36 protein-coding genes and 2 riboswitches (1 of these 38 running past the window's edge) are annotated in these 42,340 nt (G+C 70.0%); of the genes, 16 read left to right on the forward strand and 20 right to left on the reverse strand.

Going from position 1 to position 42,340, the window contains the following annotated elements; translation table 11 throughout:
- From ACTJI1_RS04880 to ACTJI1_RS04910, 7 genes are all read right to left on the reverse strand, one after another.
- Window positions 1–540, reverse strand: the 5' portion of a protein-coding gene (locus ACTJI1_RS04880) for a DUF2382 domain-containing protein (RefSeq protein ID WP_440741759.1). 237 nt of this gene lie to the left of the window's left edge; 540 of the gene's 777 nt are visible here — the first part of the coding sequence; it begins with the start codon at window positions 538–540; its stop codon lies off the left edge, out of view.
- Between the two features lie 81 nt (window positions 541–621).
- Complete coding sequence (locus tag ACTJI1_RS04885; RefSeq protein WP_440741760.1) at window positions 622–1,290, reverse strand: hypothetical protein; 669 nt, start codon at window positions 1,288–1,290, stop codon at window positions 622–624.
- A 127-nt stretch (window positions 1,291–1,417) separates the two neighbouring features.
- The gene (locus ACTJI1_RS04890) at window positions 1,418–2,578 is read right to left on the reverse strand and encodes a cysteine desulfurase family protein (protein WP_440741761.1); all 1,161 of its coding nucleotides are present in this window, start codon (window positions 2,576–2,578) and stop codon (window positions 1,418–1,420) included.
- Window positions 2,575–3,429: a carboxylating nicotinate-nucleotide diphosphorylase gene (nadC, locus tag ACTJI1_RS04895; RefSeq protein ID WP_310130084.1), complete on the reverse strand. Its 855-nt coding sequence runs from the start codon at window positions 3,427–3,429 to the stop codon at window positions 2,575–2,577. The genes ACTJI1_RS04890 and nadC overlap by 4 nt, the downstream gene beginning before the upstream one ends.
- Window positions 3,423–5,009, reverse strand: a complete 1,587-nt coding sequence (nadB, locus tag ACTJI1_RS04900; protein WP_440741762.1) for an L-aspartate oxidase — start codon at window positions 5,007–5,009, stop codon at window positions 3,423–3,425. The genes nadC and nadB overlap by 7 nt, the downstream gene beginning before the upstream one ends.
- 1 nt (window position 5,010) lies before the next feature.
- On the reverse strand, window positions 5,011–6,306 hold the full coding sequence (gene nadA, locus ACTJI1_RS04905; protein ID WP_440741763.1) for a quinolinate synthase NadA: 1,296 nt from the start codon (window positions 6,304–6,306) through the stop codon (window positions 5,011–5,013).
- Window positions 6,303–7,025, reverse strand: coding sequence for an NUDIX hydrolase (locus tag ACTJI1_RS04910; protein WP_440741764.1), 723 nt, complete (start codon window positions 7,023–7,025; stop codon window positions 6,303–6,305). The genes nadA and ACTJI1_RS04910 overlap by 4 nt, the downstream gene beginning before the upstream one ends.
- A 248-nt stretch (window positions 7,026–7,273) precedes the next feature.
- A riboswitch (glycine riboswitch) is annotated at window positions 7,274–7,368 on the forward strand.
- Window position 7,369: 1 nt separating this feature from the next.
- Window positions 7,370–7,471, forward strand: a riboswitch (glycine riboswitch).
- Between the two features lie 64 nt (window positions 7,472–7,535).
- Between ACTJI1_RS04910 and gcvT the strand changes: the two genes are divergently transcribed.
- The 3 genes from gcvT to gcvP are packed head-to-tail and all read left to right on the forward strand — an operon-like array spanning window position 7,536 to window position 12,038.
- Window positions 7,536–8,729, forward strand: a complete 1,194-nt coding sequence (gene gcvT, locus ACTJI1_RS04915) for a glycine cleavage system aminomethyltransferase GcvT (RefSeq protein WP_310130069.1) — start codon at window positions 7,536–7,538, stop codon at window positions 8,727–8,729.
- Window positions 8,730–8,731: 2 nt separating this feature from the next.
- Complete coding sequence (gene gcvH, locus ACTJI1_RS04920; protein WP_310130066.1) at window positions 8,732–9,106, forward strand: glycine cleavage system protein GcvH; 375 nt, start codon at window positions 8,732–8,734, stop codon at window positions 9,104–9,106.
- 16 nt (window positions 9,107–9,122) lie between these two features.
- Window positions 9,123–12,038: an aminomethyl-transferring glycine dehydrogenase gene (gene gcvP / locus ACTJI1_RS04925; RefSeq protein ID WP_440741765.1), complete on the forward strand. Its 2,916-nt coding sequence runs from the start codon at window positions 9,123–9,125 to the stop codon at window positions 12,036–12,038.
- Window positions 12,039–12,153: 115 nt separating this feature from the next.
- Here the strand turns inward: gcvP and ACTJI1_RS04930 are convergent, their stop codons facing one another.
- Entirely contained in the window at window positions 12,154–12,948 is a 795-nt protein-coding gene (locus ACTJI1_RS04930) for a CPBP family intramembrane glutamic endopeptidase (RefSeq protein ID WP_440741766.1), read from the reverse strand.
- A gap of 248 nt (window positions 12,949–13,196) precedes the next feature.
- On the opposite strand from ACTJI1_RS04930, the gene ACTJI1_RS04935 reads away from it, so the two are divergent.
- The 3 genes from ACTJI1_RS04935 (at window position 13,197) to ACTJI1_RS04945 (ending at window position 17,719) form a co-directional block, all read left to right on the forward strand.
- On the forward strand, window positions 13,197–14,987 hold the full coding sequence (locus tag ACTJI1_RS04935; protein WP_440741767.1) for an ABC transporter family substrate-binding protein: 1,791 nt from the start codon (window positions 13,197–13,199) through the stop codon (window positions 14,985–14,987).
- A gap of 189 nt (window positions 14,988–15,176) precedes the next feature.
- Window positions 15,177–16,709 (forward strand): ABC transporter permease, encoded by a 1,533-nt coding sequence (locus ACTJI1_RS04940; RefSeq protein WP_310130054.1) that lies wholly within the window; start codon window positions 15,177–15,179, stop codon window positions 16,707–16,709.
- On the forward strand, window positions 16,709–17,719 hold the full coding sequence (locus ACTJI1_RS04945) for an ABC transporter permease (RefSeq protein WP_310130049.1): 1,011 nt from the start codon (window positions 16,709–16,711) through the stop codon (window positions 17,717–17,719). Before ACTJI1_RS04940 ends, ACTJI1_RS04945 begins: the two co-directional genes overlap by 1 nt.
- 29 nt (window positions 17,720–17,748) lie before the next feature.
- Here ACTJI1_RS04945 and ACTJI1_RS04950 read toward each other — a convergent pair whose 3' ends face one another.
- Window positions 17,749–18,375, reverse strand: coding sequence for a PH domain-containing protein (locus ACTJI1_RS04950; protein WP_310130047.1), 627 nt, complete (start codon window positions 18,373–18,375; stop codon window positions 17,749–17,751).
- Between the two features lie 50 nt (window positions 18,376–18,425).
- Between ACTJI1_RS04950 and ACTJI1_RS04955 the strand changes: the two genes are divergently transcribed.
- From ACTJI1_RS04955 to ACTJI1_RS04965, 3 genes are all read left to right on the forward strand, one after another.
- A complete protein-coding gene (locus ACTJI1_RS04955; protein ID WP_310130045.1) occupies window positions 18,426–20,288 on the forward strand; it encodes an ABC transporter ATP-binding protein in 1,863 nt (620 codons plus the stop codon).
- A 107-nt stretch (window positions 20,289–20,395) separates the two neighbouring features.
- Window positions 20,396–22,321 (forward strand): translational GTPase TypA, encoded by a 1,926-nt coding sequence (gene typA, locus ACTJI1_RS04960; protein ID WP_089909748.1) that lies wholly within the window; start codon window positions 20,396–20,398, stop codon window positions 22,319–22,321.
- A gap of 116 nt (window positions 22,322–22,437) precedes the next feature.
- The gene (locus tag ACTJI1_RS04965) at window positions 22,438–22,905 is read left to right on the forward strand and encodes a hypothetical protein (RefSeq protein WP_440741768.1); all 468 of its coding nucleotides are present in this window, start codon (window positions 22,438–22,440) and stop codon (window positions 22,903–22,905) included.
- Window positions 22,906–22,941: 36 nt separating this feature from the next.
- Here the strand turns inward: ACTJI1_RS04965 and efeB are convergent, their stop codons facing one another.
- Genes efeB through efeU form a run of 3 tightly spaced genes read right to left on the reverse strand, consistent with a single transcriptional unit; the run spans window position 22,942 to window position 26,348 of the window.
- On the reverse strand, window positions 22,942–24,255 hold the full coding sequence (gene efeB / locus ACTJI1_RS04970; protein WP_440741769.1) for an iron uptake transporter deferrochelatase/peroxidase subunit: 1,314 nt from the start codon (window positions 24,253–24,255) through the stop codon (window positions 22,942–22,944).
- A 4-nt stretch (window positions 24,256–24,259) separates the two neighbouring features.
- Window positions 24,260–25,441, reverse strand: coding sequence for an iron uptake system protein EfeO (gene efeO, locus ACTJI1_RS04975; RefSeq protein WP_440741770.1), 1,182 nt, complete (start codon window positions 25,439–25,441; stop codon window positions 24,260–24,262).
- Between the two features lie 43 nt (window positions 25,442–25,484).
- Window positions 25,485–26,348 (reverse strand): iron uptake transporter permease EfeU, encoded by an 864-nt coding sequence (gene efeU / locus ACTJI1_RS04980; RefSeq protein WP_310130041.1) that lies wholly within the window; start codon window positions 26,346–26,348, stop codon window positions 25,485–25,487.
- A 97-nt stretch (window positions 26,349–26,445) separates the two neighbouring features.
- On the opposite strand from efeU, the gene ACTJI1_RS04985 reads away from it, so the two are divergent.
- The 4 genes from ACTJI1_RS04985 (at window position 26,446) to ACTJI1_RS05000 (ending at window position 29,800) form a co-directional block, all read left to right on the forward strand.
- Entirely contained in the window at window positions 26,446–26,835 is a 390-nt protein-coding gene (locus tag ACTJI1_RS04985; protein ID WP_440741771.1) for a hypothetical protein, read from the forward strand.
- A gap of 38 nt (window positions 26,836–26,873) precedes the next feature.
- Window positions 26,874–27,194 (forward strand): ferredoxin, encoded by a 321-nt coding sequence (gene fdxA, locus ACTJI1_RS04990; protein WP_310130037.1) that lies wholly within the window; start codon window positions 26,874–26,876, stop codon window positions 27,192–27,194.
- Between the two features lies 1 nt (window position 27,195).
- On the forward strand, window positions 27,196–28,314 hold the full coding sequence (gene dapC, locus ACTJI1_RS04995) for a succinyldiaminopimelate transaminase (protein ID WP_440741772.1): 1,119 nt from the start codon (window positions 27,196–27,198) through the stop codon (window positions 28,312–28,314).
- Between the two features lie 214 nt (window positions 28,315–28,528).
- Window positions 28,529–29,800: a citrate synthase gene (locus ACTJI1_RS05000; protein ID WP_310134943.1), complete on the forward strand. Its 1,272-nt coding sequence runs from the start codon at window positions 28,529–28,531 to the stop codon at window positions 29,798–29,800.
- 49 nt (window positions 29,801–29,849) lie between these two features.
- On the opposite strand, the gene ACTJI1_RS05005 is transcribed toward ACTJI1_RS05000, so the two are convergent.
- The 8 genes from ACTJI1_RS05005 to ACTJI1_RS05040 form a co-directional block, all read right to left on the reverse strand.
- The gene (locus ACTJI1_RS05005; protein ID WP_440741773.1) at window positions 29,850–30,911 is read right to left on the reverse strand and encodes an ABC transporter permease; all 1,062 of its coding nucleotides are present in this window, start codon (window positions 30,909–30,911) and stop codon (window positions 29,850–29,852) included.
- Window positions 30,908–31,537, reverse strand: a complete 630-nt coding sequence (locus tag ACTJI1_RS05010; RefSeq protein ID WP_440741774.1) for an ABC transporter ATP-binding protein — start codon at window positions 31,535–31,537, stop codon at window positions 30,908–30,910. Before ACTJI1_RS05010 ends, ACTJI1_RS05005 begins: the two co-directional genes overlap by 4 nt.
- Window positions 31,528–32,394 (reverse strand): peptidoglycan-binding domain-containing protein, encoded by an 867-nt coding sequence (locus ACTJI1_RS05015; protein ID WP_440741775.1) that lies wholly within the window; start codon window positions 32,392–32,394, stop codon window positions 31,528–31,530. Before ACTJI1_RS05015 ends, ACTJI1_RS05010 begins: the two co-directional genes overlap by 10 nt.
- Before the next feature lie 158 nt (window positions 32,395–32,552).
- The gene (locus ACTJI1_RS05020) at window positions 32,553–33,128 is read right to left on the reverse strand and encodes a hypothetical protein (protein WP_440741776.1); all 576 of its coding nucleotides are present in this window, start codon (window positions 33,126–33,128) and stop codon (window positions 32,553–32,555) included.
- A 13-nt stretch (window positions 33,129–33,141) separates the two neighbouring features.
- Window positions 33,142–33,456, reverse strand: coding sequence for a lactococcin 972 family bacteriocin (locus tag ACTJI1_RS05025; RefSeq protein WP_440741777.1), 315 nt, complete (start codon window positions 33,454–33,456; stop codon window positions 33,142–33,144).
- An 83-nt stretch (window positions 33,457–33,539) separates the two neighbouring features.
- Window positions 33,540–33,689 carry a hypothetical protein gene (locus tag ACTJI1_RS05030; protein ID WP_440741778.1) on the reverse strand — a complete coding sequence of 50 codons (150 nt, stop codon included), beginning with the start codon at window positions 33,687–33,689 and terminating at the stop codon, window positions 33,540–33,542.
- A 211-nt stretch (window positions 33,690–33,900) separates the two neighbouring features.
- Complete coding sequence (locus ACTJI1_RS05035) at window positions 33,901–36,513, reverse strand: penicillin acylase family protein (RefSeq protein ID WP_440741779.1); 2,613 nt, start codon at window positions 36,511–36,513, stop codon at window positions 33,901–33,903.
- A 99-nt stretch (window positions 36,514–36,612) separates the two neighbouring features.
- Window positions 36,613–37,236 carry an SACE_7040 family transcriptional regulator gene (locus ACTJI1_RS05040; protein ID WP_440741780.1) on the reverse strand — a complete coding sequence of 208 codons (624 nt, stop codon included), beginning with the start codon at window positions 37,234–37,236 and terminating at the stop codon, window positions 36,613–36,615.
- 117 nt (window positions 37,237–37,353) lie between these two features.
- On the opposite strand from ACTJI1_RS05040, the gene ACTJI1_RS05045 reads away from it, so the two are divergent.
- From ACTJI1_RS05045 to ACTJI1_RS05055, 3 genes are read left to right on the forward strand one after another with little or no spacing between them, the layout of a single operon-like run.
- On the forward strand, window positions 37,354–38,961 hold the full coding sequence (locus tag ACTJI1_RS05045; RefSeq protein ID WP_440741781.1) for a carboxyl transferase domain-containing protein: 1,608 nt from the start codon (window positions 37,354–37,356) through the stop codon (window positions 38,959–38,961).
- Window positions 38,962–38,966: 5 nt separating this feature from the next.
- Entirely contained in the window at window positions 38,967–41,084 is a 2,118-nt protein-coding gene (locus ACTJI1_RS05050) for an acetyl/propionyl/methylcrotonyl-CoA carboxylase subunit alpha (RefSeq protein WP_440741782.1), read from the forward strand.
- 35 nt (window positions 41,085–41,119) lie between these two features.
- Entirely contained in the window at window positions 41,120–42,325 is a 1,206-nt protein-coding gene (locus tag ACTJI1_RS05055) for an acyl-CoA dehydrogenase family protein (protein WP_440741783.1), read from the forward strand.
- The last annotated feature ends 15 nt before the right edge of the window (window positions 42,326–42,340 follow it).

A 42,340-nucleotide genomic window follows, 5' to 3' on the forward strand; every position in this document is an offset into this window, starting at 1 on the left:
CACCCGGACCTCCTCGCGGGTGACCGGCACCTCCACCTGCTGGTTCTCGGTGACGACGTACTTCCGCAGCCGTGCCCGGCCGGTCTCGACCCGCTCGGTGCCGACGTCGAGCCGCTCCTCGGAGCGCGTCATGGCGTCGTCGGTGTTCGGACCCGACGTGTCGTGACCCGCCCCGGCGGTGGTCGCCGTTCCGGTCGTGGCGTCCGCGGTGCCGAGGCCGGAGGCCGTGCCGTTCCCGCGGTAGTACGAGTAGAGCTGGTCCTCCTCCTGGGGGCTCAGCTCGGCGTCGTCCTCGATGCGCGGCGCATCCTTCACGACCGCCTTCTCGAACGGCACGCGGAGCCCGTCCGGCTCTTCGACAGCGTCGTCGAGTGGCACGAAGCTCTCGGAGGTGCCGAACAGGCCGGTCCGCACCGACGCCCAATTCGGCCGGCCGGTGGACGGGTCGACGTAGATCTGTCCGACGCTCCCGATCTTGTCCCCGTCGCGATCGATGACCTTGGTCCCGATGAGTGCGGCGATGTTGTTCTCGTTGATCATGTGGTTCTCCTCGTGTGCTTGTGCCCGCCGCGGCGAGCTTCTGCCCCGCTCGTGCGGTCCCGTCTCCGGGACTCGCCGTGCCTAGCGACCGAGTCCCACCCGATCGACACGACGGTGGTAGCGCATGCCCGCGATTCCGCCCAGGATGGCGCCACCGAGGCTGACGATCGCGACGATGATCGCCGTGATGACGCCCGTGAGGGTCACCGATCCTTCGGTGAGGGGGATGCGCGGGAAGCTGTTCAGGGTGCCCAGCACGTTGTACTGGCTGCCGAGGACCAGGCTGAGCACGGCCACGACGACCGCGATGATGACGGCCCACAGCCAGACGGCGATGCCCTGCTTCGCGCCGTCGAACCGGGCCATGCGCCCGGCGACGTAGCCGCCGCAGTAGTAGGCGACGAACAGGATGACGGCGAGCGCGATCGCACCGATGATGCCGACGGTGGAGGCGTTCTTGTTGGCCTGATCGACCGCGTTGTCGGTGTCTCCGCCGGAGGCTCCGAGGCCCACGGCCGCACCGGCCGCCGCGACGATCGCCGTGAGCAGGACGGCTGTTCCCGTTGCGGTGAGCCAGCCGAAGAAGGCGGAACCGAACTTCATCCCGCCGAACTCGCTCTTCTCCCGCTCCAGCACGTCGTTGCGGAGCGTGTGGGTCCGGTCCACGGGAACGGCGGCGCCCGTCGAATCCCGGTCGTAGACGGCGTCACCGGGCTCCCGGTGTTCGGCTGCCGGCGTCGGCTCGGTCATGATGTCCTCTTCCCTGGTCGCCCGCGGATGCGGGGCTCTCGGTTGGGGAGGACGGTAGGCGGCGCGCAGAGGCGGGCACAGACGGTTGATTTACGGGGGATACCGGAGGACTCTGACGCCTGCCGCCCTAGTGCGCGCCGCGGGGTCCGTCGCCGAGCCGGCTCACTGCGCGGACCGCCTCCCCGACCGCCGGCCCCACCGCGGCGAGCCGCTCCGCCGTGACGTCCGGACCCCAGGAGAAGCGGACCGCGGTACGCGCCACATCCTCCGGGTAGCCGAGCGCGAGCAGCACGTGCGAGGCGTCCTCGCTGCCCGCCGCGCACGCCGACCCGCTGGAGGACACGACGCCGCGGCGCTCCAGCTCCAGCAGCACGGCTTCGCCGTTCACGCCCGGGAACACGAAGGACGCCGTGCCGGGGAGCCGCTCCGTCGGATGCCCGGTCACCTCCGCTCCCGGCGCCTCCGCAAGGACCGCCGCGACGAACGCGTCCCGTGCCGCCGCGGCCGCCGCCGCGCGCTCCGCGAGTCCGTCCGCGGCCAGTCGTGCGGCCGTCGCCAGGCCCACCGCCCCGGCCACGTTCTCCGTGCCGGAGCGCCGCCCGCGCTCCTGACCGCCGCCGTGCAGCACCGGCTCCAGGGGGATGCGCCCCCGCACGAACAGCGCGCCGATGCCTTTCGGGGCACCCAGCTTGTGGCCCGAGACGCTCAGCGCATCCACCCCCAGGGTCCCGACGTCGAGGGGCAGCCAGCCGGCCGCCTGCACCGCGTCGGTGTGGAACGGGATGCCGTGCTCGTGCGCCAGCCGTGCGAGCTCGGCGACCGGTTGCACGGTCCCGACCTCGTTGTTGGCCAGCATGACCGACGCCAGCGTCGTGCCGGGCCGCAGGGCCGCAGCGAAATCGTCGGGGGCGACGAGCCCGTCGCGGCCGACCGGCACGAACGTGACCGAGAAGCCGTGCAGCCGCACCAGGTGGTCGACCGACTCCAGCACGGCCTCGTGCTCGATCGGGGTGGTGACGACGTGGCGTCCGCGCGGGTTCGCGAGGGCGATTCCCTTGACGGCCAGGTTGTCCGCCTCCGTCCCGCCCGAGGTGAAGACGACCTCGGAGGCGCGGCAGCCGAGCCACGCGGCCACGGCCGCGCGGGCGTCCGCGAGCGCGCGGGCCGCGGACTCGCCGACGCCGTGGTGGCTGGACGGGTTGCCGAAGTCCCCGGTGAGGTACGGCCACATCGCCTCCAGCACCTCCCGGCGCACCGGGGCGGTGGCGGCCGCGTCCAGGTAGATCACTCGACCACCACGTCGAGCCCCAGGTCGAGCGAGCGGACGCTGTGCGTGAGCGCGCCCGACGAGATCACGTCGACCCCGGTCTCGGCGATGTCGCGGACGGTGGCGAGGCTCACATTGCCGCTGGCCTCCACGATCGCCCGGCCCGCGATGAGCGCGACGCCCTCGCGCAGCTCGTCGAGGGAGAAGTTGTCCAGCATGATCGTGTCGACGCCGGCGGCGAGTACCGGCTCGATCTGGTCGATCCGGTCGACCTCGACCTCCAGGTGGGTGGTGTGCGGCAGCTGTTCGCGCACCTGGCGCAGGGCGTCCGTGAGCGACAGCCCGGTCTGGGCGGTGAGCACGGCGAGGTGGTTGTCCTTGGCCATCACCGCGTCCGAGAGCGAGTAGCGGTGGTTCCTGCCGCCGCCCGCGCGCACGGCGTGGCGTTCGAACGCGCGGAGTCCCGGCGTGGTCTTGCGGGTGTCCACGATGCGGGCGGAGGTGTGGGCCACCTCCGCGACGAAGGCGGCGGTCAGCGTCGCGATCCCGCTCATCCGCTGCACGAAGTTGAGGGCGACGCGCTCTCCCTGCAGCACCGACCGGGCCGGTCCGGTCACGGATGCCAGGGTGTCGCCGGCCGCGAAGGCCGTGCCGTCGGCGACGCGGAGGTCGACGTCCACGGCCGGGTCGGTGAGGGTCATCGCCGCGGCGAACACCTCCCCGCCCGCGAACGTGCCCGGCTCGCGGGCCACCAGGTGGGCGGTCGCGGTCGCGGACTCCGGGATGAGCGTCTGGCTCGTGATGTCGCCCCACGGCGCATCCTCGGTCAGGGCCGCCTGGACGACGGTGTGGATGATCTGGCGGGTCAGCATGCTGCGGGCACCTCGAGTCGGGTCGGCTGCGAACGGTCGGCGCCGATGCCGGGGAGCGCAGCGCCGGGGAGGACGGTGTGGACGGGCGCACCCTCGTCCGGCAGCGGGAAGTCGGAGCGGAAGTGCGCGCCACGCGACTCCTCCCGGCGGAGCGCCGCGGCGACGACGAGGCGGCCGAGGGTGAGGAGGTTGGCGTCCTCACCGGGCTCCGGCAGCTGCGTCGCGGCGAGCTCGGCCGCGGCCGCCTCCAGCCGCGCGCCGTCGCGGTGCAGCCCGGCGGACTGCCACAGCAGTTCGGCGAGCCGCGCACGGTCGAAGCGCCGGGATGCGGCGGTGGTCGTGCCGGAATCGGGGAGCGTTGTGATCGCGCCCTCGCGCATCCACTCGGGTGTCTCCGTCCACGGTGCGCCGATGGCGCCGGCGGCCCGGTGCGCGAACACGAGGCCCTCCAGCAGCGAGTTCGACGCCAGGCGGTTCGCGCCGTGGGTGCCCGTGCAGGCGACCTCTCCGACCGCGAACAGTCCGGGCACCGTCGTCCGGCCCTCGACATCCGTCGCGACGCCGCCCATGGCGTAGTGCGCCGCCGGTGTCACCGGGATCGGCCGGCGGCCCCAGTCGTACCCGGCGGCGCGGGTGGCGGCGTCGATGGTCGGGAAGCGGCGTGCAAGGAAGGCGCCGCCGAGCGCCGTCGCATCCAGCAGCACCGGACGTCCGCCCTGCGCCGCCATCTCCACCGCGATGCCACGGGCCACCACGTCGCGCGGGGCGAGTTCGGCATCCGGATGCACGTCGGTCATGAAGCGCTCGCCGCGGGCGTTGCGCAGCACCGCGCCCTCACCGCGAACGGCCTCCGACACGAGGAACGCCCCGGCGCCGGCGGGCGCGGACGCCGTGTACAGGGCGGTGGGATGGAACTGCGTGAACTCCAGGTCGGCCAGCGCCGCGCCGGCGCGCCAGGCCGCAGCGACACCGTCCCCGGTCGCCACCGCGGGATTCGTCGTGTGCGCGTACAGCCGCCCCCAGCCTCCGGTGGCCAGCACGACCGCATCCGCATCCAGCTCGACCGCCCGGTCGTCGATGCGCAGCGCCACGCCCGCCGCGTGCCCGTCGCGCACCAGGACGTCGGCCAGGAACGCCCGCTCGACGATCGCGATCCCGGCCGCGCGGACTGCGGCCACGAGCGCCCGCTCGAGCTCCGCCCCCGTCGCGTCACCGCCCGCGTGCAGCACGCGGGCCGACGAGTGGGCGGCCTCCAGCCCGCGGGCGAAGCCGTCGCCGTCGCGGTCGAAGGCGGCGCCCAGCGCGATCAGTTCGCGCACCCGCTCCGGGCCGTCCGCGCACAGCGCCTCGACCGCCTCCCGGACGTTCAGGCCCGCCCCGGCGCGCAGCGTGTCGGCGACGTGGGCCGCCACGCTGTCGTCCGGGAAGAGTGCCGCGGCGATCCCGCCCTGCGCGAAGCGGGTGCTCCCGTCGCTCAGCGCGGACTTGGTCACGATCGTGACCGCGTGCCCGAGCGTGTGCGCCCGCAGTGCGGCCGTGAGACCGGCGATGCCGCTCCCGACGACGACCACGCGGCTCATGTCACGCCGCCATCGTGGTGTCGGGCCGCGCAGCGAGCATCCGCTCCAGGGCCACCCGGGCGGGCGCGGCGACCGTCTCGGGAACCGCCACCTGGTTCACGACCTCGCCGCGCACCAGCGCCTCCAGCACCCACGCGAGGTAGCCGGGGTGAATGCGGTACATCGTCGAGCACGGGCAGACGACCGCATCGAGGCAGAAGATGGTGTGCTGCGGGAACTGCGCCGCCAGCCGCTGCACCAGGTTGATCTCGGTGCCGATCGCGAACGTCGACCCGGCCGGCGCCGCCTGGATCGCCTTCACGATGTAGTCGGTCGAGCCGTACTCGTCGGCCGCATCCACCACATCCATCGGGCACTCGGGGTGCACGATCACGCGGACGCCCGGGAACTCGGCGCGCGCGTGCTCGATCTGGCCGACCGTGAAGCGCTTGTGCACCGAGCAGAAGCCGTGCCAGAGGATGACGCGCGCGTCCTGCAGGGTGGACGCGTCGGTGCCGCCCCAGGCCTTGCGCGGGTTCCACAGCGGCATGCGCTCGAGGGGCACGCCCATCGCCTTCGCGGTGTTGCGGCCCAGGTGCTGGTCGGGGAAGAAGAGGACGCGCTGCCCGCGCTCGAACGCCCACTCCAGCACCGTGGCGGCGTTGGAGGAGGTGCACACGATCCCGCCGTGCTCGCCGCAGAACGCCTTGAGCGCCGCCGACGAGTTCATGTACGTGACGGGGATGACCGGCACGCGGCCGTCCGCATCCGGTTCGGTGCCGTACAGCTCCTCCAGCTGCTCCCAGCACTCCTGCACCGAGTCGAGGTCGGCCATGTCGGCCATCGAGCATCCGGCCGCCAGGTTGGGGAGGATGACCCGCTGGTCCGGGCGGGACACGATGTCCGCCGTCTCCGCCATGAAGTGGACGCCGCAGAACACGATCGCCTCGGCCTCCGGTCGCGCTTTGGCCGCGTTGGCCAGCTGGAACGAGTCGCCCACGAAGTCGGCGTACTGCACGACCTCGTCGCGCTGATAGAAGTGGCCCATCACGGCCACCCGGTCGCCGAGGGTCTGCTTGGCGGCGCGGATGCGGTCGCCGAGCTCCTGGGCGGAGGCGGTGCGGTACTCCTCGGGCAGCTCGCCCTGCCGCGGCGCGTTCGCCGGGATGGGGTCGCCGAGCGACGCGCCGGGGCCGTACGAGGGCGCCAGCCGGTCGAACTCCCAGGGGGCGTCGGCGAGCTCCGGCGTGCAGGTCTCGCCGTCGAGCTGGCCCGACGCGATCAGCCGGATGGTGGTGTCGACCGAGGCGATGGTCATGCGCTTCTTCCTTCGAACGGATGCTGCTGGCGGGGGAGCGGCCCCGCGTCGGCGAGGTCGATGGTGTCGTTGTAGCGGTACAGCCGCGGCGGCCGGTGCGGCGTGCCGGTCAGGTACTCGTCGGTGGCGACGACGGTGCCGGACGCCTCGATGGTGCGGCGGAAGTTGGCGGGATCGAGCGGCCGGCCGAGCACGGCTTCGTGCACGCCGCGCAGCTGGGCCAGCGTGAAGCGCTCGCCGAGGAAGGCGAGGGCGATCCGCGAGTACTCCATCTTGGTGCGGAGCCGCCAGAGCGCGTACTCGACGATGACGTTGTGGTCGAAGGCGAGCTGCGGCAGCTCGTCGGCCGGGAACCAGCGCACGTTCTGCCCGACGCTCGCGCGCTCGGCCTCATCGCTGCGCACCAGCGCCCAGTACACGACGGACACGACGCGCTCGGCGCCGGGGGAGCGGTCCGGGTCGCCGAACGCGTACAGCTGCTCCAGGTAGCTCGGCGTGAGCCCCGTCGTGTCGTCGAGGGTGCGCGCGGCGGCGTAGGCGAGGTCCTCCCCGACGCGCAGCGGCCCGCCCGGCAGCGCCCAGCGCCCGTCGAACGGCTCGCGGATGCGGCGCACGAGCGGCAGCCACACCTGCGGCACCCCGCCGGTCTCCTCATCCGACCGCAGCGCGAAGATGACCGTCGACACGGCGAGCTTCGCGCTCTCGTGCTGTTCGGCCATGGTCACCCTCCGTCCCTAAGAGTCATCGTTACCTTAACTCCGCCACCATCTTAGTGTCACCCCAACCCGAACACCAAGCGCCACCCTCCGCCCGGCCGCGATTTGTGCCAAATCGCGGTTATGCGCCCGCCATAACCACGATTTGGCACAAATCGTGCGAGGGACGGGGTCGCGGGCGGCCGCGAGAAGAGCGCGGGGGCGCGGAACCGGATATGCTGGCCGGACATCCAACTGAATACCGGGCCAACGAGGTCGATGCGGGAGAGCCGGGCGCGCGAGCGGACGGCACCGAAGGAGCAATCCTCCCCGACAATCTCTCAGGTACGCGTACCGCATCGGACTGGCCACTCTGAAAAGCAGGACGGCGCCCGCCGTCCTCGCCCACGGTGAAAGCCACGCTCCTCACGGGACGCGGTGAAACTCTCAGGCCGGATGACAGAGGGGGAGTTCTTCCCGGGGCGGTCACGCCCCCGCAGCCCCCGGCCGCTCGGCCGGCGAATCGGAGAACTCATGACCTCGCAGCAGAGCCAGCCGTCCGACCGGCAGACCGGCGAACGCACCTCCCCGCTCCACGACGCGCACAGCGCGGCCGGCGCGTCCTTCACCGACTTCGCCGGCTGGCAGATGCCGGTGCGCTACTCGTCCGACCTGGCCGAGCACCACGCCGTGCGCACCGCCGCCGGGCTCTTCGACCTGTCGCACATGGGCGAGATCGTGCTCATCGGCCCGGAGGCCGGGGAGGCGCTCGACTACGCCCTCGCGGGCCGGCTGTCGGCCCTCGCCGTCGACCAGGCGAAGTACAGCCTCCTGCTGTCCCGCTCGGGCGGCATCATCGACGACCTCGTCGTGTACCGCACCGGCGACGACCGCTACATGGTGGTGGCGAACGCGTCCAACCGGGATGCCGTGGCCCAGGAGCTGCGCGACCGCACCGCGCCGTTCGACGTCGAGGTGTTCGACGAGTCCGACGACATCGCGCTGATCGCGGTGCAGGGTCCCGCCGCCCTCTCCGTGCTGCTCGCGACCGCCGGCCTCTCCGCCGACGCCGGAGCGCTGGGCGGCGCCGACTTCGGCGAGCGCCTCTCGGCCCTCAAGTACTACTGGTCGCTGCCGGCCGAGTTCGAGACGCATCCCGTGCTCATCGCTCGCACCGGTTACACCGGCGAGGACGGCTTCGAGCTGTACCTGGCGCCCGACAACGCCCGGGCCCTGTGGGATGCGCTGCTCGAGGCGGGCGCCGCCCAGGGCCTCGTCCCGGCCGGTCTCGCCAGCCGCGACACCCTCCGCCTCGAGGCGGGGATGCCGCTGTACGGCCACGAGCTCGGCCTCGACACCATGCCGGCGCAGGCGGGCCTGGGCCGGGTCGTGAACCTCGCCAAGGAGACCGACTTCGTCGGCCGCGCCGCCAGCGAGGAGGGCCCCGACGCCGAGGCCCGCGTGCTCGTCGGGCTGGTCGGCGAGGGCAAGCGCGCCGCGCGCGCCGGCTACCCCGTGTACGCGAAGGACGTGGCCGACGGCGAGGACGCCGCGGTGGGCGTCGTCACCTCCGGCGCCCTCTCGCCGACGCTAGGCGTCCCCATCGCGATGGCCTACGTGGCCCCGCAGCTCGCCCGCGAGAACACCGTGCTCCATGTGGATGTGCGCGGCACGCGCCTCCCGTTCACCGTCACCGCCCTCCCCTTCTACAGCAGAAAGAAGCGCTAGCCATGGCCGCAGAACGAGACCTGAAGTACACGCCCGAGCACGAGTGGCTCCTGGTCGAGGGCGACGTCGCGACCGTCGGCATCACCTCCTACGCCGCCGAGAAGCTGGGCGACGTGGTGTTCGTCGAGCTGCCCGAGGAGGGCAGCGACGTGACCGCCGGCCGCGTGGTCGGCGAGATCGAGTCGACGAAGTCGGTCGGCGAGCTGTTCGCGCCGGTCGACGGCGTCGTCGCGGAGGCGAACTCCGCCGTCGTCGACGCGCCCGAGCTGGTGAACTCGGACCCGTTCGGCGAGGGCTGGCTCGTCAAGGTCCGCTTCAGCGCCCTGCCCGACAACCTCCTGAGCTACGACGAGTACGCCGCCCTGACCGGCGAGTAAGGTTCCAACCCCTCACATGACCGACCTCTTCCCCTCGCGTCACATCGGCACCGATGGCGACGCGCAGAGCACCATGCTGTCCGCGATCGCCGCGGCGGCCTCCCGCGACTGGAGCTCCGTCGAGGAGCTCGTCACCGCCGCCGTCCCCGAATCGATCCGGGTCGACGGCGACCGCACCCCGGCGCTCCCCGCGCCGCTGGGGGAGCGGGCCGCCCTCCGCGAGCTCCGCGCCATCGCCGCGCGCAACACCGTCAACCGCAGCCTCATCGGCCTCGGCTACTACGGCACGATCACCCCGGCGGTGATCAAGCGCAACGTGCTCGAGAATCCGGGATGGTACACGGCGTACACGCCCTACCAGCCGGAGATCTCGCAGGGGCGCCTCGAGGCGCTGATCAACTTCCAGACGATGGTCTCCGACCTGACCGGGCTGGACACCGCCAACGCGTCGATGCTCGACGAGGGCACCGCGGTCGTCGAGGGGATGCTGCTGGCGCGCCGCGCATCCAAGGCGAAGTCCGCACGCTTCGTCGTCGACGCGGACACCTTCCCGCAGACGCTCGCCCTGCTGCGCAACCGCGCGGACGCGGTCGGGATCGAGCTGGTCGTCCTCGACCTGGCGTCGCTGCCGTCCGACGCCCCCGAGCTGTCGGACGCGTTCGGCCTGTTCGTCCAGTACCCGGGCGCCTCCGGTCGGGTCTGGGACCCGTCCGCCGCCATCCGCACCGCCAAGGAGGCGGGCGCCGTCGTGGTGGCCGCCGCCGACCTGCTGGCGCTCACGCAGCTGCGCAGCCCGGGCGAGCTCGGCGCCGACGTGGCGGTCGGCACCAGCCAGCGCTTCGGCGTCCCCATGGGCTTCGGCGGCCCGCACGCCGGCTACATGGCCGTCCGCAAGGGCCTGGAGCGGCAGCTGCCGGGCCGTCTGGTCGGTGTGTCGCAGGATGCCGTGGGCAAGCCCGCGTACCGGCTCACCCTGCAGACGCGCGAGCAGCACATCCGTCGCGAGAAGGCGACCTCGAACATCTGCACCGCCCAGGTGCTGCTCGCCGTGATGGCCGCGATGTACGCGGTCTACCACGGCCCGGCGGGCCTGCGGGCGATCGGGAGTCAGGTGCACCTGTCGACCGTCGCCCTGGCGGACGCCCTGCGCGAGTCCGGCGTCGAGGTCCTGTCGCACTCATACTTCGACACGCTCCAGGTCGAGGTGGATGACGCCGCCACGGTCGTCCGCCGCGCCCACGAGCGCGGGCTGCTGGTGCACGCGACCGACGCGGGACTCGTCTCGCTGAGCGTCGACGAGGAGTCGGCCGCCGACCTGCGCGACGGGGTCTTCCCGCTCGCCGACCTGATCGAGGCGCTCGGCGGCACGGTCGAGGGCGAGGCGGTTCTGCCTGCCGCGACCGAGGCATCCTTCGACGCGGCGCTCGTCCGCGAGTCGGCCTACCTCAGCCACCCGGTGTTCAACACGCATCACAGCGAGACCGCGATGATGCGCTACCTGCGCCTGCTGCAGGACCGCGACTACGCGCTCGACCGCGGCATGATCCCGCTCGGCTCGTGCACCATGAAGCTGAATGCGGCGACCGAGATGGAGGCCGTCACCTGGCCCGAGTTCGCGGCACTGCATCCCTTCGCCCCCGCCGCGGACGTTGCCGGCTCGCTCGAGCTGATCGACCAGCTCGAGGGCTGGCTGGCCGACGTCACGGGCTACGACACGGTCTCCCTGCAGCCGAACGCGGGCAGCCAGGGCGAGCTCGCCGGACTGCTCGCGATCCGCGGGTACCACCGCTCGCGCGGCGACCTGCAGCGGACGGTGTGCCTCATCCCGCAGTCCGCCCACGGCACGAACGCGGCCTCGGCCGTGCTCGCCGGCATGAGCGTCGTGGTCGTCGCCACCGACGAGCTCGGCAACGTCGACCTGGACGACCTGCGCGCCAAGATCGCGGACCACGCGGACACGCTGGCCGCGCTGATGATCACCTACCCGTCGACGCACGGCGTCTACGAGCACGAAGTGGTGGCCATCACGCAGGCGGTGCACGACGCGGGCGGCCAGGTGTACGTCGACGGCGCGAACCTCAACGCGCTGCTCGGCTACGCGCGGTTCGGGGACTTCGGCGGCGACGTCAGCCACCTGAACCTGCACAAGACCTTCTGCATCCCGCACGGCGGCGGCGGACCGGGCGTCGGCCCGGTCGCGGCCAAGGCGCACCTCGCGCCGTTCCTGCCGGGGCACCCGCTCGCGCAGGACGCGACGCACCCGCTCGCCGGCGGCGGCCGGGTCGAGCACGGCGGCGCGCCGGTCTCGGCGGCGCCGTACGGCAGCCCGAGCATCCTGCCGATCAGCTGGGCGTACGTCCGGATGATGGGCGCGGAGGGGCTGAAGGATGCGACCGGTGCGGCCGTGCTCGCGGCCAACTACGTCGCGGCGCGGCTGCGGGAGCACTTCCCGGTGCTCTACGCGGGCGAGGACGGGCTGGTCGCGCACGAGTGCATCCTCGACCTGCGTCCGCTCACCGAGCGCACCGGAGTGACCGTCGACGACGTCGCCAAGCGACTGATCGACTACGGCTTCCACGCGCCGACCATGTCGTTCCCGGTCGCGGGCACCCTCATGGTGGAGCCGACCGAGAGCGAGGACCTCGCGGAGCTCGACCGCTTCGTGGCCGCGATGATCGCGATCCGCGCCGAGGCCGACGCCGTCGCGGCGGGGGACTGGCCGTCCGACGACAACCCCCTCCGCAACGCGCCGCACACCGCGGAGGCCGCCGTCGCATCCGACTGGAGCCACCCGTACTCCCGCGAGCAGGCCGTGTACCCCGTCCCGGCTCTCGTCCGCGCGAAGTACTGGCCTCCCGTGCGCCGCATCGACCAGGCCTACGGCGACCGCAACCTCTTCTGCGCCTGCCCCCCGCCCGAGGCCTTCGCCTGACCCCGTCCCCCCACCGTCGAGTACACGAAAAGTGCACGGAATCGCCCCGATTTCGTGCACTTTTCGTGTACTCGACGGAGGGGCCGACGCAGGGGAGGGCCCGGGAGGGGTGCGGCTAGGCGAAGATGGCGGGCCAGAGGGCGACGGCGAGGGGGTAGCCGACGAACGAGACGATGTCGATGATCGTGTGCGCCACGACGAGCGGCATCACGCGGCCCCAGCGGGTGTAGCACCAGCCGAAGACGACGCCCATGATCGCGTTGCCGACGAACGGGCCGAACCCCTGGTACAGGTGGTAGCTGCCGCGAAGCACGGCGGCCCCCAGGATGATCGTCCATGTACCCCACCCGAGCTGCCGCAGCCGGGTGAACAGGTAGCCGACGACGATCACCTCCTCCTGCAGCGCCGCCCGCAGGGCGGCCAGGATGAGCACCGGCACCGTCCACCAGTGGGCGTTCAGCGTGGAGGCTTCCACCGTCACGGTCAGGCCCAGGATGCGGCCCAGGGCGTAGAAGAGGATGCCGGGGATCCCGATCACGAGGAAGAGCAGTGCCCCGCCGCCCAGGTCGCGCGCGGGCCGCGTCAGGTCGAGGCCGATCCGGCGGAAGCCGCTGCGCTGCGGCTGCCAGAGCAGGTAGATCACCAGCGCGACCGCGAACAGCGGGAACAGGTTGCCGAGCACCTGGTACAGGAAGTCGAAGACCTCCCGGCTGGACTGGCTGGGGTTGACCTCGGCCTTCTGCTGCGACAGCGGCGTGCTCTGCGTCGCGCGGTCGACGATCGTGATGACGGAGTAGATCGCGGACTGCCCGAGCGAGAGCCCGAGGATGATCGCGACCTCCCACCAGAGCCGCGGCCGGGACTCCCTCGGAACAGCGACCTCGGCCGACCAGGTGCGCGTCTCGCTCATGGGGACATCCTGCCAGCCCCGCCGTCCCGCCGGCGTCACCGCCAAATGGATGGATCGTTGCATTGCACGGCCGAATCCATCGTTTTTGTGCGCTTCGCGCAGGAATCCGCCGACTGAGTTACCACTATGTAACGTTTTCCCGACCTGTTTTGCAATCGCTGGCGACGATACCTAGGGTCATTCTTATCCCGCGCGGGACAGGCACTCTCGCACGCCTGCACCGTCGCACACTTCGCACAGGAGGAACATTGCACATCAACGGAAGAAGGGTGAGGTACGCGGTCAGCGCGGTCGCCGTCGCAGGCGTCGCAGCACTCGCACTGTCGGCCTGCACCACGTCCGGCAGCACCAGCACCTCGTCCGCTGCCAAGGGCGGCACCGTGACGGTTGCGGTCGTCAACGACTTCACCTCGTTCAACTCGCAGACGCCTCAGGGCAACCTGGACACCAACGGCCAGGTCGGCTACCTGAACGGATCGTACGGAACCGGTTTCCAGTACATCGACAACAACTACAAGATCGTGCACGACGACAAGTTCGGCACGTTCGAGAAGACCTCGGACGACCCGCTGACCGTCAAGTACACGCTCAACAAGGACGACAAGTGGTCCGACGGCGAGCCCGTCACCGCTGACGACATGATCCTCGCCTGGGCGATCGCCTCCGGTCACTACGACTCGGCGAAGTTCGACGACGAGGGCAACGTCTCCAGCGGCACGCAGTACTTCCAGATCGCGGGTTCGACCGCCGGCCTCGACGCCACGGACTTCCCGGCCGTGAGCAACGACAACCGCACGATCACCCTGAAGTACGCGACCCCGTACGTGGACTGGGAGCTCGTCAACCCGATCGCGCAGCCCGCGCACATCGTCGCCAAGAAGGCGGGCCTCTCCTCGGCCGCCGACCTGACGAAGCTGCTCAAGGGCCTGCCGAAGGGCGACCCGGCCAACCCGGCGCCGGCCGACCCGACGCTGAAGAAGGCGGCGGACTTCGTCAACACCGGCTACGACGTCACGGCGTTCCCGACCGACAAGGACCTGCTGGTCTCCTCCGGCCCGTTCGTCGTCTCCTCGTGGACCCCGGGCCAGTCGCTCACGATGACCCCGAACAAGTACTACGCCGGCGGTCTCAAGCCGAACGTGGACAAGATCGTGTTCCGCATCATCCCGGACGCGAACGCCCAGGTCACCGCTCTCCAGAACGGTGAGGTCGACATCATCAACCCGCAGGCGTCCGCCGACACGATCACCGCGCTCAAGCAGACCAGCGCGAAGATCCTGACCGGTGCGCAGGCGTCGTACGACCACCTCGACCTGAACTTCGGTTCGCCGGTCTTCGCCGACGCGAAGGTCCGTGAGGCGTTCCTGAAGACGATCCCGCGTCAGCAGATCCTCGACTCGATCGTCACCCCGGTCGACTCGAAGGCGAAGGTCCTGGACTCGCAGATCTTCCTGCCGAACCAGGAGCAGTACGAGGGCAGCGTCAAGCAGAACGGCTCCGACAAGTACAGCAAGGTCGACATCGACGGCGCCAAGGCGCTCCTCGCCGGTGCCACCCCGACCGTGCGCATCCTGTACAACACGAACAACCCGAACCGTGTCGACGAGTTCCAGTCGATCCAGGCCTCGGCCGCCAAGGCCGGCATCAAGGTCGTCGACGCCGGCTCGCCCGACTGGAGCAAGCTGCTCCCGGGTGGCGACTACGACGCCTCGCTCTTCGGCTGGATCAGCCCGGGCGCAGGCACCTCGCAGCTGCCGCAGGTGTTCGCCTCGCAGGGTGGCGGAAACTACAACCGCTACACCGGCACCAACGACCTGGCGCTCAAGTCGCAGACCACCCTGGACAAGGATGAGCTGACGAAGATCGAGTACCAGATCGACAAGAAGGCCTTCGCCGACGCGTACGGCCTGCCGCTCTTCCAGCTGCCGGGTGTCTTCGCGACCACCTCGCGCGTGCAGGGCGTGAAGTACAACGGCGGGCAGTCCGGCCCGTTCTGGAACTTCTGGGAGTGGACCGTCAAGTCGTCCTCCTCGAAGTAACAGCTCCGTAAGCGAGAGTGCCCGGGTGAACCCCGGGCACTCTCCTGCGGCGGGGCGTCGGTTCAGGCCGGCGCCCCGTATCATGTAGTCGGTGGACGCGATCCGTCCGCCCCGTGAGATACGCGCCTGGCGGCACCCCCTCCGCCGCACCCCCGATCGGCGCGTCCTGTCAGTGAAGGTTTTGAACCTATGGCGAGTTTCATCCTGAGGCGCCTCCTGGTCTCAGTACTCATCATCATCGCCGCTTCGTTCCTGATGTACATGCTGGTGGCCTACAGCGCCGACCCGCTCCAGGACCTGCGAAGCAGCAATTCCCCCAACAAGACGCAGCTGATCAACGCGCGCATCCAGCTCCTGCAGCTGGATGTGGTGCCCCCGCTGCGCTGGCTCCTCTGGCTCGGCGGCGCCGCCAAGTGCCTCATCCCGTTCGCCAACGCGTGCGACCTCGGTTCCACCATCTCCAACGCGAAGGTGACCGACATCCTCCCGCAGGCGCTCGGTTCGACGGTGCAGCTGGTCACGGTCGCCCTGATCCTCGCGATCCTCCTCGGTGTCACCATCGGCATCGTCACCGCCCTGCGGCAGTACAGCGGACTCGACAACGTCGTCACGTTCCTCAGCTTCTTCCTGTACTCGCTCCCGGCGTTCCTCGTGGCGGTGCTCCTCAAGGAGTTCGTGGCCATCGGCTTCAACAACTTCCTGGCGCATCCGGTCATCCCGTGGTGGGTCGCGCTGATCATCGGCATCGTCGCCGGTCTGATCTGGCAGTCGTTGATCGGCGGCGACCGGCGACGGCGGCTCATCACCTTCGTCGTCTCCACCGTCGCGACGGCCGGCGTGCTCCTGCTGATGTCGGTGATGAACTGGTTCCTCTTCCCGGGCCTCGGCCCGGTCGTGATGATCATCCTCATCGGCGCGACCGTGATCGGCACCACGGCGCTGATCTCGGGCCTGCAGAACCGGCGCGCCCTGATCGCCGCGGGCATCACCGGCGCGGTCAGCCTGGTCTGCTACTTCGCGCTCCAGCCGCTGTTCGACGTCTCGACCGTCGGCACCATCGTGATCCTCGCGATCGTGTCGATCATCGTGAGCCTGGCGATCGGCTGGTTCGTCGGCGGGTACGACCGCGGCCAGAACATGCGCATCGCCGTCATCGTGGCCATCGTGTCCGGCTTCTTCATCATCGTCGACCGCTTCATGCAGGCCTGGCCGCAGTACTTCCAGGACACCAACGGCCGACCGATCGCGACCGTCGGCTCGTCCACGCCGGGCCTCGACGGCGACATGTGGGTGACCGGGCTCGACACGTTCACGCACCTGCTGCTGCCGACGATCGCGCTGCTCCTGATCTCGTTCGCCTCCTACACGCGCTACTCGCGGGCCGGGATGCTCGAGGTGCTCAACCAGGACTTCATCCGCACCGCGCGCGCCAAGGGCCTCCCCGAGCGCACCGTCGTCGTGCGGCACGCCTTCCGCAACATGCTCATCCCGATCACGACCCTCGTCGCCTTCGACGTGGGCGCCCTGCTCGGTGGTGCGATCATCACCGAGAAGGTGTTCGCCATCCCCGGCATGGGGTCCCTGTTCAACCTGGGCCTCAGCCGCGGTGACCTCAACCCGGTCATGGCGTACTTCCTCGTGATCGCGGCGATGGCCATCCTGTTCAACTTCCTGGCAGACCTCGCGTATGCCGCCCTCGACCCGAGAGTGAGGGTCCGCTGATGTCCACCGACACCCGTATCGCCGACGAGCTGCAGGCCCCTTCGGCTCCGCCCGTGAGCCAGGGCAAGCTGATCTGGAAGCGGTTCCTCTCGAACAAGATCGCCGTCGCCAGCGCGGTCCTGTTCATCCTGATCCTGATCTTCTCGATCTCCGCGATCGGCCTCGGCCCGATCCACGGCTGGTGGAAGTACACCTACACCGAGCTGAACGACCAGGTGCAGCAGGGCGCCCCCACGTGGGAGCACCCGTTCGGCCAGGACCGCATCGGCAAGGACTACTTCGCCCTCACGATGCGCGGCATCCAGAACTCGATCCTCGTCATGATCGTGCTCGGCCTGATCGCGAGCGTCGTCGGCGTCGTCGTCGGCGCCGTCGCGGGCTACTTCCGCGGCGTGGTCGACGCGATCCTGATGCGCATCACCGACGTCTTCATCGTCATCCCGGCGCTGGTGATCGGCTCGGTCGTCGGCCACATCTTCGGCGGCCTCGGTGCGTTCTTCCTGGCGCTCATGCTCGGGTTCTTCTCGTGGATGGGCATCGCCCGACTCGTGCGCGGCGAGTTCCTGTCGCTGCGCGAGCGCGAGTTCGTGGAGGCGGCCCGTGTGGCCGGCGCCTCGGACAGCCGGATCATCTTCAAGCACATCCTGCCCAACGCCATCGGCGTGGTCATCGTGGCCTCGACGCTGATCATGGCCTCGGCCATCCTGCTCGAGACCGCGCTGTCGTACCTCGGCTACGGCATCCAGCCGCCGGACGTGTCGCTGGGCCTCCTGATCAGCTCGAACCAGTCGGCGTTCCAGACGCGGCCGTGGCTGTTCTGGTGGCCGGGCGCGTTCATCGTGACGCTCGCGCTGCTGGTCAACTTCGTCGGCGACGGTCTGCGCGACGCGTTCGACCCGCGCCACCGCCGGTTCAACCTGCGCAAGATGCGCGAGCAGGAGCCGGAGGAGGGCGAAGGCGACGGCGGTACGCCGCGCACGGGAGCAGCCCTCGCGGAGGACGTGCTGTGACGCTCGGCACCGTCGCGCTGCTCCCGGCCTCAGGCCAGGAGCAGGGCGGCGACGCTGCCGGCCGCGAGCAGCACCAGCGCGATCAGCGACGCGACGTGCCAGCGGATGCCGACCGGCGTCTCGTCGGCCCGTCCGGCCTCGATCGCGCCCGACTCCTGCAGGTCCGCCCAGCGGCGGCGCACCACTTCGGCGGCGGCTCCCGACTCGGTGGCCAGCAGGTCGCCGGGGCGGCGCAGGCTGTCGTCGACGCTCGGCCGGCCGACGCGGCCCTTCGTCTCGGTGCGGGTCGCGCGGAGCGTGCGGGTCGTCCCGGGAGCGGGCGCGGACCACACCGGGAACTTGCGGCCCGGCGTGTAGAGCGTGAGCGCGTACTTGGTGTCGACGGCGATCAGCGCCTCCCACGGGATGCTCACGGTCTGCGTCACGTTGACGAGCGTCAGTCCCTCGTCGGCCACGACGAGCAGCGGGCGCCACAGCATGGCCCAGGCGATGAAGGCGAACAGCGCGACCGGCACGATGTAGAGCAGCCGGGCGTCGTGGACGCTGACCAGCAGGCCGACGGTCAGGGCGGCAGCGGCCGCCCAGATCAGAACGGCAAGGACCCGGTTGAACCGGGACACGAAAACCTCGCGTCCGGCGGGGGAGACGTAGGGCATGGGTCCATGCTCTCATCCCGCCGGAACGCCCCCGAAAGGAACCACGAATCATGACCGAGACCACAACGGGTCGGGCGACGGCCGCGACCGGCGGCCCCGTCCTCGAGGTGACCGGCCTCTCCGTCGACTTCGGTGTGGACAACATGTGGGTGCCCGCCGCGAAGGACCTGAACTACCAGATCAAGGCGGGCGAGGTGCTCGCGATCGTCGGTGAGTCCGGCTCCGGCAAGAGTGCGAGCTCGATGGCGATCCTCGACCTCCTGCCGAAGAACTCGCGCGTCCGCGGATCGATCAAGCTCGACGGGCGCGAGCTCACCGGGCTCAGCCAGCCGCAGATGCGCCGGGTGCGCGGACGCCAGGTCGCCGTGATCTTCCAGGAGCCGATGACGGCGCTGAACCCCGTCTACACCGTCGGCTTCCAGATCGTCGAGACGCTCCGCATCCACTTCGGGATGTCGCCGCACGAGGCCAAGGAGCGCGCGCTCGAGCTGCTCGCCATGGTCGAGCTGCCGGACCCGAAGAAGGCGTTCAACTCGTACCCGCACCAGCTCTCCGGCGGCCAGCGCCAGCGCGCCATGATCGCCCAGTCGATCTCGTGCGACCCGAAGCTGCTGATCGCCGACGAGCCGACCACCGCGCTCGACGTGACCGTGCAGGCCGAGATCCTGGAACTGCTGCGCAGCCTCCGCGACCGCCTCGACAGCGCGATCCTGCTGATCACGCACGACATGGGCGTCGTCGCCGACCTGGCCGACAACATCGTCGTCATGCGGAAAGGCGACATCGTGGAGGCCGGGACGGTCGCCGACGTGTTCGCCGAGCCGAAGCACCCCTACACGATTGCGCTCCTCGACGCCGTGCCGCACCTCGGCCAGCGCGAGGACGAGGAGATCGACACGACGGCCGCCCTCGCCGCAGGGACCGAGCACCCCGACGCCTCGTTCACCGAGCGCATCCGCGCCAACGAGCGCGCCGCTCAGGCGGAGCACGAGAAGGCCGAGATGGACAAGCGCCAGGTCGTCGTCGACTTCCGGGATGTGGCCATCGAGTACCCGAAGCACGGACGCGTCCCCGCGTTCCGCGCCGCGAGCAACATCGACCTCAAGATCCACGAGGGCGAGGTCGTCGGTCTGGTGGGCGAGTCGGGCTCCGGCAAGACGACGCTCGGCCGCGCCGCGATCGGGCTGCTGCCCATCCACTCGGGCCAGCTCGTGGTCGCCGGGCAGGACATCAGCAACGCCGGCCGCGACGAGATCCGCAAGCTGCACCGCAACGTGGGCATCGTGTTCCAGGACCCGTCGTCGTCGCTGAACCCGCGCCTGCAGATCTCCGACTCGATCGCCGAGCCGCTGCGGCTCGCGAAGGGCCTGAAGGGGGCGGAGCTCTCCAAGGAGGTCGACCGCCTGCTCGACAGCGTCGAGCTGCCGCGCGCCTACCGCAGCCGTTTCCCGCACGAGCTGTCCGGCGGCCAGAAGCAGCGCGTCGGCATCGCCCGCGCGCTGTCGCTGAAGCCGCAGGTGCTGATCGCCGACGAGCCGACCAGCGCGCTGGACGTGTCGGTGCAGGCCCGTGTGCTTCAGCTGATGCAGACGCTGCAGAAGGAGATGAACTTCGCCTGCCTGTTCATCACCCACGACCTCGCGGTCATCGACGTGCTGGCCGACCGCATCGCCGTGATGCACCACGGCCGCCTAGTCGAGGTCGGGACGCGGGATGAGATCCTGCGCTACCCGAAGGAGGCGTACACGCAGCGCCTGCTCGCGGCCGTGCCGCTCCCGGACCCGGAGCAGCAGCGCGCCCGCCGCGCCCTCCGCCTGGAGCTGCTGGCCGCAGGCGCCGACGAGACCGGCGCCGTGCCGGCCGTGCCGCAGGAGCCGCAGCAGCCGGAGCCGCCCGTCGCGCAGGGGCTGTAACAACTGGGCTGTAGCTCGCTGACAGCGGACTCAGGAGAAGGGGAGCGGATCCACGATAGAATGGACCGTTCCCCTTCTTCCTTCTGACGAGAGTCGAGTCCTTAAGCATGTCCGAGAACGCCGTCGCCCGCCGCGATGATCTGCGCAATGTCGCGATCGTCGCCCACGTCGACCACGGCAAGACCACGCTGGTCGACGCCATGCTCAAGCAGACCAACTCCTTCGACGCGCACGCGCACGTCGAGGAGCGGGCCATGGACTCCAACGAGCTGGAGCGTGAGAAGGGCATCACGATCCTCGCCAAGAACACGGCGATCTCGTACAAGGGCAAGCACGCCCCGAACGGCCCCATCACCATCAACGTGATCGACACCCCGGGCCACGCCGACTTCGGCGGCGAGGTCGAGCGCGGCCTGTCCATGGTCGACGGCGTCGTGCTGCTGGTGGATGCGTCCGAGGGCCCGCTGCCGCAGACCCGCTTCGTGCTGCGCAAGGCGCTCGAGGCGAAGCTGCCCGTCATCCTCGCGGTCAACAAGACCGACCGCGGCGACGCCCGCATCGACGAGGTCGTCGGCGAGAGCCAGGATCTGCTCCTCGGCCTCGCGAGCGACCTCTCCGACGACGTGCCCGACCTCGACCTCGACGCGATCCTCGACGTCCCCGTGGTCTACGCGTCCGGCCGCGCCGGCGCCGCGAGCCGCAACAAGCCGGCCAACGGCGAGCTGCCCGACAACGACGACCTCGAGCCGCTGTTCGAGGCAATCCTGGAGCACATCCCGGCGCCGAGCTACGACCCCGAGGCCCCGCTGCAGGCGCACGTGACCAACCTCGACGCGTCGCCGTTCCTCGGCCGCCTCGCGCTGCTCCGCATCTTCAACGGCACCCTCAAGAAGGGCCAGACCGTCGCCTGGGTGCGCCACGACGGCGACGTGCACAACGTGCGCGTGACCGAGCTGCTGATGACGAAGGCGCTCGACCGCTACCCGGCCGAGTCCGCGGGCCCCGGCGACATCGTCGCCGTCGCCGGCTTCGCCGACATCATGATCGGCGACACCCTGGCCGACCCCGACGACGTCCGTCCGCTTCCGGCCATCCACGTCGACGAGCCCGCGATCTCGATGACCATCGGCACCAACACCTCCCCGCTCGTCGGCAAGGTGAAGGGCCACAAGCTGACCGCCCGCATGGTGAAGGACCGCCTCGACCGCGAGCTCGTCGGCAACGTGTCGCTGCGCGTGCTCGACATCGGCCGTCCGGACGCGTGGGAGGTGCAGGGCCGCGGCGAGCTGGCGCTGGCCATCCTCGTCGAGCAGATGCGCCGCGAGGGCTACGAGCTGACCGTCGGCAAGCCGCAGGTGGTCACCAAGAAGGTCGACGGCAAGACGTTCGAGCCGTACGAGCACCTGACCATCGACGCCCCCGAGGAGTACCTCGGCGCGATCACGCAGCTGCTCGCCGCCCGCAAGGGCCGCATGGAGAACATGGCGAACCACGGCACCGGCTGGGTGCGCATGGAGTTCATCGTGCCGTCGCGCGGCCTGATCGGCTTCCGCACCGAGTTCCTGACCACCACCCGCGGCACCGGCATCGCGAACGCGATCTCGCACGGCTACGACGAGTGGGCCGGTCACATCGTGACCCGCAGCAACGGCTCGATCGTGGCCGACCGCGCCGGTGTGGTGACCCCGTTCGCCATCATCGCGCTCCAGGAGCGCATGACATTCTTCGTGAACCCCACGGAGGAGGTCTACGAGGGCATGGTGATCGGCGAGAACTCGCGCGCCGACGACATGGATGTGAACATCACCAAGGAGAAGAAGCTCACCAACATGCGCTCCTCCACGGCCGACACGTTCGAGTCGATGACGCCGAGCCGCCAGCTCACGCTGGAGGAGTCGCTGGAGTTCGCCCGCGACGACGAATGCGTCGAGGTGACCCCGGAGGCCGTCCGCATCCGCAAGGTCGAACTCGACGCGACCGCCCGCGGCCGTGCCGCCGCGCGCCTCAAGCGCCAGGACGCCGCGGCCGTCTGACGCCCGCACCCGTCATCGAGGGGTCGCGACACGCCGTTATGGCACATCCATAACGGCGTGTTGCGGCCCCTCGTTCGTGCACGCACGGGTGGGTGGGCGTCCGGGAGAATGAACGTATGAAACGTCGCCTCCTCGCCCTGCCGCTCGCCGCCGTGCTGCTCGTCGCCGCAGCCCCCGCGCTCACCGCGTGCAGCTTCCAGAGCGTCGTGAAGGATGTGTCCGGCGGCAACGTCGACGTCGGCGGCACCTCGATCCCCACCGATTTCCCGAAGGACGTGCCGCTCGCGAGCGGCGACGTCGTCTTCGCCGCCGGCCTCGGCTCCGGCGACGACAAGGTGTGGAACGTGACGGTGAAGGTCCCGGACGGCGAGGCGTACAGCTCCATCGAGAAGCAGCTCACCGACGCCGGGTTCAGCGGCGACTTCGGCGCCCGCGGCGCGAACGGGGGGGGGACGGGCACGTTCAGCAACGGCTCCTACGGCGTCCTCGTCGTCGTCACGGACGCCGGGAGCAACGGCTGGGTCGCCAACTACTCCGTCTCGAAGGGCAAGGCCCCGAGCCCGACGCCGACCGCCGGCTCCTGAGCGGATCGCGGCACAGCGGCGAACCGGGCTCCGCGACTACGCGAACAGCCCCGCCCCGACGAACGACCCCTCGCTCGCGCCCGGCGGCACCGCGAACACGCCCGACCCGACGTGGCGGACGTACTCGTTCATCAGGTCGTTGGCGGCGAGCCGCTGCTGGATCGGGATGAACTGCGTGCGCGGGTCGCGCTGGAACGCGATGAAGAACAGCCCGGCGTTGAGCCGCCCGAGCTCGTCGTTGCCGTCGACGAAGTTGTAGCCGCGCCGCAGCAGCTGCGCCCCGCCGTTCATGGTGGGATGCGCGAGCCGCACGTGCGAGTCGGGGTCGATCTTGGTGCCGCCGTCCTTCGCCAGCGCGAGGAAGTTCGGCGCGGTGAACTCGGTGCCGCCGGAGAGCGGTGCGCCCTCGCCTTTGTCGCGGCCGATGATGCGCTCCTGCTCGCCGAGCTGCTGCCGGTCCCACGTCTCGATGACCATGCGGATCTTGCGCGCGACGAGGTACGAGCCGCCGTGCATCCACTCGGCGCCGTCCGCCCGCGCTGCCCACACCTGGTCCTCGACGACCGACTGGTCCTCGGACTTGATGTTGGCGGTGCCGTCCTTGAACCCGAAGAGGTTGCGCGGCGTGGCCTGCGCCCGCGAGGTGGACGACGTACGGCCGAAGCCGAGCTGCGACCAGCGGATGGCGGCGCGGCCGAAGGCGATGCGCGAGAGGTTGCGGATGGCGTGCACGGCGACCTGGGGGTCGTCGCTGCACGCCTGTACGCACAGGTCGCCGCCGCTGATCGCCTCCTGGAGCGCGTCACCGGGGAACCGGGGGAGGTCGACGAGCGCTTCGGGGCGGCGCGACGCGATCCCGAACCGGTCCTGCCCGGTCGCGGTGCGGAACAGGCTCGGGCCGAAGCCGAATGTGAGCGTCAGTCCGCCGGGCGGGAGGTCGAGCGCCTCGCCGGTGTCGTCCGGCGGGGCGTCGGAGGGACCGGACGCCGGGCCGTACTTCCCGGCGGGGCGGCCCTGCGTCATCCGCGCGGCCGCGACCGTCCAGTCCTGCAGCAGCTCCTTCAGGCCCTCGCGGTCGACGCCCGGGGAGACGTCGAAGGAGGCGAAGTGGAGGCGGTCCTGCGCGGGAGTGGTGATGCCGGCCTGGTGGGCGCCGTAGAACGGGTAGGTGGCGGAGGCCGTGGTGGTCGCCCCGAGCACGGTGCGGTCGGCGGCGACCCCCGCGCCGATGCCGGCGAGACCGGCCCCGACCGTCACGCCGGCGAGCCCAAGCATGCCGCGGCGGGACAGCCCGCGGCGCCCGGAGTCCTGCTCCGGGCGCGCGGCGTCGTCGGTCGGGTGGTCGGTCACGCGACTACTTGACGATGATCGAGGTGAGGCGGCTGAGCGGCTCGCTCAGCGCATTCACCTGGTCGGACAGCTGCTTCACCTGGTCGGTGCTCAGCTCGGTGTAGCCGACGAAGCCGTCGCCGGACTTGTACTGGGCGAGCGTCGTCGCGATGGTCGTGAATTCGGTGTCGAGCTTCGAGACCACGTCGGCGCCCTGGCTGCCCTTCTTCGCCGCGATGTCGCGGACGACGCCATAGGCCACCTGCGCGCCTTCCAGGTTGGCCTGGAAGTCCTGCAGGTCGGTGTGCGAGAAGGCCTCCTCCTCGCCCGTGATCTTGGAGCCGGCGACCTCCTCCATCAGCCCGATCGCCCCGTTGGAGATCTGGTCGATGGTGAGGGTGAAGTCCTTGGCGTGCACGAGGTCGTACAGCTTCTGCGTGTCCGAGACGAGCTGATCGGCGAGCTGCGTGCGCGTGGCGGCGTCGGCCGGCGTGTACCCGGCGGGAGCCCACAGGTCCTTCTCGATGCGGTGCCACCCGGTCCACTGCTGGCCCTGCGCCAGGTCCGCCTCACGGAGGTCGAGCGCCGGGTCGAGGTCGCCGAACTGCTCCGCGGTCGGCTCGATGCGCTCGTAGTAGGAGCGGGCGCTCGCGTACTGCGCGCGGGCGGCCGCCAGGTCGCCGCCGGAGTAGGCGGCGGCGAACGACTTCGTCGCGGTGAGGAGGGCGCCCGCCTGATCCTTCACGTAGCCGGTGTAGTTGGCGACGGCCTGGGACACCTGGGCGTTCTCGCTCTGCGAGACCGTGCGGCCGGATCCCTTGGTCACGGTGAAGGCCGCGACGTGGGCCGGGTCGCCGACCATGCCCTTCCGGCAGGCCGAGAAGTAGTCGCCCTCGGCGAGCTGCACCACGTAGTTCACCGTGGTGCCCGGCCCGATGTTCTCCTTCTCGCCGACGATGCGCAGCTTGTCCTCCGCGAGCAGCTCGAACTCGTTGACGTCGCTGCCGGTGTTGGTCACCTGGAAGGTGATCGGGCCGGCCTCGGCGGTGTTCGTCGAGACCGTGCACTTGCCGTCGCTGAGCGTCACCGCGATCGCCTCGGCGGTGGCGTCGGCCTTGTTCGGAACGCATCCCGTGAGCGCGAGGGCGAGCGCGGCGGCGCCGGCCAGGGATCCGGTGACGGCGGCGAGCGGACGGAGTCGGGGCATGGAGGTGCTCTGCTTTCTGGTGGGACGGCCGGAGGGCGGGGAGTCAGGACGCGATCGGGGCGTGCGCGGCCGTGGCGGGGGTCTTCGCCGGGGCGGCGGGCCGGGCGGATGCGCGGTGCTGGCGGACGTAGAAGTAGCCGACGACGGCGAGGTAGGCGATCCAGGCGAACACCTGGAGCCACGTCGGCGACGGGTTGAAGTTGACGATGCCGGCGGCGAGGGTGCCGTACCAGCTGGAGGAGGGGATGAGGCCGCTGATGTCGTAGGCGTGCGCTTCGCCGCCCGGGATGAGGCCGGCCTCCTGCAGGTCGCCCAGTCCGTAGGCGAAGACACCGGCGGCGACGAGGATGAGGAACGCGCCCGTCCAGGTGAAGAACGCGCCGAGGTTGATCTTGACCATGCCGCGGTAGAGCAGGAAGCCCAGCACCGCAGCGGTCAGGAGGCCGAGGATGGCGCCGACGGCCGGCTCCCACGTCCCGCCGGTGCTGGCGACGGTCGCCCAGACGAACAGCGAGGTCTCGATGCCCTCGCGTCCGACGCTGAGCATCGCGAGCAGCACGACTCCCCAGCCGGCGCCCACGAGAGCCGAGTCGAGCCGGCTGTGCAGGGTGGACTTCATGGTGCGGGCGGTCTTGCCCATCCAGAACACCATCCAGGTGACGAACCCGACCGCGACCAGCGAGAGGGAGCCGCCGAGGATCTCCTGCGCCTGGAAGCTCATCCCGTAGGGGCCCCAGGTGAGCGCCGCGCCGATGGCCAGCGGCACCACGAGGGCGATCCCGACGCCGATCCACAGTTTGGACAGCACGTCGGTCCGGCCCAGTTTGACGACGTAGGCGATCAGGATGGTGACGATCAGCGCCATCTCGAGGCCTTCGCGGAGGCCGATGAGGTAGTTCGCGAGCACGGGGGACCTTGTCGGTGTGGGGGATGAGGTTGGTAAGGCTAACCTTACCCATCGAGACTAAATCAGGACCCTGCGAGTGTCCAGTTAGGATGCGAGAATGCTCAGCCGGATCGTCAGCGCCGTCCTGCTCGTCCTGACGGGCGCCGTGTTCGGCGTGATCGGGACGATCGCCCACCAGGCCTCCGTGACGTGGGGGATCACCATCCCGCTCGGGCTCATCGGCGCGCTCGCCGCCTTCGCCGCCCTGCTGACCGGTCTTCGCCTCCTCGGCCACAGCCGGCTGCCCGCCCTGCTCGCCGCGCTCGGCGCGATCGCCGTCATCCTGCTCTTCACCCAGCAGAGCGCGGGCGGCTCGGTGCTCATCCCGAACAACCTGGCCGGGCAGGTCTGGCTGGTCGGCACCATCCTCATCGCGGCCATCGCCATCGCCTGGCCGGAAGTGCGCGGACACCGCCGGACGGACGCCGCTTCGCGCGCGACGGCATAAGCTAGCAGGGTAGCTCTCGTGAAGGGATCCGAACCACTGTGACCTATGTCATCGCTCTCCCGTGCGTCGATGTGAAAGACAGGGCCTGTATCGACGAATGCCCGGTCGACTGCATCTACGAGGGCGAACGGTCGCTCTACATCCACCCGGACGAGTGCGTCGACTGCGGGGCCTGCGAGCCCGTCTGCCCGGTCGAGGCCATCTACTACGAGGACGACCTGCCCGAGGAGTGGAAGGACTACTACAAGGCGAACGTCGAGTTCTTCGACGACATCGGCTCGCCCGGCGGCGCCTCGAAGATCGGCGTGATCCAGAAGGACCACCCGGTCATCGCCGCGCTGCCCCCGCAGGCACACTGAGATGCCGCTCCAGGAGCTCCCGGACTACCCCTGGGATCTCATGGCGCCGTACGCCGAGCGGGCGCGATCGCACGTGGACGGCGTGGTCGATCTGTCCATCGGCTCGCCGGTCGACCCGACGCCCGACCTGATCCGGGAGGCGCTGGCCGAGGCCACGGACGCGCACGCGTACCCGCAGACCGTCGGCACGCCGGCGCTCCGCGAGGCGATCGTGGACTGGTTCCAGCGCCGCCGCGGCGTGCGCGGCCTGACCGTCGAGAACGTCCTGCCGACCATCGGCTCCAAGGAGCTGGTGGCCCTGCTGCCCTTCATGCTCGGGCTCGGGGAGGGCGACACCGTCGTGCACCCGCGCGCCGCGTACCCGACCTACGCCATCGGCGCCGCGATCGCGGGCGCGACGGCGCTGGCGAGCGACGACCCGGCCGAGTGGCCGGAGGGCACGAAGCTCGTCTGGCTGAACTCCCCGGGCAACCCGGACGGCCGCATCCTGACCGTGCACGAGCTGCGCGCGGCCGTCGCCCGCGCCCGCGAGCTGGGCGCCTACATCGCCAGCGACGAGTGCTACGCCGAACTCGGCTGGGACGCGCCGTGGGATGCGGAGCGCGTGCCGAGCATCCTCGACCCGCGGGTGATCGGCCAGGATCGGCGGAACGTGCTCGCGGTCTACTCGCTGAGCAAGCAGTCGAACCTCGCCGGGTATCGCGCCGCCTTCGTGGCCGGCTGCCGGCAGATCATCGAACGGCTGGTGAACGTGCGGAAGCACGCGGGGCTCATGCTCCCGGCGCCGCTGCAGGCGGCGATGGTCACGGCCCTCGGCGACGAGGAGCACGTGGAGGCGCAGAAGGCCCGGTACCGGGCCCGCCGCGAGACGCTCAAGCCGACGCTCGAGGCCGCCGGTTTCCGCGTCGACCGCAGCGAGGGCGGCCTCTACCTGTGGGCGACGGAGGGACGCGACGCCTGGGACAGCATCGGACGGCTCGCCGACCGCGGCATCCTCGCCGGGCCCGGCCACTTCTACGGCGACTTCTACCCGCAGCACGTCCGGCTGTCGCTGACGGCCACCGACGAGCGGATCGCGGCGGCCGCGGACCGGCTGCGCGGCTTTGGAGACTCCCTCTAACGGCATCCGCGGGCCTTTGCCCGATGCCACAGTTGTCGCCCGCGTTCGTTAGGCTGTATCGGCAGGCCCGACTAGCGGACGGCTCTGTCGCAGCGCTGCCACACCCGGCGCGCGCACGAATCACCAGCCATGAGGCGATATCCCACCAGGAGGCGTTGTGAGCGGACTCGGCACCGAGAGCACCGGCACCGAGAGAGCGGCGGCCGAGACCGAGCTGGCGACCGCGTCGCTCAGCTACCCGGGCGGCACGGCCGAGTTCCCCATCCGGCCGAGCGTCGACGGCGCGTCGAGCATCGACTTCTCGTCGCTGACCAAGCAGACCGGGCTCACCAGCCTCGACTACGGCTTCGTCAACACGGCGGCCACCCGCTCGTCGATCACGTACATCGACGGCGAGCAGGGCATCCTGCGCTACCGCGGCTACCCGATCGAGCAGCTGGCCGAGAAGTCGACCTTCCTCGAGGTGGCGTGGCTGCTGATCCACGGCGAGCTGCCGTCGGAGACCGAGCTGGCCGACTTCGACGAGCGCATCCGCCGTCACACGCTCCTCCACGAGGACCTGCGCCGTTTCTTCGACGCCCTGCCGCACGACGCGCACCCGATGTCGGTGCTTTCGAGCGCGGTGTCGGCCCTGTCGACCTTCTACCAGGACTCGCTCAGCGTCAGCGACCCGGAGCAGGTGGAGCTGTCGACCATCCGGCTCCTCGCCAAGCTGCCGGTGATCGCCGCGTACGCGCACAAGAAGAGCCTCGGTCAGGCGTTCCTCTACCCGGACAACTCGCTGAGCTTCGTCGACAACTTCCTGCGCCTCAACTTCGGCACCCTCGCGGAGCCGTACGAGGTCAACCCGGTGCTGTCCCGCGCCCTGGAGCGCCTGCTCATCCTGCACGAGGACCACGAGCAGAACGCCTCCACCTCGACGGTGCGGCTGGTCGGCTCCACCCAGGCGAACCTGTTCGCGTCCGTCTCGGCCGGCATCAACGCCCTCTACGGCCCGCTGCACGGCGGCGCCAACGAGGCGGTGCTGCAGATGCTCGCGGGCATCCGCGACTCGGGCGAGAGCGTCCAGAAGTTCGTGGAGCGGGTCAAGAACAAGGAGTCCGGCGTCAAGCTGATGGGCTTCGGTCACCGCGTCTACAAGAACTTCGACCCGCGCGCCAAGCTCGTGAAGCAGTCCGCCGACGAGGTGCTCGAGGCGCTCGGCGTGCACGACCCGCTGCTCGACATAGCCAAGGAGCTCGAAGAGGTCGCGCTCGCGGACCAGTACTTCATCGACCGCAAGCTGTACCCGAACGTCGACTTCTACACGGGCGTCATCTACAAGGCCATGGGTTTCCCGACCCGGATGTTCACGGTCCTGTTCGCCATCGGCCGCCTCCCGGGCTGGATCGCCCACTGGCGCGAGATGAACCTCGACCCGCAGACGAAGATCGGCCGCCCGCAGCAACTCTACGTCGGTTCGCCGGAGCGCACGCTCGACCGCTGAGGCCGTCTGGTGGGGGCATCGCGGGTCGTTTGTTGGTCCCTCCCCGCGTCTATCGATGCTTGAAGTAGGCAAAAAGGCGGTCTTCCCGGATAGTGGCCAACGCGCCGATCGCGCCAGATAAGCATCCGAGCACGCCGGCTGCCATCGTTACGATGCAGCTCTGGAGGACAGCGACATCGGATCCAGCCGGGCCGCTCGCCGCGAGCCACCATACGAATAGTGCGCATGGGCCGAGGGTCGCGACGGCCCAGGTCGTCGTTTCAATGAGCAGGATTGCAAACAGGTGCATCTCGCGTACCCCGGCGTGCAGAGCAGACGCGAGTTCCATGCGCCGGAGTGAAACGGATACTACGCCGACGAGGAGTACCAAGAGCGCACAGAGGGCGCCGTTGAATCGGGTTCCCCTCTGCTCGACCTCAGCTCTGAGGTCGAATGTCCCACCCAGTCTCGTGTTGAGTTGAGAGAGTTCCGGCTTCGAGGTGCTGTCCGTTGGGGCTTTCAGCGCTGTGAAGACCAGTTGGCTGAGCCGTGAGGACACCGGCCAGACGTCCACCCAGCATTCGTCGAAAGCGGCGGTCGTGGGAGCGGGCGCGAGCAGCGCCCATCGAAGACCCCCGCGCCGACCATCGTCTGGATACGAATAGGACCCGGCGATGCTGATCTGTTGGCCGGAGGTCGCGATCTTTTTCGTGTGGGCCCCAAGGGCCTGTACAACCTCTGGTCCCTCCAACACGCCTCTTTTCGCCGGAACGCCGAGCAACCGCATGAAGCCTGGAGAGCCCTCGTTGCTCGGGATAGGCTCCGATGCAAGAACGGCGGGGACGACCGGGTCGGGGGACGTCCGGATGGCGCCGGCTTGTCGAATACCAGGCGTGTTCGATAGCGCGTCGCAGGCACCGCCATCTATCCCGTTCGGGGCTGACAGGACGGTGATGCTGGCTCCCGACTGATGGAATTGCTCCGCTCTCGCATAGGCGCTCTGCAGCGATAGACCGTCCGTCAGCACGGCTACGCAGATCAGGACCGAAGTTATGAGAGCGAAGAGGAATGCGCGACTGGTGCCGCTGCGCAGATTCCGAACGGCCTCCCGGCGGATAGCTGACGCTCTCATGGTTCGATCTCCGACACGGTCTTCTGACTTCCCTCTTGCAAGTCGATTGTCTGCGAGCAGACTTCGCGGGTGTGGTGATCGTGCGTAGCGATCACCACCACAGTGCGTTCGTCAGCCGCGGCAGAGAGAACGCGGTTGACCGACTCGGCCGTGTGTCGATCGAGTTGGGCGGTTGGCTCGTCCACAAGAAGCAGATCGGGTCGGCGGGCGATGGCACGGGCAAGCATCAGCCGCTGCGCCTCACCCCCAGAAAGCTCAGAAAAGCGACGCTGGGCCACGTGTCCCAGATCGAAGCGCTCGAGGTGATGTTGTGCGGTTCGGTCTGCGGCCGCGGGGGCCATCCCAGCGGCGAGGAGCGGAAGCGCAACGTGATCACGAGCTGTTCTTCGGGGAGTCCCGTGAGGGTTCTGTAATACCCACGAGATGGTGGCGTTCGCTCGCATAACCACTTCGCCCTCGCTCGGATGAACCCATCCGGCAAGAATCGATAGCAGCGTGGATTTGCCCGAGCCCGAGGGGCCGGAAAGTGCATAGAGGTTGCCCTCATCCAGGCGGATGCTCAGATCTCGAAATAACCAGATCGTCCCGTCGAACGAGTGCCCGAGCCGGCGTAAGGTTACCGGCATTCGCGGGTGCCCCTGGGCTGGATGTTGATCGGTCCTAGGTGCTGAGCATGCAGGGGAGCAACGAACGTTTGGCCGAGGCTCGATCCCAGAATCTTCACTTCGAGAACTCCCTGGGCAGACTCGACGCACCCAGTGCTATCGATGACGGAGTAAATGGAGCTGGGCGGAAGGCTGTAGGCATCAGTCGAGACCTTCAGTCGGACCACGCCCGTGAGTCTCGAAGAACTACTCGCTGCGTCGGGATCAGTACTCTTGCCCGCCGCCAGCGCGTCCGGGATCACGGCTCGGCCGGAGGAGTCCACCTCGAAGCTTTGTCCCCCGTATTGGAGAACTCGCGCGCCGACCAGGCCGTCATCGGGGAGCGGAACCTGCGCAGTAGACCCGCTCGCGCGGACCGTGAGGAGGGATTGGCCTGACTCAACGCGACTTCCTACCGTGGAAGTGCACTTACTTACAACAGACGCGGGAGACGGAACCCAAACGATCGTTGTCAATTCGACAGCTGTCGCATGGGGAGCGTTGATGTTCTGGAGGGCTTGGTTGAACGCCGTGAGCGTCCGCTGCCCCATCCGGCCATCCACGGCGTCGACAAGGCCAAGCATCGAAAGACCCTGCTGCAGCGACGCCACATCCGGTCCATGATCTCCGATGCTCAGGTTTCGCCAGAGAGGGGTCGGCATTGCGAGAGCCAAACGCGGTACACCGTCAATAGAAACCGCCGCCCCGCCATTTGTGATCACATTGCCGGGTTCGCAGGGCGCAGCAGTGACCACCCCGTTGTCCGGAGCTGGCAACGTTGTTTCGCTGCTATGCGACACGGAGAACTCAACCTTTTGGGAATCGTCGAATTTGCTCAAGGTTGGAGTGAATAAGCCGGGGGTGCTCTTCAGCTCACTCTGGCCTGGACTCATGGTTGCAATGCAGACCGCGGCCACTGCTCCGGCCGCCATGAGGGCACACCCGGTCAGAACCGCTATCCTCGTCCGGGGGCCCCGGGATCTACTGGCAGAGCGAATCATCGCGCTACTTGACCGTAGTGAAGCGGATCCGCTTCGCATTTGTCGAAGGCTTCGTTGCGCGTGATAACGGACAGGTCCTTCCCAGCCGACAGATCGGAAGCTGTGTAGCCAGGCGGGACTACCTTGTTGCGCTTCAGGCACGTCGTCATGATCTCGTTCTCATCGAGGTTCGCTGGATTCCTGTTGATCGCGTCTCGCAGCAGGACAATCGACAGGCCGGCGTCCCGATTGCACTGCTGGATCTGGTCGTTAGTCACACCAGACGGCTTGGTGTACTCGAGTGACTTATCAGCCCCCCAATGGGCGTCCACGCCGAGCCCCGCCATGCAACTGACGATCTTGGACTGGAAGTATGCGTATTCACGGTCCGAAATCTGGCTGTCGCGCAGCGCGTCTCGGTCGTCGCCGCTTCGTGCGACGCGATACGCCGACGCATACGCCGCTGCCCATGGGCCTGAGAAGTGCAGACCGGATGCGGTGGTCGGATCACCCCCAGAAGTAGACGCCGAGCCCGATTGGCATCCGCACAACATCATCATCATCGTTCCGATCACCAGGAGCGATCCGACCACCTTGCTCCTCACGTCAGAGGGTGTTCCAGTACGCCGCGTTGCCGCCGTAAGACGACGTCAGAGACGCCCTAGCCCACTGGTTCTTGACGGCGGCCACCTGCTTGCAGTTGCGGGGAAGCCGACCATCGCAAGCCGTAGCCGTGTGATTCTTGGTCGCGTGGGTGTAGTAGGAGAAGGTTGTACCGAACCCGTTGGTTCCTTCAGTGCCGTACTGCCAGAGCCCACCCCCGGCGTTCACCGTCGTCGAACCTGCCGACGCCACGGTCGCGGGCACCAGCGCAATTACCGCCGCCGCGACTCCGATTCCCAGAACGCTCTTCAGCTTCATGCTGCTCCATTCATTCATCGTTGTGTCCAAAACGGACGCTTGGACTCTAAATGAATGGGTAGACAGCTCGGTTCGGGTGTGACCTAAATGCCCTCGAAGTGCGACTTTTCGTTGTCCTCATTGTGATGCTTGCGGGCTTTCAGTACTGGCGCCACGAGGGCCCAAGAGAGGATCGCAACGACGAACAGCACCAGCAAGAGCAATGCACCGACGACCACGCCCGCCAGTCCCATATGGGATTCCTTCCGGTCTTACATGTTCAAGGCACGAACGCCGACTTTCGGGCGAAATCGCGAGATCAAAGTCTAAAGGAGTTGCTCTTCTCGGTTCGGAGAAGCGGACTCCCGAGGCCATCCACTCAAAGAAGGTAGGGCGCCGGTCGGGGCGGTAGGGGCTCGCGCCCCGCCGCGCGCGCGGCCACCAAGACCTCTGGAAAACCGCCGCTCAGCGCGCGGGGCGCAGCGTCAGCGTCTGGTCGGCCGCCTTCGTCACCGCGGCGGGCGTGAACGGCCACGGCCGCGTGCGGCCGGTCGCCCAGAGGTCGGTCTGGTCGGTGTAGTGCGCGTCGAATGCGTGCCCGGAGGCGCCGGTCAGGTTGATCCACGTGCTCCGGTCGAAGTCGGCGAGGTCCACCACCATGCGCATCGACGGCACCCGCTCGACGGCGAAGCCGGCCGTCGCGTCCCAGCCGGTCGCATCCACCACGCTCGAGCCCCCGCCGACGTGCCACGGCCCTCGGTTGAACAGCCACTCGATCGGAGCGATCCCCGACTCGCCGAAGCTGGCGTTGGTCAGCGTCAGCGTGTGGAGGCGGTCCCAGCGCCAGCCCGCGGGGTCGCCGCCCAGCAGGCGGCGCGTCTCGCCCCAGGCCTTCCCCGCGGCGTAGGCGATCATCGAGTCGCGGTCGGTGGCGCCGAGGTCGGAGTCCGCCCACCACGACGAGTCCGGCTGCGAGAGCAGCGACTGCACCACGGCGAACCAGCGGTCGCCTCCGGTCGGCGCCGTGGCCGCCGGGATCTTGCGCGCGAATGCGTCGTGCAGCAGCTCCTTCCAGAAGACCGCGAAGTAGGCGGCCGCGGCGCTGCTGCCCCGGTCGCGGTAGTCCCAGCCGTCGAGCAGCCGGGCGGCCTGCTGCAGGTCGGTGGACGCGTCCGGCTTCGCCGCGACCGCCCGCAGCACCGGCACGAGGTTCGCGGCGTTCGCGTCGTACGTGTCGGCCTGGATTGCCGACATGTCCGCGCCGGTGACCTTCCGGCCGCCCGCGAGCAGCCCCGCCAGCCGCACCTCGATCTGGTTCGCGCGGTACCCGTGGTCCCAGTCCGCCGTGATCAGCACCGGGAAACCGGGGCCGACGGCCGCGTTGTTCGCGGTGACGATGTAGCCGGAGGGCGGGTCGAACACCGACGGCAGCTGATCGAACGGGATGGTGCCCGTCCAGCCGTAGCGGCTCGTCCATCCCGGTTCCGGCATCGTGCCGTCGCCCGCGGCGCGGACGGGGATGAGGCCGGGCGCCTGGTAGCCGATGTGCCCGTCCACGTCGGCGTAGACGAGGTTCTGCGAGGGCACCTGAAACTGCTGGGCGGCGGCGCGGAAGGCGGTCCAGTCGCGCGCGGTGTCGAACGCGAAGATGGCGTTGGCCGTGGTCCCCGGTGTGAGCGCCGTCCACGCGAGCGAGAGCTGGTACTTCGGGGCAGGCACGCCGAGTTTCCCGGCCTGGTCCTTCGCGATGACGGCGTACGCGTCGCCGATGTCGGTGACGATCGGTCCGTGCCGCGTGGACCGTACGGTGATGACGACATCCTTCCCGCCCGCGACCCGGATGCGTTCGGTGCGCTTCTCCAGCGGCACCTGCGCGCCGTCGTACTCGTACGTGTCGCCCGTGACCTTCTCAACAAACAGGTCGGCGACATCCGGGCCCAGGTTGGTGAACCCCCACGCGATGCGGTCGTTGTGGCCGATGATGACGCCGGGGAAACCGGAGAAGCTGAAGCCGGCGACGTCGAACGGGCACTCCGGTCCGACCGTCGCGCAGTGCAGGCCCATCTGGTACCAGACCGACGGCAGGGCGGCGCCGAGGTGCGGGTCGTTGGCGAGCAGCGGCTTGCCGCTCGCGGTGTGCGTGCCGGCGACCACCCACGAGTTCGAGCCGATGTCGTCGCCCGCCGGTCCCATCAGCTGCGGAAGCGCGTCCACGCTCTCGGCCACCTGCGCCAGCTGGGCGGCGTACGACGCGGGGTCCGCCGTCGCGTCCGGCCCGGACTGCGCCGAGGCCGACGCATCCGACGCGATCGCATCCGGCGACCGCTCCGGCGTGACCGTCCGGGGGTTCCCGCCGCCCTGGTCGGTGATCGTCGGGTGGCTGCTGTACGGGTAGCCGGGGTGGAGCTCGGCGATCTGCTCGGGCTTCAGCTTCGTCGCGAGCAGCGCCCGGTCGATCTCGTCCTCGAGGTTCGACCGCAGGTCCCAGGCCATCGCCTTGAGCCAGGCGACGGAGTCCGCCGGCGTCCAGGGCGCGGGACGGTACGACGGGTTCTGCAGACCGAGCACGGCGTACTCGAGCGACAGCTCGGCGCCCGAGTGCCGCTTCAGGTACTCGTTCACCCCGTCCGCGTAGTCCTGGTAGTAGCGCAGTGAGGTCGGGTCGAGCAGCTTCACCTCCTGTTCGGCGACCCGCCGCCAGCCGAGCGTGCGGATGAACGTGTCCGTCGGCACCTGGCTCGCGCCGAACAGCTCGGAGAGCCGGCCGGCCGTGACGTGGCGCCGGAAGTCCATCTCCCAGAAGCGGTCCTGCGCGTGCACGTAGCCCTGCGCGCGGAACAGGTCGTCGGCGGTGGATGCGGTGAGCTGCGGCACCCCCGCGCTGTCGCGCGTCACCGTCACCGGCTTCGTGAGGCCCGGCACATCCACCGACCCGGAGGTCTGCGGGAAGGAGCGAGTGACCGTCCACACCGCCACACCGCCCGCGATGACCGCGAGTACGAGCAGCACCGCGAGCACGCTGCCGATTGCCCGCAGCACCCGGTGGTGGCGTCTCAGCCGGGGGGTGTCGTCGCCCACATCGCTCCTTCGTCCGGCCGGTGCCGCCCTTTATCTTCGGACTGTAGCCCATGAGGGTGACGCGCCGGTCGGCGCAATTCGCGGGGCCGGACAGCGGGCTCAGGCCGAGGTGAGGGCGGCCCAGGCCATCCGCTCGAGCACCGGGCGGACGGCGTCGGGCGCGACGTGGGCCGAGCCGACGCGCGCCGTGTGCGGGGTCGAGTTCAGGAGGCCGAAGGTGCCCTGCACGCGCACGCGCAGCTCGTCGTCGGCGAGGGCGGGGTGCAGCTGGCCGAGCACGCGCATCCACACCTCGACGTAGCGGCGCTGCAGCCGACGGACCTGGCGTCGCGCCGAGTCGGGGAGGGCGTCGAGGTCGCGGTCCTGCACGCGGATCGTGTCCGGCTCGCCGAGGGCGAAGTCGATGTGGAAGCCGATCAGCGCGCGGAGGGCCGCCTCGGCGTCCGGGTCGGCGCCCGAGACGTCCTCGCCGCCGGAGAGCAGGCGCTCGCTGACCCCGACGAGGAGCGCTTCGAGCACCGCCTGCTTGGACGTGAAGTGGCGGTAGACCGCGGGCCCGCTGACCCCGACGGCCGAGCCGAGGTCTTCGATCGAGACGCCGTTGAAACCGCGCTCGGCGAACAGCGTCGCCGCGGCCTCGAGCAGCGCGGCGCGCCGGTCGGCCTTGGCCTGGCTGCGCTGCGTCGGCCGCTCGAGGGGCTCGGCGGGTTCGGTCTGGGTCATCGTCCTCGATGGGGTCGGGCCGCCCGGGAGGCGGTGCTGGACTTTTCGGTTAATGAACACTAACCTAAAACCGAGTTAGTGACCACTAACCGACTGTCGATGACGACACGGAGCAGTATGCCGACCCTGACCAGCGAGGCGTCCGCCACGGACGCCCGGTTCGAGCAGAACGACGCCGACCAGCGCGAGCTCGTCGCCGACCTCCGGCGGCGGCTGCAGGTCGCCGCGGCGGGCGGCCCGGAGCGCGCCCGCGAACGCCACGTCGCGCGCGGCAAGCTCCTGCCCCGCGACCGCATCGACGCGCTGCTCGACGAGGGGAGCCCGTTCCTCGAGCTCGCGCCGCTGGCCGCGACCGGGATGTACGGCGACGAGAGCCCCGCCGCCGGCGTGATCGCCGGGATCGGCCTCGTCGCCGGCCGCCACGTGATGATCGTGTGCAACGACGCCACGGTCAAGGGCGGCACGTACTACCCGATGACCGTGAAGAAGCACCTGCGGGCGCAGGAGGTCGCGCTCGAGAACCGGCTGCCCTGCATCTACCTGGTCGACTCTGGCGGCGCCTTCCTGCCGATGCAGGACGAGGTGTTCCCGGACCGCGACCACTTCGGCCGCATCTTCTACAACCAGGCGCGGCTCTCGGCGGCGAAGATCCCGCAGATCGCCGCCGTGCTCGGCTCCTGCACCGCGGGAGGCGCCTACGTGCCCGCGATGAGCGACGAGACGGTGATCGTCCGCAACCAGGGCACGATCTTCCTCGGCGGCCCGCCGCTCGTGAAGGCGGCCATCGGCGAGATCGTCACCGCCGAGGAGCTGGGCGGCGGAGACCTGCACGCGCGCACCTCCGGCGTGGTCGACCACCTGGCCGAGGACGACGAGCACGCGCTCGCCATCGTCCGCGATATCGTCGCGACGCTCCCGCCGCCCGCGGAGCCGGCCTGGCAGGTGCTGCCCGCGTCCGCGCCCGCCGCCGACCCGGACGAGCTGTACGGCGTCGTCCCCGTCGACGTGCAGGCGCCCTACGACGTGCACGAGGTGATCGCGCGGATCGTCGACGGCAGCGGGTTCGAGGAGTTCAAGCCCGAGTACGGCATGACGCTCGTCACCGGGTTCGCGCGCATCCACGGCCACCCGGTCGGCATCGTCGCCAACAACGGCGTGCTGTTCAGCGAGTCGGCCCTGAAGGGCGCGCACTTCATCGAGCTGTGCGACCAGCGCGGCATCCCGTTGCTCTTCCTGCAGAACATCAACGGCTTCATGGTCGGCCGCGACTACGAGGCCGGCGGCATCGCCAAGAACGGCGCCAAGATGGTCACCGCGGTCGCCACCACCCGCGTCCCCAAGCTGACCGTCGTGATCGGCGGCTCGTTCGGGGCGGGCAACTACTCGATGTGCGGCCGCGCGTACTCGCCGCGATTCCTGTGGATGTGGCCCGCCGCGCGCATCTCGGTGATGGGAGGCCAGCAGGCGTCGAGCGTGCTGGCGACGGTCAAGCGCGACCAGCTGGAGGCGCGGGGCGAGGACTGGTCCGCCGAGGACGAAGCCGAGTTCCGGGCGCCGATCGCCGCCCAGTACGAGGAGCAAGGCAACCCGTACTACTCCACCGCCCGGCTCTGGGACGACGGCGTGATCGACCCGGCCGACACCCGCACGGTGCTCGGGCTCGCCCTCGACGTCATCGCGCGCTCGCCGCTCCCCGACACGGCCTTCGGCCTCTTCCGGATGTGATCCCCGTGACCAGGACCCCCTTCTCCACCGTGCTCGTCGCCAACCGCGGCGAGATCGCGTGCCGCGTCATCCGCACCCTGCAGCGGCTCGGCATCCGCTCGGTCGCCGTCTACAGCGACGCGGACCGGGACGCCCCGCACGTGGCGCTCGCCGACGTCGCGGTGCGCATCGGTCCCGCTGCGGCGCGCGAAAGCTACCTCGACGTCGACGCCATCGTGGAGGCCGCGCGCCGTACCGGCGCCGAGGCCGTGCATCCCGGCTACGGGTTCCTCTCCGAGAACCCCGCGCTCGCCGAGGCGTGCGAGCGGGCGGGCATCGTGTTCGTCGGCCCCGGCGTGCACGCGCTCGAGGTCATGGGCGACAAGATCACCGCGAAGCACGCGGTCGCCGAGTACGACGTGCCGACCATCCCGGGCATCGCGGAGCCGGGTCTGGGCGACGACGACCTGATCGCGGCGGCGGAGCAGATCGGGTACCCCGTGCTCGTCAAGCCGTCCGCGGGCGGCGGCGGCAAGGGGATGCAGGCCGTGCGCTCGGCGGACGAGCTGCCGGAAGCGCTGCGCGCCGCCCGGCGCGTCGCCGCCGCAGCGTTCGGCGACGACACCCTGTTCCTGGAGCGGCTCGTGTCGTCGCCGCGGCACATCGAGGTGCAGGTGCTGGCCGACCGTCACGGCGGGATCGTGCACCTCGGCGAGCGGGAGTGCTCGCTGCAGCGCCGTCACCAGAAGGTGATCGAGGAGGCGCCGTCCCCGCTGCTCGACGAGACCACCCGAGAGCGCATCGGCGAGGCCGCGTGCCGCGTCGCGGCCAGCGTCGGGTACACGGGGGCCGGGACCGTCGAGTTCCTGGTGTCGGCCGAGTCGCCGGACGAGTTCTTCTTCATGGAGATGAACACGCGGCTCCAGGTCGAGCATCCCGTCACAGAGTTGGTGACCGGGCTCGACCTGGTGGAGCAGCAGCTGCGGATCGCCGCGGGGGAGCCGCTGTCGTTCGGGCAGGCCGATGTGCGGCTGCACGGGCACGCCGTCGAGGCGCGCGTCTACGCGGAGGACCCGGAGCGCGGCTTCCTCCCGGCGGCAGGGCGCGTGCTCGCCCTCCGCGAACCCTCGGGGGAGGGCATCCGTGTCGACAGCGGCATCGCCGCCGGAATCCCGATCGTCACCGACTACGACCCCATGCTCGCCAAGGTGATCGCCTGGGGCGAGGACCGCGACCAGGCGCTCGCGCGGCTGCGCGGCGCGCTCGCCGCCACGAGCATCCTCGGCTCGGTCTCGAACGTGTCGTGGCTGGCCGACCTGGTCGCGGACGACGACGTGGTCGCCGGGCGGATGGACACCACGCTGATCGACCGCCGGTTCTCCGAGCGCGCGCCCACGGCCGCGAGCGAGGACGAGCTGGTCGCCGCAGCGCTGCTGGCCCACCAGGACCGGTCGCAGGAGTCCGCCGCGGTCGCCCCACTGTGGGCGGCGCCGACGGGATGGCGGCTCGGCCGCCCGCGCCCGGTGCGCTACGACGTGGACGGCGTCACCGTCACGGTCGAGGGGCCGCCCGAGGCGGCCCGTGTCGCGGTCGCCGACGCGGACGCCCGGCCGGCCGCTCTCCGCCTGCGCGACCCGCAGCATCCCGGCGAGCCCGCCGTCGCCCTGCTCGACCTCGACGGCCGCACGCTGCGCTTCGACGTCGCCCGCGACGGCGCGACCGTGTGGCTGGCGCGCGACGGACGCGCCCGCCCGCTGCGCCTGCGCGACCGGGCCACCCGGCTCGCCGAGCGGCTCGCCGCGCTCGACCGCGGTGACGCGGCTGCGCATCCCGAGCTCCGTTCGCCCATGCCCGGGACGGTCGTCGCCGTGCCGGTCGAGGGAGGCGCCCGCGTCGCGGCCGGGGACACCGTCGTCATCGTCGAGGCGATGAAGATGGAGCACCGCCTGGTCGCGCCCGTCGCGGGAACCGTGACCGTGCACGTCGCCCCCGGCGACCTGGTGCGGCTCGACCAGCTGGTCGCCCGGGTCGACGCGGACGACGACGCCACCGCCGACGACGCCACCGCCGACATCCCCACCACCGATGTGCCGCCCCAGGAGGCGGACGCGGAGCCGGCACCACCGGCCGCCGCACAGCGATAGGCCCCACGAGAGCCACAGGAAGAGACAGGAATCCGATGACCATGCAGATGGACCGCCCGGCCGACACCGAGGTGGCCGGCTTCGAGCTCACCGACGAGCAGCGCCGCCTGCGGGACGAGGTGCGCGACTTCGCGGACACCGTCGTCGCCCCCGCCGCGTACGAGTACGACACCAAGCGCAGCCTGCCGTACGACATCATCGCCGAGATGGGCCGGATGGGCCTGTTCGGCCTCCCCTTCCCGGTCGAGTACGGCGGACAGGGCAAGGACTACCTGTCGCTGTGCCTCGCGGTCGAGCAGCTCGGCCGCGTCGACCAGTCCATCGGCGTCACCCTGGAGGCCGGAGTCGGCCTCGGCGCGATGCCGATCTTCCGCAGCGGCTCCGAGGAGCAGAAGCAGCAGTGGCTGCCCATGCTCGCGAAGGGGGAGGCGCTCGCCGGCTTCGGGCTCACCGAGGCCGAGGCGGGGTCGGATGCGTCCGGCACCAAGACGACGGCGGTGCTGCGCGACGGTGAATGGGTCATCAACGGCACCAAGCAGTTCATCACCAACTCCGGCTCCGAGATCACGCGGCTGGTCACGATCACCGCCGTGACCGGCGAGGAGCGCCGTGCCGACGGGTCGATCAAGAAGGAGCTCTCCGCGATCATCGTCCCGTCCGGGACGCCCGGCTTCGTCGCCGAGCCCGTCTACGACAAGGTCGGCTGGCACACCTCCGACACGCACCCGCTGACCCTCACCGACGTACACGTCCCCGAGAAGAACCTGCTGGGGGAGCGCGGTCGCGGCTACGCCAACTTCGTCCAGACCCTCGACGAGGGCCGTGTCGCCTTCGCCGCCCTCTGCACGGGCGCGGCACAGGGCTGCCTGGAGGAGGCCATCCGCTACGCCAAGAGCCGCAATGTCTTCGGCCGGCCGATCGGCTCCAACCAGCACATCGCCTTCAAGATCGCGCGGATGCAGGCCCGCGTCCACACCGCCCGCCTGGCGTACTACGACGCGGCCTTCAAGCTGATGGCCGGCCGGCCGTTCAAGATGGAGGCCTCCATCGCCAAGCTGGTCGGCAGCGAGGCGGCCATGGACAACGCCCGCGACGCGACCCAGATCTTCGGCGGCTACGGGTTCATGAACGAGAACCCAGTGGCGCGGCACTACCGCGACTCGAAGATCCTGGAGATCGGCGAGGGCACGAGCGAAGTGCAGATGCTGGTGATCTCGCGCGCGCTGGGCTTCAGCGCCTAGCCTGGACCGGCGCGG

Origin of the sequence: Leifsonia sp. 22587, from assembly GCF_052044215.1 — a bacterium.
Taxonomy (GTDB): Bacteria; Actinomycetota; Actinomycetes; order Actinomycetales; family Microbacteriaceae; genus Leifsonia; species Leifsonia shinshuensis_C.

Bases quoted from the DNA above. Each gene is read 5' to 3' on its own strand.
- efeO (WP_440741770.1), bottom strand. From the start codon at position 25,441: ATGCCCCGACTCCGTCCGCTCGCCGCCGTCACCGGATCCCTGGCCGGC.
- dapC (WP_440741772.1), top strand. From the start codon at position 27,196: ATGCCGCTCCAGGAGCTCCCGGACTACCCCTGGGATCTCATGGCGCCG.
- ACTJI1_RS05030 (WP_440741778.1), bottom strand. From the start codon at position 33,689: ATGGGACTGGCGGGCGTGGTCGTCGGTGCATTGCTCTTGCTGGTGCTG.
- ACTJI1_RS04985 (WP_440741771.1), top strand. From the start codon at position 26,446: ATGCTCAGCCGGATCGTCAGCGCCGTCCTGCTCGTCCTGACGGGCGCC.
- ACTJI1_RS05010 (WP_440741774.1), bottom strand. From the start codon at position 31,537: ATGCCGGTAACCTTACGCCGGCTCGGGCACTCGTTCGACGGGACGATC.
- ACTJI1_RS04965 (WP_440741768.1), top strand. From the start codon at position 22,438: ATGAAACGTCGCCTCCTCGCCCTGCCGCTCGCCGCCGTGCTGCTCGTC.
- nadA (WP_440741763.1), bottom strand. From the start codon at position 6,306: ATGACCATCGCCTCGGTCGACACCACCATCCGGCTGATCGCGTCGGGC.
- ACTJI1_RS04940 (WP_310130054.1), top strand. From the start codon at position 15,177: ATGGCGAGTTTCATCCTGAGGCGCCTCCTGGTCTCAGTACTCATCATC.
- ACTJI1_RS05025 (WP_440741777.1), bottom strand. From the start codon at position 33,456: ATGAAGCTGAAGAGCGTTCTGGGAATCGGAGTCGCGGCGGCGGTAATT.
- gcvP (WP_440741765.1), top strand. From the start codon at position 9,123: ATGACCGACCTCTTCCCCTCGCGTCACATCGGCACCGATGGCGACGCG.
- nadB (WP_440741762.1), bottom strand. From the start codon at position 5,009: ATGAGCCGCGTGGTCGTCGTCGGGAGCGGCATCGCCGGTCTCACGGCC.
- ACTJI1_RS04955 (WP_310130045.1), top strand. From the start codon at position 18,426: ATGACCGAGACCACAACGGGTCGGGCGACGGCCGCGACCGGCGGCCCC.
- nadC (WP_310130084.1), bottom strand. From the start codon at position 3,429: ATGCTGACCCGCCAGATCATCCACACCGTCGTCCAGGCGGCCCTGACC.
- ACTJI1_RS04885 (WP_440741760.1), bottom strand. From the start codon at position 1,290: ATGACCGAGCCGACGCCGGCAGCCGAACACCGGGAGCCCGGTGACGCC.
- ACTJI1_RS04910 (WP_440741764.1), bottom strand. From the start codon at position 7,025: ATGGCCGAACAGCACGAGAGCGCGAAGCTCGCCGTGTCGACGGTCATC.
- ACTJI1_RS04945 (WP_310130049.1), top strand. From the start codon at position 16,709: ATGTCCACCGACACCCGTATCGCCGACGAGCTGCAGGCCCCTTCGGCT.
- gcvT (WP_310130069.1), top strand. From the start codon at position 7,536: ATGACCTCGCAGCAGAGCCAGCCGTCCGACCGGCAGACCGGCGAACGC.
- typA (WP_089909748.1), top strand. From the start codon at position 20,396: ATGTCCGAGAACGCCGTCGCCCGCCGCGATGATCTGCGCAATGTCGCG.
- ACTJI1_RS05040 (WP_440741780.1), bottom strand. From the start codon at position 37,236: ATGACCCAGACCGAACCCGCCGAGCCCCTCGAGCGGCCGACGCAGCGC.
- gcvH (WP_310130066.1), top strand. From the start codon at position 8,732: ATGGCCGCAGAACGAGACCTGAAGTACACGCCCGAGCACGAGTGGCTC.
- ACTJI1_RS05045 (WP_440741781.1), top strand. From the start codon at position 37,354: ATGCCGACCCTGACCAGCGAGGCGTCCGCCACGGACGCCCGGTTCGAG.
- ACTJI1_RS05005 (WP_440741773.1), bottom strand. From the start codon at position 30,911: ATGAGAGCGTCAGCTATCCGCCGGGAGGCCGTTCGGAATCTGCGCAGC.
- ACTJI1_RS05055 (WP_440741783.1), top strand. From the start codon at position 41,120: ATGACCATGCAGATGGACCGCCCGGCCGACACCGAGGTGGCCGGCTTC.
- ACTJI1_RS04950 (WP_310130047.1), bottom strand. From the start codon at position 18,375: ATGCCCTACGTCTCCCCCGCCGGACGCGAGGTTTTCGTGTCCCGGTTC.
- ACTJI1_RS04930 (WP_440741766.1), bottom strand. From the start codon at position 12,948: ATGAGCGAGACGCGCACCTGGTCGGCCGAGGTCGCTGTTCCGAGGGAG.